The 57,115-nt window shown below is 67.3% G+C and carries 49 protein-coding genes and 1 pseudogene (1 of these 50 cut by a window edge); 25 read left to right on the forward strand and 25 right to left on the reverse strand.

What is annotated here, in order from left to right; genetic code table 11:
- The first annotated feature begins 42 nt into the window (after positions 1 to 42).
- From B2R83_RS17350 to B2R83_RS17370, 5 genes are all read left to right on the forward strand, one after another.
- On the forward strand, positions 43 to 216 hold the full coding sequence (locus B2R83_RS17350) for a hypothetical protein (protein WP_292043927.1): 174 nt from the start codon (positions 43 to 45) through the stop codon (positions 214 to 216).
- 216 nt (positions 217 to 432) lie between these two features.
- Positions 433 to 1,593 (forward strand): YaiO family outer membrane beta-barrel protein, encoded by a 1,161-nt coding sequence (locus tag B2R83_RS17355; protein ID WP_292043928.1) that lies wholly within the window; start codon positions 433 to 435, stop codon positions 1,591 to 1,593.
- Positions 1,594 to 1,596: 3 nt separating this feature from the next.
- Positions 1,597 to 3,948 (forward strand): LTA synthase family protein, encoded by a 2,352-nt coding sequence (locus tag B2R83_RS17360; RefSeq protein WP_292043929.1) that lies wholly within the window; start codon positions 1,597 to 1,599, stop codon positions 3,946 to 3,948.
- A complete protein-coding gene (locus tag B2R83_RS17365) occupies positions 3,945 to 4,877 on the forward strand; it encodes a hypothetical protein (RefSeq protein ID WP_292043930.1) in 933 nt (310 codons plus the stop codon). The genes B2R83_RS17360 and B2R83_RS17365 overlap by 4 nt, the downstream gene beginning before the upstream one ends.
- Before the next feature lie 117 nt (positions 4,878 to 4,994).
- On the forward strand, positions 4,995 to 7,265 hold the full coding sequence (locus tag B2R83_RS17370) for a penicillin-binding protein 1A (protein WP_292043931.1): 2,271 nt from the start codon (positions 4,995 to 4,997) through the stop codon (positions 7,263 to 7,265).
- A 52-nt stretch (positions 7,266 to 7,317) separates the two neighbouring features.
- On the opposite strand, the gene B2R83_RS17375 is transcribed toward B2R83_RS17370, so the two are convergent.
- The 4 genes from B2R83_RS17375 to B2R83_RS17390 form a co-directional block, all read right to left on the reverse strand.
- Positions 7,318 to 7,839: a cytochrome C gene (locus B2R83_RS17375; RefSeq protein ID WP_292043932.1), complete on the reverse strand. Its 522-nt coding sequence runs from the start codon at positions 7,837 to 7,839 to the stop codon at positions 7,318 to 7,320.
- Positions 7,840 to 7,978: 139 nt separating this feature from the next.
- Entirely contained in the window at positions 7,979 to 9,589 is a 1,611-nt protein-coding gene (locus tag B2R83_RS17380) for a mucoidy inhibitor MuiA family protein (protein WP_292043933.1), read from the reverse strand.
- Positions 9,590 to 9,693: 104 nt separating this feature from the next.
- Positions 9,694 to 10,203 (reverse strand): gluconokinase, encoded by a 510-nt coding sequence (locus tag B2R83_RS17385; protein ID WP_292043934.1) that lies wholly within the window; start codon positions 10,201 to 10,203, stop codon positions 9,694 to 9,696.
- A gap of 19 nt (positions 10,204 to 10,222) precedes the next feature.
- Positions 10,223 to 10,846 (reverse strand): DUF6624 domain-containing protein, encoded by a 624-nt coding sequence (locus tag B2R83_RS17390; RefSeq protein WP_292043935.1) that lies wholly within the window; start codon positions 10,844 to 10,846, stop codon positions 10,223 to 10,225.
- Between the two features lie 241 nt (positions 10,847 to 11,087).
- On the opposite strand from B2R83_RS17390, the gene B2R83_RS17395 reads away from it, so the two are divergent.
- A complete protein-coding gene (locus B2R83_RS17395) occupies positions 11,088 to 12,704 on the forward strand; it encodes a methyl-accepting chemotaxis protein (RefSeq protein ID WP_292043936.1) in 1,617 nt (538 codons plus the stop codon).
- A gap of 32 nt (positions 12,705 to 12,736) precedes the next feature.
- On the opposite strand, the gene B2R83_RS17400 is transcribed toward B2R83_RS17395, so the two are convergent.
- Positions 12,737 to 15,919, reverse strand: coding sequence for an error-prone DNA polymerase (locus B2R83_RS17400; RefSeq protein WP_292043937.1), 3,183 nt, complete (start codon positions 15,917 to 15,919; stop codon positions 12,737 to 12,739).
- A 111-nt stretch (positions 15,920 to 16,030) separates the two neighbouring features.
- Between B2R83_RS17400 and B2R83_RS17405 the strand changes: the two genes are divergently transcribed.
- The 3 genes from B2R83_RS17405 to B2R83_RS17415 all read left to right on the forward strand — a co-directional run bounded on the left by B2R83_RS17405 (position 16,031) and on the right by B2R83_RS17415 (position 19,407).
- Positions 16,031 to 16,825, forward strand: a complete 795-nt coding sequence (locus B2R83_RS17405; protein WP_292043938.1) for a PhzF family phenazine biosynthesis protein — start codon at positions 16,031 to 16,033, stop codon at positions 16,823 to 16,825.
- 102 nt (positions 16,826 to 16,927) lie between these two features.
- Complete coding sequence (locus B2R83_RS17410; protein ID WP_036214217.1) at positions 16,928 to 17,395, forward strand: RcnB family protein; 468 nt, start codon at positions 16,928 to 16,930, stop codon at positions 17,393 to 17,395.
- A gap of 164 nt (positions 17,396 to 17,559) precedes the next feature.
- Positions 17,560 to 19,407 carry a M61 family metallopeptidase gene (locus tag B2R83_RS17415; protein WP_292043939.1) on the forward strand — a complete coding sequence of 616 codons (1,848 nt, stop codon included), beginning with the start codon at positions 17,560 to 17,562 and terminating at the stop codon, positions 19,405 to 19,407.
- 52 nt (positions 19,408 to 19,459) lie between these two features.
- Here B2R83_RS17415 and B2R83_RS24065 read toward each other — a convergent pair.
- Both B2R83_RS24065 and B2R83_RS17425 read right to left on the reverse strand, forming a co-directional pair.
- Positions 19,460 to 19,591: pseudogene (locus B2R83_RS24065) on the reverse strand (ATP-dependent Clp protease proteolytic subunit); the annotation flags it as partial.
- A complete protein-coding gene (locus B2R83_RS17425; protein WP_292043940.1) occupies positions 19,585 to 20,469 on the reverse strand; it encodes a LysR substrate-binding domain-containing protein in 885 nt (294 codons plus the stop codon). The pseudogene B2R83_RS24065 and the gene B2R83_RS17425, both read right to left, overlap by 7 nt.
- 122 nt (positions 20,470 to 20,591) lie before the next feature.
- Here B2R83_RS17425 and B2R83_RS17430 point away from each other — a divergent pair, with 122 nt between their 5' ends.
- The 5 genes from B2R83_RS17430 to B2R83_RS17450 all read left to right on the forward strand — a co-directional run bounded on the left by B2R83_RS17430 (position 20,592) and on the right by B2R83_RS17450 (position 27,043).
- On the forward strand, positions 20,592 to 20,792 hold the full coding sequence (locus B2R83_RS17430) for a hypothetical protein (RefSeq protein ID WP_292043941.1): 201 nt from the start codon (positions 20,592 to 20,594) through the stop codon (positions 20,790 to 20,792).
- A gap of 97 nt (positions 20,793 to 20,889) precedes the next feature.
- On the forward strand, positions 20,890 to 23,334 hold the full coding sequence (locus B2R83_RS17435; RefSeq protein WP_292043942.1) for a TonB-dependent receptor plug domain-containing protein: 2,445 nt from the start codon (positions 20,890 to 20,892) through the stop codon (positions 23,332 to 23,334).
- A 211-nt stretch (positions 23,335 to 23,545) separates the two neighbouring features.
- Positions 23,546 to 25,036 (forward strand): ATPase domain-containing protein, encoded by a 1,491-nt coding sequence (locus B2R83_RS17440; RefSeq protein WP_292043943.1) that lies wholly within the window; start codon positions 23,546 to 23,548, stop codon positions 25,034 to 25,036.
- Complete coding sequence (locus B2R83_RS17445; protein ID WP_292043944.1) at positions 25,023 to 26,747, forward strand: response regulator; 1,725 nt, start codon at positions 25,023 to 25,025, stop codon at positions 26,745 to 26,747. Before B2R83_RS17440 ends, B2R83_RS17445 begins: the two co-directional genes overlap by 14 nt.
- A gap of 86 nt (positions 26,748 to 26,833) precedes the next feature.
- Positions 26,834 to 27,043, forward strand: coding sequence for a hypothetical protein (locus B2R83_RS17450; protein ID WP_292043945.1), 210 nt, complete (start codon positions 26,834 to 26,836; stop codon positions 27,041 to 27,043).
- Positions 27,044 to 27,150: 107 nt separating this feature from the next.
- Here the strand turns inward: B2R83_RS17450 and B2R83_RS17455 are convergent, their stop codons facing one another.
- Both B2R83_RS17455 and B2R83_RS17460 read right to left on the reverse strand, forming a co-directional pair.
- Entirely contained in the window at positions 27,151 to 27,402 is a 252-nt protein-coding gene (locus B2R83_RS17455) for an MbcA/ParS/Xre antitoxin family protein (RefSeq protein ID WP_292043946.1), read from the reverse strand.
- A gap of 11 nt (positions 27,403 to 27,413) precedes the next feature.
- Complete coding sequence (locus B2R83_RS17460) at positions 27,414 to 28,541, reverse strand: branched-chain amino acid ABC transporter substrate-binding protein (protein WP_292043947.1); 1,128 nt, start codon at positions 28,539 to 28,541, stop codon at positions 27,414 to 27,416.
- 269 nt (positions 28,542 to 28,810) lie between these two features.
- Here B2R83_RS17460 and B2R83_RS17465 point away from each other — a divergent pair, with 269 nt between their 5' ends.
- Entirely contained in the window at positions 28,811 to 29,059 is a 249-nt protein-coding gene (locus tag B2R83_RS17465) for a hypothetical protein (RefSeq protein ID WP_292043948.1), read from the forward strand.
- Between the two features lie 10 nt (positions 29,060 to 29,069).
- Here the strand turns inward: B2R83_RS17465 and B2R83_RS17470 are convergent, their stop codons facing one another.
- Complete coding sequence (locus B2R83_RS17470; RefSeq protein ID WP_292043949.1) at positions 29,070 to 31,091, reverse strand: TonB-dependent receptor plug domain-containing protein; 2,022 nt, start codon at positions 31,089 to 31,091, stop codon at positions 29,070 to 29,072.
- Here B2R83_RS17470 and B2R83_RS17475 point away from each other — a divergent pair.
- On the forward strand, positions 31,069 to 31,791 hold the full coding sequence (locus tag B2R83_RS17475; RefSeq protein WP_292043950.1) for a LytR/AlgR family response regulator transcription factor: 723 nt from the start codon (positions 31,069 to 31,071) through the stop codon (positions 31,789 to 31,791). The two genes, B2R83_RS17470 and B2R83_RS17475, sit on opposite strands and share 23 nt — an antisense overlap.
- Before the next feature lie 120 nt (positions 31,792 to 31,911).
- Positions 31,912 to 34,242 (forward strand): hybrid sensor histidine kinase/response regulator, encoded by a 2,331-nt coding sequence (locus B2R83_RS17480; RefSeq protein ID WP_292043951.1) that lies wholly within the window; start codon positions 31,912 to 31,914, stop codon positions 34,240 to 34,242.
- Here B2R83_RS17480 and B2R83_RS17485 read toward each other — a convergent pair.
- The 4 genes from B2R83_RS17485 to B2R83_RS17500 all read right to left on the reverse strand — a co-directional run bounded on the left by B2R83_RS17485 (position 34,231) and on the right by B2R83_RS17500 (position 38,586).
- Positions 34,231 to 35,610, reverse strand: coding sequence for an ATP-binding protein (locus B2R83_RS17485; RefSeq protein ID WP_292043952.1), 1,380 nt, complete (start codon positions 35,608 to 35,610; stop codon positions 34,231 to 34,233). The two genes, B2R83_RS17480 and B2R83_RS17485, sit on opposite strands and share 12 nt — an antisense overlap.
- On the reverse strand, positions 35,607 to 36,269 hold the full coding sequence (locus B2R83_RS17490) for a response regulator (protein WP_281909610.1): 663 nt from the start codon (positions 36,267 to 36,269) through the stop codon (positions 35,607 to 35,609). Before B2R83_RS17490 ends, B2R83_RS17485 begins: the two co-directional genes overlap by 4 nt.
- A 46-nt stretch (positions 36,270 to 36,315) precedes the next feature.
- Positions 36,316 to 37,839 carry a Do family serine endopeptidase gene (locus B2R83_RS17495; protein WP_292043953.1) on the reverse strand — a complete coding sequence of 508 codons (1,524 nt, stop codon included), beginning with the start codon at positions 37,837 to 37,839 and terminating at the stop codon, positions 36,316 to 36,318.
- Between the two features lie 291 nt (positions 37,840 to 38,130).
- Entirely contained in the window at positions 38,131 to 38,586 is a 456-nt protein-coding gene (locus B2R83_RS17500) for an Hsp20 family protein (protein WP_209588907.1), read from the reverse strand.
- Between the two features lie 211 nt (positions 38,587 to 38,797).
- Here B2R83_RS17500 and B2R83_RS17505 point away from each other — a divergent pair, with 211 nt between their 5' ends.
- From B2R83_RS17505 to B2R83_RS17515, 3 genes are read left to right on the forward strand one after another with little or no spacing between them, the layout of a single operon-like run.
- A complete protein-coding gene (locus B2R83_RS17505) occupies positions 38,798 to 39,502 on the forward strand; it encodes a metallophosphoesterase (protein ID WP_292043954.1) in 705 nt (234 codons plus the stop codon).
- Between the two features lie 15 nt (positions 39,503 to 39,517).
- Positions 39,518 to 39,907, forward strand: coding sequence for a hypothetical protein (locus tag B2R83_RS17510; RefSeq protein WP_292043955.1), 390 nt, complete (start codon positions 39,518 to 39,520; stop codon positions 39,905 to 39,907).
- A 10-nt stretch (positions 39,908 to 39,917) separates the two neighbouring features.
- On the forward strand, positions 39,918 to 42,473 hold the full coding sequence (locus tag B2R83_RS17515; RefSeq protein ID WP_292043956.1) for an ATP-binding protein: 2,556 nt from the start codon (positions 39,918 to 39,920) through the stop codon (positions 42,471 to 42,473).
- Positions 42,474 to 42,491: 18 nt separating this feature from the next.
- Here B2R83_RS17515 and B2R83_RS17520 read toward each other — a convergent pair whose 3' ends face one another.
- On the reverse strand, positions 42,492 to 44,876 hold the full coding sequence (locus B2R83_RS17520; protein WP_292043957.1) for a sensor domain-containing protein: 2,385 nt from the start codon (positions 44,874 to 44,876) through the stop codon (positions 42,492 to 42,494).
- A gap of 175 nt (positions 44,877 to 45,051) precedes the next feature.
- Between B2R83_RS17520 and arfB the strand changes: the two genes are divergently transcribed.
- Both arfB and B2R83_RS17530 read left to right on the forward strand, forming a co-directional pair.
- Complete coding sequence (gene arfB / locus B2R83_RS17525) at positions 45,052 to 45,447, forward strand: alternative ribosome rescue aminoacyl-tRNA hydrolase ArfB (protein ID WP_292043958.1); 396 nt, start codon at positions 45,052 to 45,054, stop codon at positions 45,445 to 45,447.
- A gap of 97 nt (positions 45,448 to 45,544) precedes the next feature.
- Complete coding sequence (locus tag B2R83_RS17530) at positions 45,545 to 46,249, forward strand: GNAT family N-acetyltransferase (RefSeq protein WP_292043959.1); 705 nt, start codon at positions 45,545 to 45,547, stop codon at positions 46,247 to 46,249.
- A gap of 17 nt (positions 46,250 to 46,266) precedes the next feature.
- On the opposite strand, the gene B2R83_RS17535 is transcribed toward B2R83_RS17530, so the two are convergent.
- From B2R83_RS17535 to imuA, 3 genes are all read right to left on the reverse strand, one after another.
- Complete coding sequence (locus B2R83_RS17535) at positions 46,267 to 46,611, reverse strand: response regulator (protein WP_292043960.1); 345 nt, start codon at positions 46,609 to 46,611, stop codon at positions 46,267 to 46,269.
- Positions 46,612 to 46,870: 259 nt separating this feature from the next.
- Positions 46,871 to 48,400, reverse strand: coding sequence for a Y-family DNA polymerase (locus B2R83_RS17540; RefSeq protein ID WP_292043961.1), 1,530 nt, complete (start codon positions 48,398 to 48,400; stop codon positions 46,871 to 46,873).
- Positions 48,330 to 49,061, reverse strand: coding sequence for a translesion DNA synthesis-associated protein ImuA (imuA, locus tag B2R83_RS17545; protein ID WP_292043962.1), 732 nt, complete (start codon positions 49,059 to 49,061; stop codon positions 48,330 to 48,332). Before imuA ends, B2R83_RS17540 begins: the two co-directional genes overlap by 71 nt.
- 229 nt (positions 49,062 to 49,290) lie before the next feature.
- Between imuA and B2R83_RS17550 the strand changes: the two genes are divergently transcribed.
- Positions 49,291 to 50,529 carry a putative Na+/H+ antiporter gene (locus tag B2R83_RS17550; protein ID WP_292043963.1) on the forward strand — a complete coding sequence of 413 codons (1,239 nt, stop codon included), beginning with the start codon at positions 49,291 to 49,293 and terminating at the stop codon, positions 50,527 to 50,529.
- A gap of 24 nt (positions 50,530 to 50,553) precedes the next feature.
- The gene (hepT, locus tag B2R83_RS17555) at positions 50,554 to 50,970 is read left to right on the forward strand and encodes a type VII toxin-antitoxin system HepT family RNase toxin (protein WP_292043964.1); all 417 of its coding nucleotides are present in this window, start codon (positions 50,554 to 50,556) and stop codon (positions 50,968 to 50,970) included.
- Between the two features lie 12 nt (positions 50,971 to 50,982).
- On the opposite strand, the gene B2R83_RS17560 is transcribed toward hepT, so the two are convergent.
- Entirely contained in the window at positions 50,983 to 52,071 is a 1,089-nt protein-coding gene (locus tag B2R83_RS17560) for an endonuclease/exonuclease/phosphatase family protein (protein ID WP_036214177.1), read from the reverse strand.
- A gap of 247 nt (positions 52,072 to 52,318) precedes the next feature.
- On the opposite strand from B2R83_RS17560, the gene B2R83_RS17565 reads away from it, so the two are divergent.
- Complete coding sequence (locus B2R83_RS17565) at positions 52,319 to 52,483, forward strand: hypothetical protein (RefSeq protein ID WP_292043965.1); 165 nt, start codon at positions 52,319 to 52,321, stop codon at positions 52,481 to 52,483.
- A 26-nt stretch (positions 52,484 to 52,509) separates the two neighbouring features.
- Here B2R83_RS17565 and B2R83_RS17570 read toward each other — a convergent pair whose 3' ends face one another.
- The 6 genes in view from B2R83_RS17570 to B2R83_RS17595 are tightly spaced (at most 32 nt apart) and all read right to left on the reverse strand, a layout consistent with a single transcriptional unit that may run on beyond the window.
- Positions 52,510 to 53,304: a c-type cytochrome gene (locus tag B2R83_RS17570; RefSeq protein WP_027864354.1), complete on the reverse strand. Its 795-nt coding sequence runs from the start codon at positions 53,302 to 53,304 to the stop codon at positions 52,510 to 52,512.
- Complete coding sequence (locus tag B2R83_RS17575; protein WP_027864355.1) at positions 53,301 to 54,932, reverse strand: cbb3-type cytochrome c oxidase subunit I; 1,632 nt, start codon at positions 54,930 to 54,932, stop codon at positions 53,301 to 53,303. Before B2R83_RS17575 ends, B2R83_RS17570 begins: the two co-directional genes overlap by 4 nt.
- The gene (locus tag B2R83_RS17580; protein WP_371846084.1) at positions 54,919 to 55,485 is read right to left on the reverse strand and encodes a cytochrome C oxidase subunit II; all 567 of its coding nucleotides are present in this window, start codon (positions 55,483 to 55,485) and stop codon (positions 54,919 to 54,921) included. The genes B2R83_RS17575 and B2R83_RS17580 overlap by 14 nt, the downstream gene beginning before the upstream one ends.
- 22 nt (positions 55,486 to 55,507) lie before the next feature.
- Positions 55,508 to 55,681, reverse strand: a complete 174-nt coding sequence (locus B2R83_RS17585) for a hypothetical protein (RefSeq protein WP_169728088.1) — start codon at positions 55,679 to 55,681, stop codon at positions 55,508 to 55,510.
- Between the two features lie 32 nt (positions 55,682 to 55,713).
- Positions 55,714 to 57,039: a c-type cytochrome gene (locus tag B2R83_RS17590; protein WP_081926047.1), complete on the reverse strand. Its 1,326-nt coding sequence runs from the start codon at positions 57,037 to 57,039 to the stop codon at positions 55,714 to 55,716.
- A gap of 13 nt (positions 57,040 to 57,052) precedes the next feature.
- Positions 57,053 to 57,115 carry the final stretch of a c-type cytochrome gene (locus tag B2R83_RS17595; protein WP_152571027.1) on the reverse strand. It continues 552 nt past the right edge of the window, so only the last 63 of its 615 coding nucleotides appear in the window; its start codon lies beyond the right edge, outside the window; its stop codon occupies positions 57,053 to 57,055.

Below are 57,115 nucleotides of genomic sequence, written 5' to 3' on the forward strand. Positions count from 1 at the left end.
TCGATGCGGGCCCGGCCGGCCCGCCGGCCCCGGGGGGCGGGCGTGTTCAAGCGGGACCCCCAGGCCGCGAGCCCCGCGAGCGGGAGCGCCAGCCCGGCCGCCCCGGCGCGCACCCTGGCACTGCCGGCCAAGCCCGCCGCGCGCCCGGCCAAGCCGGCGCCGGCACGTGCACGTGCCACTGCGCATACCGAAGCCGAGGAATGGGAAACCTTCTGAGTCTGCCGTAAAAAATGATGAAACGCCCGGCCAAGCGCCGGGCGTTTCGTTTAGATCCTTTCCAATTCGCAAATCCAAGTGTCAAATTGGCCATGATTTGACGATTTTGCGCGACACTCGGGCGCAGCCCTCTGTTGTTTCCTTGACGCACTATCCATGCTCGGGCAAAGTTTTGCCTGCCGCGGCCCCGTCCGTTTCCGTTTCCCTCACCGCCCCATGCCCGTCGATTACCAGCAGCCTCCCGCCGAAGTCGCCCAGGTCCAGCCTGCCGCCGCCCCGTTCGAACAACAGTACGAGGAGGCGCGCAGGCTCGCCAACTCGGGCCAGCCCGAACTGGCGTTGGCCGCTTATAACGCCCTGCTAGCGCGCTCGCCGGGCAACGTAGACGTACTGCTCGGGCGCGGTATCCTGCTCAGCCGCCTGGAGCGCTGGAGCGAGGCCGAGGCCGACCTGACGGCCGCTGCCAAGGCCTCGCCGGAATATGCCGACGTCTGGTTCGCGCTCGGCAGGCTGTACCAATGGCAGGACCGGCCGGCGCAGGCCGCCGAGGCCTATGGCCGCGCCGCCGCGCTGCGTCCCGGCGATGCCGCCACCCTGGCGGCGCATGCCCAGGCGCTGCGCGCCTTGCAGCCGCATCCGCAACCGTCGCCCCAGCCGTTCACCGGCAATCCTGAAGCAGCGATCGCTGCGGGCTACACCTGGGCCGCCGGCCTTTCCGGCAGCTGGCAGGACGTGGGCGACGGCCCGCGCTGGAACGACCAGACCCTGAGCGTGCGCCACTACATGAAGCGCGGCTCGATCGGCTTCGAGGCGCTGCGCGCCCACCGCTTCGACCAAACCGGGCGTGCCTGGGCCATCGACGCCTATGCCAGCCTGTGGCAAGGCGCCTATGCCAACCTGCGCTACCAGCGGGCGCCGAGCGAACGCCTTTTCCCGGACCATTCCGGCCGCATCGAGCTGTATCAGTCGCTCGGCAACGGTTGGGAAGCCTCGGTGAGCGACGACCTGCTCGGCTTCGATTCGCGCGTGAACATCTATGGCGTCAGCCTGGCTAAATACACCGGCAACTTCTACCTGCAGCTGCGTCACCAGAACATCGTGTCGCAAGGCTCGCAGAGCTCGGGCGACCGCCTGCTGGCGCGCTGGTACTACGCGGGCGACGCCGACAGCTACCTCGAAGCGACGGCCAACCGGGGCCGCAGCGACGACCCGCTCTCGCTCACCGGCGGCCGCGCGCGTTCGGGCGGCGGCAGCCTGACCTGGGTCCACTACCTGTCGCGCGACTGGGGTACGCGGGTTGGCGCCAGCTTTGCCCGGAGCGGAAGCGGCGAGGCGCGCGAGCGCGGCCTGAGCCTCGGCCTCTATCGCCGCTGGTAAGCCATGGAAGGCCTGCCTGTCGGCCAGCGGCTGAAATCTGCCCTGGAAGCGGCTTTTGAAGCCGCTGCGTTTACCCTGTCGTCGCTGCCCGCGCTGATGCTGGCCTGGCTGTGCCTGCGCATCGCCGAGGCCATCCATGCCGCAGCCGCCGGCGTGCCGCACTCGACCCTGTTCGGCGTCGGTATCGGCAACGACACCTTGTCGCTGCTGCGCTACGGCTTCGTGTTCCTGCTCGGCTCCCTACCGCTGGCCTTCATCGCCTCGCAGCGCCTGCGCATCGCCTGCCTAGGTACACTGTGGAGTGCGCTGCTGTGCGCCGATGCGGCGCTGCTGCAGTACCACTGGGTGGCGGGCGTGCCGCTCGGCGCCGACCTGTTCGCCTACAGCGGCGACGAAGTCGCGACCGTCATGGCCAGCGGCTGGCAGGCCAGCCCGCTGCTGCTGGCCGCCCTGGTGCTCGGCCTGGGTGTATTGTGGGGCGTGCTCCTGCTGTCACGGCATGAACTGTGGCCGCGCGCCAGCGGGCGCATGGCGGGTATCGCGCTGGCGGCCAGCCTCGCGGCCTTCGCCTTATTGCCGGCGCGCATTGTGCCGGCCGTGGTGCACACCGACGCCGACCTGGGCTTCGTCATCAACAAGGCCGCCTTTTTCGCCGACAGCAACCTGGCCGGCCTGCGCGGCCAGGCGGCGCAGGCCAGCGACCACGGGACGTTGCAGGGCCAGGCGCCGTGGGACGGCAAGGACCCGCACTACCCCTTCCTGCGTGCCGAGCGCACACCCGATACCCTCGGACCGCTGCTGCGCCGCGCCGACGCGCCGCCGAACCTGGTGTTCGTGATCGTCGAAGGCCTGGGCCGCAGCTTTTCCGGTCCCGGGGCACGCCTGGGCAGCTTCACGCCCTTCCTCGACGAGCTGGCAGGACGCAGCCTCTACTTCGAAAACTTCCTGGCCGGCCAGGGCCGCACTTTCGGCGTGCTGACCACGATCTTCGGTTCGCTGCCCTTCGGCGAACACGGCCTGGCCGCGCTGGGCGAGCGCATGCCGCGGCACGATTCGCTCCTGTCCATCCTGAAGGGACAGGGCTACGACCTGCGCTTCTACTCGGGCTCGAACATGGAGTTCGACAACGAAGGTTTGTTCCTGCGCCGCCAGGGTGTGGACAGCATCGTCAGCGAGAAGGACTACGGCCCGGATGCAGAGCGCGCCAACGATTGGGGCTATGCCGACCGCGACCTGATGGACATGGCGCTGCGCCGCGAAGCGGCAGCCAGGGCGACGCCCTACGCCACCATCATCCAGACCACCAGCATGCACACGCCCTTCACCTTCCCCGGCAAGGACGCCTACCTGCAGCGGGTCGATGCGCACGTGGCGCGCCTGGGGCTGCGCGAGCGGCCGGAATACCGCGCCCAGCGCGAGGTGTTCGCCAGCATCCTGTACACCGATGACGCGCTGCGCCTGTTCTTCGAGAAGGCCTCGACCCTGCCCGGCTACGCCAACACCGTGTTCGTCATCACCGGCGACCACCGCCTGCCCGAGCTGCCGATGGACACCCGCATCGAGCGCTACCACGTGCCGCTGATCATCCATTCCCCCCTGCTCAAGGCCCCAGGGTCGGTCAAGTCGGTGTCCTCGCAGTTCGACATCGCTCCCTCGCTGCTGGCCTGGCTGTCGAAGGACTATGGCCTGAAGGCCCCGCGCCAGGTCACCTGGCTGGGCACCGGGCTCGACACCGAGAAGAGCTTCCGCAACCTGCACGCGATCCCGCTCAAGCAGACCAAGACCGAGATGAGCGACTTCATCTCCGGCACGGCCTATCTCGCGCAAGGCAATCTGTACATGCTCGGCGACGGCATGGAAACCGAGCGCGCCGATAATCCGGCGGCGCTGTCGCTGGCGCAGGCCCAGTTCCACGCCTTCCTGAAGGCGAATCGCCAGGCTGGTACCAGCACGGCGCTGGCGCCCGAAGGCGGAGCGCTCGCCGGCTGGGGCGGCGAGCGCAGCCTGCACGGCACGCCGCTGGTACAGCAGGCCGGTGACGTCGCCGTGCGCGGCCTGCGCCCGCGTCCCGACGCCAAGCGCCTGGCGATCGAAGCCACCTTCAGCAACAGCGCCGCCACCGAGTCGCGCGCCTTTGCGCCGCTGCTCGTCATCGCCGACGCGCATGGTGTCGAGATCGGCGAAACCACCGGCGAGGCGCGCCGGCTGGGCGCAGGCGAGTCGGCCTCGATCACGCTGCGCGCGAACCTGCCGCGCCTCCCGTCCGGCACCTACTACATTTCCGTAATCCCCTCCCATCCCGACACCGGCCGCGCGATCGGCGTCGGTCAATACCACGTGGAACTGAAACTGTGAAGCATACCCTCGCCTGCCTGGCGCTGATGCTGGCCTGCGCCGGCGGTGCCGCCCATGCCTCCGATGCAGCCGCTCCGCGCGCGATCTGGACCTGGGAAGAAGACAGCAGCGCCATGCTGCAGCAGCCGGCCGCGGCGGAACGCGCGATCGCCTTCCTGAAGTCGAAGTCGGTGCAGACCGTGTTCCTGTATGCCGACGCCTTCGGTGGCGGCAACCCGATCGTGTCGAACCCGGCCCAGTACCGACGCCTGGTCCGGCGCCTGCATGCCTCGGGCCTGCGGGTCTACGCCCTGCTCGGCTCCGCCTACCTGCACACCGAACGCTACGTGCTGCCCAGGCACCATGCGGACGCGGTGGCAATGCTGCAGCGCGTCCTCGACTACAACCGCACGGCGGCGCCGGAAGAGCGCTTCGACGGCGTCAATGTCGACATCGAACCGCACATCCTGCCGGAATGGTCGGCGCGCAAGATGGAATTGCTGGCCGGTTTCCTCGACATGTCGGACGCGCTGATGCGCACCGTACGTGCCTCCGGCCAGTCGCTGCCGGTCGGGCCGGCGATACCATTCTGGCTGGACGGGATCGAGCTGGAGTGGAAAGGCAGGCGCAAGCCGGTGAGCCAGCACGTGCAGGACACCTACGACTACGTGGCGCTGATGGACTACCGCGACCGCGCCGAAGGCGGCGACGGCATCGTCAGCCATGCAATGGACGAACTGCAGTACGGCGAGACCATCGGGCGCCGCGTGCTGATCGGCGTCGAGACCATGCCCAACGCGATCAAGAAAGTGTCCTTCCACCACCTGCGCGAGCCCGACCTCGAGCGCGAACTGGACGAGACCCGCGCTGCCGTCGGCGGGATGCCCTCGTTCGGAGGCTTCGTGGTGCACCACTACGGCTCCTACCGCAAGTGGCTGGGGCTGGACTGAGGTAGCGCCAGCCGAGCCCTGCCAAGGCAGGCGGCGCTACCTTGCCGGTTACGGATGCGCCCGCCAGGCAAGGGCGCTATGATCGGCGCCGCCTTCAACCCAACCCAGACGAACTCCATGTACCAGCCATTCCCGCTCCGCCCGACGACGCGTGCCGCCGTATTTGCCGCCCTGCTGCTGCCGGCCGCCCTGCCCGCGCGCGCCGGCGTCCTGGACGAAGTGCCGCTGCCCGACATCAGCGCCGTGACCGACTACCGGCCGAAGATCCCGCTGCGGGTGTACTCGGCCGACAAGGTCCTGATCGGCGAGTTCGGCCTAGAACGGCGCGACTTCGTGCCGATCGCGAAGATCCCTCCCCTGATGAAGGCCGCCGTGCTGGCGATCGAGGACTCTCGCTTCTATGAGCACAGCGGCATCGACTGGATCCGCGCGCTGGGCGCCGCCAAGGCCAACCTGGCGTCGCTCGGCAGTTTCCGCCAGGGCGGCTCCACCATCACCATGCAGGTGGCGCGCAACTTCTTCCTGTCGCGCGACAAGACCCTGCCGCGCAAGCTGACCGAGGTCGCCCTGGCCTACAAGATCGAGCAGGCCCTGTCCAAGGACGAGATCCTCGAGGTCTACATGAACCAGATCTACCTGGGCCAGCGTTCCTACGGCTTCGCCAGCGCGGCGCGCACCTATTTCGGCAAGCCCTTGTCGAGCCTGAGCCTGGCCGAGGCCGCGATGCTGGCCGGCCTGCCGCAGAACCCGTCGCGCCACAACCCGGTGGCCAATCCGGAGCGCGCGCAGCAGCGCCAGCAGGTGGTCCTCAAGCGCATGCTGGCGCTGGGGAAGATCACCGAGGCGCAGTACCGCCAGGCGCTGGCCGAACCGCTGCGCGTGCGACGCGACGGCGGCGGCCCGGGTGCGGGCGCCGAATACGTCGCCGAGCTGGCGCGCCAGGCCGCCCATGCACGCTTCGGGCAGGCGGCCTACGAGCACGGCTACACGGTCACCACCAGCATCAACGCGGCCGAGCAGCTAGCGGCCTACGAGGCGGTGCGCCGCAACGCCATCGCCTACGACCGCCGCCATGGCTACCGCGGACCGGAAGCGCGCATCACGCTGCCGAAAGCGGAGCAAGAGCGCGAAGAGGCGGTCAACGAGGCCCTGCAGAAGCGCCCCGCGGTCAGCGGCTTCACGCCCGCCGTGGTGCTGGCGGCGTCGCCCAAGCGGGTGCGCGTCGTTACCCGCGACGGCGACACCATCGAGATCAAGGCCGGCGGGCTCGCCTTCGCCGCCCCTGCCCTCCTGCCTTCCGCCAAGGCCGGCCTCAAGCTGGCGCCGGGGGCGGTAGTGCGCATCGCCCCCAGTGGCAAGGATGGCTGGGCCATCACCCAGCTGCCGCAGGTGGCCTCGGCCTTCGTCGCGCTCGATGCCCAGACCGGCCTGGTGCGCGCCATGGTGGGCGGGGTCGACTACCAGCTGCAGAAACTCAATCACGTGACGCAGGCCTGGCGCCAGCCGGGATCGAGCATCAAGCCCTTCGTGTATTCAGCGGCGCTGGAGCGCGGCTTCTTCCCGGGCACGACCATCCTCGACGAACCGCTCGATTTTTCGAACGAGAAGGCCTATGCCAACTGGTCGCCGCGTAACGACGACGGCCTGTTCGAGGGTCCGGTGACGATCCGCCATGCGCTCACGCACTCGCGCAACGTGCCGACGGTGCGCATGCTGCGCGCGCTCGACGTCGACTATGCGCGCGAACACCTGGGGCGCTTCGGCTTCGACATGGCGCGTCATCCCAGCAACCTGACCCTGGCGCTCGGCACCGGCGCGGTGACGCCGCTGCAGATGGCCGGCGCCTACGCGGTGCTGGCCAACGGCGGCTACCGGGTCGAGCCCAGCCTGGGCATGACGATCCACAACCGCGACGGCAAGCTGCTGTTCGAGAGCGGCAAGCCGCGCCCGCTCCAGGAGAGCGCGCGCGTGCTGGATGCCCGCAATGCCTTCATCGCGGACAGCATGCTGCGCGACGTGGCGCGCTTCGGCACCGGCGCCCAGGCCTCGCGTCTCTTGAACCGCACCGACCTGGCGGGCAAGACCGGCACCACCAGCAACGCCATCGACGGCTGGTTCGCCGGCTATGGCGCCAATGTGGTGGCGGTGGCCTGGATGGGCTACGACGAGCCGCGCTCGCTGGGGAGTCACGAATTCGGCTCCACGCTGGCCTTGCCGGTATGGGTCGACTACATGCGCGTGGCGCTGGCGAAGACGCCGCAGCGCGAGCGCACGCCGCCCGAGGGCGTGGTGCGCGCCGGCGGCGACTGGGTGTACGCGGAGTTTGCCGAACCGGCGCCGGCCGTGGAGGACGGCACTGCTGCACCTGTGGCGCCGCAGTCACCGTAACAAGGCAGGGCGGGTGCCGGAGCTTGTATCCGGCACGCCGCCGTGTGATCGCTTATTTGCCTGGCGGCGCCGGGAACAGGATCGCCGGACCCTTCGGGGCCACTCCCGGAGCGAGCGCGGCGGGCGCCGGCTTGCCGGCCGGGCCGAGATGGCGCACGAAGCGGTGGATCGCGCGCAGGTCTTCCTTGTCCATCTGGTGCAGCGTGAACCAGGGCATCGGCGGGCGCGCCTGCATGGTCTGCGCCATCCTGATCCAGTCGTCCTCGCCGAGCGCATTCATCGACAGGCGCAGGTTGGTCGGGTAGGTCGTGCCCCAGGGGCCGCGCCAGCCCAGCTGGTCGCCCTGCAGCCAGTCCTTCTCGGGCACCTTGCCGGCGCTCATGCCATAGCCGGCGGTATGGCAGTCGTTGCAGCCGCCGACCTTGACCAGGTAGCGCCCGCGCTCGATGTACTTGCCTTGTGCCGTGGCGTTCGCCGCTGGCTGGTGCGGATTGTTCTGTGCCGCCTGCACGGCAGGCATGGCCAGGGCCAGCAGCACGGCGGCGGCGCAGGCTTTGTGAAGAGGTGAGATCATGTACTCGGTTCCCGATAATGGCCGACCCATGATGCAGCGAGTAGCGCGGGCGCCGGCTGTTTCTTGTCAATAGGCGACAAGATAGCCGGCGTTCGCGGTCGATGGCAGCCCCACGGCTGGGGGGATCGTGCATGCCGCCTTACGGAAGGCCCTGTACCGTCCCCTCCTTCGGATAGTCGATCACATAGTCGACGTTGAAGCGGGCGGTCTCGTTCGGCTTGAGCGTGCGCTCCCAGCCGACCACGCCGCGCCGCTGCTGCCAGTCCTTCACGGTCGGTTCCGGATCCAGGGAGATCCTGGCGCTGATCTTGTCCGACTGGCTGACCGGGGTCGGCTCGAGCACCAGGATATCGATCGGCTGGCGGTGCAGGTTCGTCACCACATAGGTGTCGGCGATGCGCTTCTGGTTCTCGCGGTTGAAGAAGCCCGCTTCGCCCGATTTCTCGTTGCGGCGCTCGGTGCTCACGCGCACCAGCGGGTCGCGCCCGAAGGCCATGTTGAAGCGCTCGCTGGCCTGGGGATCCCAGTGCAGTGCGCCCACGTAGGAACCGTCGCGGCGCAGCTGCACCTGGCCCGGCAGCCAGACGCCGTCGGGCCGCGCCGCATCGATGGTCAGCACCGCGGTATCCTTGTGGTCGCGCGGGGCAATGCGCACCAGCTGCTTGACGGCCAGGTTCTGCTTGGCCAGGCCGACCGAGATCTCGCGGCCATCCGATGCCAGGTCGACCCGGGCCGGCACCTCGAATTCGGTCGTGAAGCTGCCCTGCGTCTCGATGACCGGCGCGATGTAGTCGTCGGCGGCGACGCGCGAACCGGTGACCATCACCGGGGACGGCGCCGGCGGCGGTGCGGCCGGCGCGATGCGCCGGGCATATTCATGTCGAACATTGAGCGCAGCCTGCACTTCCTGCGGCGGCCGGTGGGTCAGCAGCCACGGGAAGGGATCGGGCGCATAGGCGGTCAGGTTCGGCTGGCCGGTCGACAGGCGCAGCCTGACCCGGCTCCAGTCCTCGCCGGTCTTTTGCGAAATCGCCGCCATCCGCTCCAGTTCCACGGTGGACGTGTTCGAGTCCAGCGTGGCGCGATAGGTCGGCTTCCAGCCGGCGCGGTTGACCTGGTAGGACAGCAGGATCTTGCCGGGCTGGCGCACCGCGACCGCCACCGTCATGCTGCGGCTGTCGCGCGTGCTGGCCTGGACCTTGGCGAGATCGCCCTTGAGGGCGCCCAGCTGCTTGGTCAGCCCACGCTTCCTCACCTCGGCCTCGTGCATGCGGGCCAGGGCCTCGCTGCCGCCCTTGCGGATCGCGTCCAGGGTCCCCAGCAAAGCCTTGGGGTCGCCCGCGGCACGTCCCGGCGCGTTGTCGCCGCCGCCCAGGCGCTCGAGGTAGCCCTGCACCAGCTGGGACGATTTGATCTCGGCATCGACCAGCGCGACCTGGTCCTGCAGCGCCTGGATCTTTGCTTCGAGTTCCGCCTGGCGCGGGCTCGGGCTGTCGACGGCGCGCTGGTCGCGCGTGAGCACCTGCCCGACCTGGATGCCCGGATCGGCCTGCAGGCGCACGGTGTCGGTATTGAAATTGGCCAGCAGGCCGGTGATCTCGACCTGGGTCATGCCCGGCGTTACCTGGACCAGGCGCTCCACCGTGGCGCTGCCCGGATACAGGGTGACGCTCTGGATCGGCGCCTCGACGGCGGATGCGCCGGATGCGGCCAGCGCCAGGAGGATGGTCCACTGCTGCTTGATTGCCATGGAATCTCTTTCAAAAGTGAAATATTTCCGCGAGCGTAGCAGATGTGGCCTGGCAAAAAACATCACAAAACCACGAGATAGCAAAGACTGTGTAACGAGACGTTTCAGGAAGCGCCGCGTGTCGCCATGACCTGCTCCACCAGGCGCTGCGGCGGCTCGCGCACGTCGAGCGTGACGCCGCGTTCATCCGGCTGGAGCGGTTCGAGGGTGCGCAGCTGGCTGTCGAGCAGCGATACCGGCATGAAGTGCCCGCTGCGCGCCGCCATGCGCTGTGCAATGAGATCGCGATCGCCATGCAGGTGCACGAAGCGCACGTCGCCGCCATCGCCGCGCAGCACGTCGCGGTAGGCGCGCTTGAGCGCGGAGCACGACAGCACGACCACCGGTTCCGTCTGCCATGCCCGCTCGATCTCGGCGCGCAATGCCTGCAGCCAGCCGCGCCGGTCTTCGTCGTCGAGCGGGATCCCGGCCGACATCTTCGCCACGTTTTCCGGCGGATGGAAGCGGTCGCCCTCGATGAAGGGTGCACCGAGCGCCTGCGCCAGCCGCGCGCCGATGTCGCTCTTGCCGCAGGCGCTGACGCCCATTACCACCCATGCCGTCCGTTTGTCCATGTGCTCTGTTCGTCCTGGTTCATCGAGGGATGGCGACTGTCCGCTTGGGGTGCGACGCACTGTGCAAGCTCATATGGGGATTGGCGCAGCCTTCCTTGAACAGTTTCGCATACTCGGCAAGCGGCGGCAGGCCGAGCGCACGCCGCCGCTCGTCGACCCCGGCGATATCCTCGATCTCGAAAGGCTGCCACTCGGTCCTGCTGACGCAGCTGCCCTGGGTGCCGAAGCGTTGCGGATAGTGGGTGCGGTCGTACAGGTAGGCGAAATTCGTCCCGGATGCCTGCCCTTGCTGCACCAGGGGCTCCATCAAGGCCAGCACCTCGCGCTGGAAAGCCTGGTCCCGGTCCGCGTGCTGGGCGATCAGCCAGGCGGCCGTGGCGCCGTCCTGGCCGACCATCGAGACCGTCGGCCAGCCAAGCTGCGCGACGATCTGCTTCAGGCGCGAGCGGTTGGCGTCGTCGACGGCGGCCCAGCGGCTGAAGTCACCCTTGCGCGCGAGCTGGCGGACTTCCTGGTCGGTGTCGGCCATCTTCAGGAGTTCGGCACGCAAGGCGGCATGGGTCGGATCTGCAGCACAGGCGCCTGCACAAGCAGCGTAGAAGACGAGGGCGCTGAAGCGAAGCCGCAGGCGAAGATGTTTCATGCTTTCTCCCAACGCGAAACACACTGGTTCAAATTCCAATTTTGGCCAGGATGAGTTATCACCAGAGCCACATTCTCGATCTTCAGGCGTTGTATTTTGGTACCTATGGTAAATACTTTCCAACTACCAATCTGACGATAGATATACTCAAATCACGAAACATGCATGTTTTCAAGATAAAAACATGTGAATTCGTCATTTTTATCTTTATTTCTACTCGAATAAGCATAAGGAGCGCGCCATGCGCGTCAATACCCCCATTACCAACACCGAGTATGTCCTGACCGAAGGCCGCACCATCGTCTCCACTACCGACCTTCGGGGCAATATCCGGTACGCCAACCCCTACTTCATCGAGGTCAGTGGCTTCACTGAAGACGAGCTGATCGGCGCTCCACAGAACCTGGTGCGCCATCCGGACATGCCGGTGGAAGCCTTCGCCGACCTGTGGGCCACGATCCGCTCCGGCATGCCGTGGAGCGGCATGGTCAAGAATCGCTGCAAGAACGGCGACTATTACTGGGTGTATGCGAACGTGACGCCGGTGATCGAGAACGGCGAGGCTGTCGGCTACATGTCGGTGCGTACCAAGCCCTCACGCGAGCAGGTGGCGGCTGCCACTGCCTTGTATCGTGAGTTCAGGGCTGGTAACCCACGCAAGCTAATCCTTCAACATGGCCGGATTCTGGAAAGCGGCCTGTCCGGTCGCCTGGCGCGCCTGCGCAGTCTGCCGCTGCGTGCCCAAGTCAATCTGGGCATGGGCGTGCTGGCGATGGTCCTGCTGGCCAATTTGATACATGCGTGGCAATCCGCGTCGTCCTACTGGAACCTGGGCCCGATCGCAGCGGCGTTGCTCATTACCGCCGGCCTCTGGTTCAGCCTGCGCCGCAACGTGCTGGCTCCGCTCGACAGCGCCACGTCCTTCACACGCCGCCTGGCCGGCGGCGACCTGACCGGCCGCATCGACAGCACCGCCGACAACGAAATGGGCCAGCTGGTCGCGGCCCTGCGCCAGACCTCGATCAACTTGTTCAGCGTGATCGGCGATGTGCGCGGCAACTTCGACGAGATCCGCCATGCCACCGGCGAGATCGCCGATGGCAACATGGACTTGTCCGGCCGTACCGAATCGCAGGCGTCTAGCCTGGAAGAGACTGCAGCCAGCATGGAGCAACTGACCCAGAACGTGGCGCAAAACAGCGACAAGGTAAAGACCGCCAACGAGCTGGCGGCGCGGGCGGCCAGCATGGCAAGCCGCGGCGGCAGCACGGTTGACGAAGTGGTCAGCACCATGGAAGCAATCAGCACCTCGTCCCACAAGGTACTCGACATCATCACCATGATCGACGGCATTGCTTTCCAGACCAATATCCTGGCGCTGAATGCTGCCGTCGAAGCAGCCCGTGCCGGCGAACAGGGCCGCGGCTTCGCGGTCGTGGCAAGCGAAGTGCGTAACCTATCGCAGCGTACGGCCGCCGCGGCCAAGGAAGTCAAGCAGCTGATCGACGTGTCGATCGCCACCGTGGACAGCGGCAGCCGCCTGACCGCACTCGCCGGCCAAACGATGGGAGAAATCATCGATTCAGTCGAGAGCGTGCGCAAGGTGATGGAAGAAATCGCCGCTGCCACTGTCGAGCAAAGCGGTGGCCTCGGCCAAGTCAACCAGGCGGTTGGCCAGCTCGACGCGATTACCCAGCAGAACGCGGCGCTGGTCGAGGAAGCGGCGGCGGCAGCGGCTTCGCTGTCGCAGCAGGCGGACAGCGTGGCGCAGGCGCTGGCGGTATTCCGCCTCCATACGGGCGCCACGGAGCGCGCGTTGCCATCGCGTGGAAAGACCCAGCTTAAGCTCGCGGCCTGATTCAAGGGATGGCCGCTGCGCCCGCCATCCCGCTAGCAAAAGTCGCGGCTCGGCGCGCGCAGCTTCCCGAGCAAATGCGACATGTCCACCAGCCGCTTGGCCACCAGGTGCCGCACCTCGCCCTGTTTCTGCCAGATGCCGTACACCCCGAGCAGCGGGGCATTCAGCACCTCGCGCCGCTGCTGCTCCACCAGCGTGGGCCAGACGATCACGTTGATGTTCCCGGTCTCGTCCTCGAGCGTCATGAACAGCACGCCCTTGGCCGTCCCGGGCCGCTGGCGCACCGTCACCAGGCCGCAGGCGCGCGCCAGCTGGCCGTCGGCATAGTCGGCGAGAACCGAGGCCGGCATGAAGCGCTTGGCCAGCAGCTGCTCACGCAGCAGCGCCAGCGGATGGCGGCCCAGTGTCAAGCCCTGCGCGCGGTAGTCGCCCACGGTCTCGTCGGCTTCGGTCGGCGCCGCCAGCTGCGGCAGTTCCTCCTGCGGCGTGGTCGGGCGCAGCAGGTCGCGGTCAGGCACCGCCCCCACCGCTTGCCACAGCGCTTCGCGCCGGTGCCCGGCCAGCGACTGCAGCGCATTGGCGCCGGCCAGCACCTGCAGGTCGCCACGGTCGAGCTGGGCGCGGCGCGCCAGGTCGGCCACGCTCTCGAAGGGGCGCACCGCGCGCGCCATCTCGATGCGCAGGGCCACTTCCTGTTTCAGCCCGCGCAGCAAGCAAAGACCCAGGCGCACCGCGGGCTGGCGCGACCGGCTTGTGGGATGCAGTTCCTCCAGGGCCGAGTCCCAGCCGCTGATGGCGACGTCCACCGGGCGCACCTCGATGCCGTGGCGGCGCGCATCCTGCACCAGCTGCGAGGGGCTGTAGAAGCCCATCGGCTGGCTGTTGAGCAGCGCGCAGAGAAAGGCCGCCGGCTCGTGGCACTTGAGCCAGGAACTGGCATAGGCCAGCAGCGCGAAGCTGGCCGCGTGCGACTCGGGAAAGCCGTATTCGCCGAAGCCCTGGATCTGGCTGAAGATCGCTTCCGCGAACTCCAGCGTGTAGCCGCGCTCCAGCATGCCGCGCACGATGCGGTCGTAGTATTTTTCGAGCCCGCCCTTGCGCTTCCAGGCCGCCATCGCGCGCCGCAGCTGGTCGGCCTCGCCCGGCGTGAAGCCGGCGCCGAGGATCGCCACCTGCATCACCTGCTCCTGGAAGATCGGCACGCCCAGGGTGCGCTCGAGCGCCACCTTCATTTCCGGACTCGGATAGTGGATCGGCTCCAGGCCCTGCCTGCGTCGCAAATAAGGATGCACCATGCCGCCCTGGATCGGGCCGGGGCGCACCACGGCCACCTCGATTACCAGATCATAGAAGCGGCGCGGGCGCATGCGCGGCAACATGCTCATCTGGGCGCGCGACTCGATCTGGAACACGCCCACGGTGTCGGCCGCGCAGATCATGTCGTAGGTGGCGCTGTCGTCGGGCGGGATGTCCTGCATCTCGAACAGGTTGCCGTAGCGCTGGCCCACCAGTTCGAGGCCGCGCCGCATCATCGACAGCATGCCCAGCGCCAGCACGTCGACCTTCATCAGGCCGAGTTCTTCGAGGTCGTTCTTGTCCCACTGGATGACGCTGCGCTCCGCCATGGTGGCGTTCTCGATCGGCACCAGGCGCGACAATTTGCCGCGCGCGATGACGAAGCCGCCCGGGTGCTGCGACAGGTGGCGCGGGAAGTTCAGCAGCTTGTCGGCCAGCGTGGCCCACTGCTGCGCCAGGCGCGATTCCGGGTCCAGTCCCGCCTCCGCCAGGCGTCCCAGCAAATCGGCGCGGCTGTCGAACCAGTGGTGGGTCTTGGCCACCTTCTCGACGATGGCCAGGTCGATGCCGAGCGCGCGCCCGCTGTCGCGCAGTGCGCTCTTGGGACGGTAGCTGATCACCACCGCGGCCAGCGCCGCGCGCTCGCGCCCGTATTTCCGGTAGATGTACTGGATGACTTCCTCGCGGCGCTGGTGTTCGAAGTCGACGTCGATGTCGGGCGGCTCGTTGCGCTCCTTCGAGATGAAGCGTTCGAACAGCAGGCTGGCGCGCGCCGGGTCGACCTCGGTGATGCCGAGGCAGTAGCACACCGCGGAATTGGCGGCCGAGCCGCGCCCCTGGCACAGGATGTGTTGCGAGCGCGCGAAGCGCACGATGTCGTACACGGTGAGGAAGTAATGTTCGTACTTCATCTCGGCGATGAGCCCGAGTTCGTGCTCGATCTGCGCCTGCACCTTGGCCGGGATGCCCTCGCGGAAGCGCCGGTGCGCGCCGATATAGGTTTCCTGGCGCAGGAAGCTGGTGGCATCCATGCCGGGCGGGATCACTTCGTCGGGATATTCGTAGCGCAGCTCATCCAGCGAGAAGGTGCACAGGCGCGCGATGCGCAGCGTCTCGGCCAATGCCTCGCGGCCGTAGATGTTGGCCAGGCGCAGGCGCGACCGCAGGTGCTGCTCGGCGTTCTGGGCCAGGCCATAACCGCATTCGGCCACCGGCTTCTTCAGGCGGGTGGCGGTGAGCGTGTCCTGCAGGGGTTTACGTGAGCGCACGTGCATCACCACGTGGCCGAGCGCCGTGATCGGCAGGCCGTGCTGCCAGCCCACCTCTTCCACCGCCTCGCGGTGCGGTTCGTCGAAGGCGCGGTGCAGCAGGACCAGGCCGAGCCAGGCGCGGCCCGGGAAGGTGCTCGCCATCCAGGCGGCTTGCCCGTGCAGGCGGTCGACGTCCGCCGCTTCGTGCGAGGGATAAGCGGGGAGCAGGATCGCCAGGCAGTCGGGCATGTGCTTCAGGTGCGCGTACGCGGGCGCGGGCCGGGCCAGGTCGTCCGGCGTGAGAAAGTAGGTCCCTTTTTCGCTGCGGGTGCGGCCCAGGGTGATCAGCTCCGCAAGGTTGCCGTAGCCGTTGCGGTTCTTGGCCAGCAGCAGCAGCGACAGCGCCGGGCTGCCGTCCGGGTTCTTCAGGTGGAAGTGGGCGCCGATCACCAGGTGCAGGCCGGCCTTCTTGGCCTCGGCATGGGCGCGCACCACCCCGGCCAGCGAGCATTCGTCGGTCAGCGCCAGGGCAAAATAATCGAGCTGGACCGCGCGCGCCACCAGTTCCTCCGCATGCGAGGCTCCTTCGAGGAAGGAGAAGTTCGACAGGCAGAACAGCTCCGCATACGGAGGCAAAACCTGTGGTGGCGGTGAAAGCGGATCGGTCATCGGCAGAGGACGGACAAAAGCGGGGCGAACGGGATACAATGCTGGACAAACCGGCAATACTGTATAAAAACACAGTATAACCGAGACTTCCCGCTCGACAAGGAGAAACGCATGCAGATTCGTGTACTGCGCTGTTTTGGCGAACATGCCGGCGACGGCAACCCGGCCCTCGTCATCGAAGGCGGCCATTCGAGCGAGGAAGCACGCCGCGCGCTGGCGCGAGCACGCAACACCACCTGCGTCTTCCTCGACGGCGAGGTGGTCGATTTCTATTACCCGCACATGCGCAGCCCGCTGTGCCTGCACGCCACGCTGGCCGTGGCGCACGTGCTGTTCGGGCGCCATCCCGATGCCGCCCTGCTTTCGGTGACGACGGCGATGCGCGGCCAGCGGCTCACGCTGCTGCGCGGCGATCATGCCTTCTATGTTCGCCTGCAGGCGCAGGAAGTGGCGCAGCCGGTGCTGGCAAGCGGCTTGCTGGAGCACTTGCTCGCGGCGCCCGGCTTCGTGCCGGCATCGCCGCCGCGCGTTGCTTCGGTCGGCAGCCCGAAGCTGCTGGTCGAGGTGCCGGACTCCGCCACTCTGCTTGGCCTGCGGCCGGACCTGGAAGCGATCACGGCATGGAGCAAGAAGGCCGGCATCAACGGCATCTATGCCTGGTGCCGCCTTCCCGACGGCCGCTTCGAAGGCCGCAACTTCAACCATCTCGACCCGGCCCTGGAAGACAGTGCCACCGGCGTGGCGGCGGGTGCGCTCACCGCGCTGCTGGGACATGGCATCGTACTGAGACAGGGACGCGCCACCGGCCATTCATGCATCATCAGGACCCGGGCAGAAGACGGGGCCATCCTGGTCGGCGGCCGCACGGAGCCGGCCGCGCTCATTGAATCGACCGGGCGGCCCTGATACGTTTGGTAGCATTCCTTACTGCCTGGCTTCACCTGTCCGGCCCGGTTTGCGGTGTAATGGACACATCGCGAAAGCACACCGCGTCACCAGGAGAACAGCATGAAACCACGTTTGATCGCATCGGCACTGATCGCCCTTACCCTGACTGCCAGCGGCAGCGCGTTCGCCCAGCGCGGCGACCATGGCCACGACGGCCGCAACGGCAACGCCTATGGGCAGGACAGCCGCCGTGGCGACAAGCATGACAACGGCCGCTATGACAATGACCGCCATGACGGCCCACGCGGCAACGCCAACCAGCGCGCCAACGACCGCAATCATGATCGCTACTACGACGCCCGCCAGTTCCATCGCGACGACCGGCGCGGCGCCGGACCGCGCCACGACCTGCGCCGCGGCCAGCACCTGAGCAAGGAATACCGCGACAGCCGCTACGTCGTCACCGACTGGCGCGACCGCCACCTGAGCGCGCCGCCGCGCGGCCACCACTGGGTCCGCGCCGGTAACGACTACATCCTGGCCGCCATCGCCACCGGTCTGATCGCACAGGTCTTGCTGAGCAACTGACACGACACCGGATCAGTCCCGGAAAGGCCGCGCCCCTGTAACAGGGCGCGGCCTTTTTTCGCATGGCCAGGCCGTATTGACGCTGCCAGCAAGGGCTGTCCCCCGTCCGCGAGCTGGTATACACTTCCGCGCACGCTCTACCGGAGCTCATCCATCCTGCGGACATGAAACCACAACTCCTGACCTACGCCCTCCCCTTGATCCTGCTCGGCGCCAGTGCCACCGCACGCGCCGACGTCGATTACCAGCTGCGCATTACCGATGCGGCACAGCACCTGGCCGAAGTGCGCGCCACCTTCCCGGCGGCCGCCGGCACCACGCTCGACGTGCACATGCCGAACTGGCGCACCGGCCGCTACAACATGCTCAACCTCGCTAACGGCGTGCGCCTGTTCAAGGCCTTCGACGCCAAGGGTCAGCCGCTGCCGGTCGCCAAGACCGACAAGGGCACCTGGCAGGTCTCTACCCGCCCAGGCGACGCGGTGACGGTGCAGTACGAGCTGTACGCCAACCTGCTGGGCGAGCGCACCCGCCACATCGACGACACCCACGCCTACCTGGATGCCAGCGGCGTGTTCGTCTACGCCGCGCCCTTCCGCAAGGAGAAGGTAGCGGTCAAGCTGGACGTGCCGCAGGGCTGGAAGTCGCGTTCGGGCATGGATTCGGGCAACTGCGACCACTGCTTCGTGGCGCCGAACTACGACGTGCTGATCGACGCGCCGATCGAGACCGGCATCCACGAGTTCTACACCGACAAGGTGGATGGCCGCAGCATCGAGCTGGCGATCTGGGGCCGCGGCAACCACGACGGCAAGCAGATGATGACCGACCTGAAGAAGATCGTCGTCGAGACCGCGAAGATGTACGGCAACCAGTATCCGTTCCAGCGCTACCTGTTCATCGTCCACGCCACCGACGGCGTCGGCGGCGCCACCGAGCACGCCAATTCCACCGTCATCCAGAAATCCCGCTGGACCTTCGCGCCGCGCAAGGACTACCTGAACTTCCTGCGCGTGGCCGCGCACGAGTTCTATCACACCTGGAACGTCAAGGCCTACCGTCCGAAGGAGATGGTGCCCTACGACTACCAGAACGAGAACTACAACCGCCTGCTGTGGGTCGCCGAAGGCCACACCTCCTACTACGACGAGCTGATCGTCCTGCGCGCCGGCCTGCAGAAGCGCGACGAGTTCCTCGAAGGCTACGCCAAGCTGATCGACGACTACCTGCACCAGCCGGGCCGCTTCCAGCAGAGCGCGGCCGACGCCAGCTTCGACGAGTGGATCGCCGTCGGCGGCGAGCGCGCACGCAACGCCTCGGTCAACATCTACTCCAAGGGCCAGGTGCTGGCGCTGATGATGGACATCGAGCTGCGCCGCCAGACCGGCGGCAAGCGCGGCCTCGAGGACATGCACCGCATCCTGTTCGAGAAGCACTCGACCGCCCAGGGCGGCTACGACGTGCCGGCCGTGCTGGCGGCATTGCGCAGCATGAGCGGCCAGGACTGGAGCGGCTGGTGGGCCCAGTACGTGGACGGCACCACAGAGATCCCGTTCGACACCCTGCTGGCCCAGGTCGGCCTGCAAAAGATCGCCGACGTGCCGAAGGACCAGGAGCAGAAGACCGAATGGTGGGCCGGCTGGACCCTGCGCGACGGCAGCGACCCGGCGGTGGTCACCGTCGTCGAGCGCGACAGCCCGGCATGGAAGGCCGGCGTGGTCTCGGGCGACACCCTGGTGGCCGTGAACGGCCTGCGCGTGTCCGCCAAGGACATCGGCGACAAGATGTCGCTGGTGAAGACCGCCCCGTTCAAGGTGCACCTGTTCCGCCGCGACGAGCTGGTGGAAAAGCAGCTCACCCCGCTGCAGCAGCCGAAAGGCAAGGCCAAGCTGAAGGTCGCGGACAAGGCGACCGACGCGCAGAAGGCGCTGAACGCGTCCTGGCTCGGCGTGGCCTGGCCGAAAGACGATTCTGCGAGGGCGGAATCGACAGCGGCGGCCAAGAAGCCGTAAGGTTTGTTTGAACGAAACCGCGGCCCCGGTCCACACCGGGGCCGCGGTTTTTTCATGGGCGCTCGTCCAGCACCCGGTCGATCAGGCCATACTCCGCCGCCTGACCGGCCGACATGAAATTGTCGCGGTCCGAATCCTTCTCGATCCGGCTCAGCGGCTGCCCGGTGCGCTCGGCGATTATTCCGGCACCTGCTCCAGCAGTTGCCGCGCCAGCAGGCCGGCATGCGGGGTCAGCGCGGAGAAGTCGCGCGCGCACAGGTAGAGCTGCCTGGCCGCCCAGGCTTCGGACAGGGTCAGGACGGCCAGGTCGCGTTCGATCGTTGCGGCCAGGGCACGGGAGAGGATCGAAATGCCGATGCCCGCCTCGACGTACCTGGCCACCTGCCCGGTATTGCGCAACTGGATGCGGTAGTCGAGCTGGCGGCCCAGGCGCGCCGCCCGTTCCGCCAGGTGCGTCTCCAACGCGGTGTCGGCCATGCCCACGATCGGCTCGGCGAGGATATCGGCAAAGCTCACCTGCGCCTGCCCGGCCAGGCGGTGCGAACGGCCCACCAGCACCACCAGCTGGTCGCTGGCCACCAGGTGCGTCTGCAGCATGCGCATGTCCGTGACGTCGGCGACGACGCCCAGGTCGGCGCGCAGGTCCACCAGCGCCTGGACGATGTCGGTGCTGGGCCGCTCTTCCAGGTCGATCGACAGGTCGGGGTGCGCCGCCAGGAAGCGGCACAGTTGCGGCGGCAGGAAGGCGGCCATCGCCGCCGTGTTCGAGAGCAGGCGGATGCGGCCCTTGAGGCCGGTCGCATAGGTGCGCAGCTCGCCGCGCATCTGTTCGACCTGGCCCAGGATCGAGCGGGCATGCCGCACCAGGGCCTCGCCGGCCGCGGTCGGACGTACGCCCCGGCGGTTGCGTTCCAGCAGGGGCGCGCCGAGTGCCGCTTCCATGCCGGCGATGCGTTCGCTGACCGATGCCAGCGCCAGGTGCATCGCGCGTGCGCCGTACGTCAGGCTGCCGCATTCGACGACGCTCAGGAACAGCCGCATGTCGGTCAGGTCGAAACGCATCGTACAGCCCCTCGCTTTCGGAATTTCCGAAGTCTAGCACCGGAATTGCCAGATTGCGCAGGCCTGCAGACTGGCCTACCATCATTTACATCGGTTCAGGCGAATGCTTACGGGAGGAAACCATGCTGGACGCCTTGCTGGCAACGATCGGCATACTGGGCCTGCTGGCCACCATCGCAGTCAAGTTCGGTAAATCGTGCACGGAAGCGATGGCGCGCCACGCCGAGCGCCACGAAGACCCGCCCGAGACCGGTCCGGCGCCAGCTTCCCCACGCGCCTGCCCGCACCGCCGGCGTCGCAGGAAGGCGCTGGCCAGAGGATAGATGCGGGTTATATATTGACAACGTTGTGTTAATGATACAGCGCCTTGGTGCTCCGTGATGGGATTGTTTAGTATTTAATTTTCCCTCGGAGTAACCAGTGCTCACACTCAAACGTCTACCCAAGTCGGTCCTGCTCGCCCTGTACAGCGGCGCCGCTTTCGCTACCCTGGCGCCAAGCGCCTTCGCCCAGAGCAGCACTGCGCAGGAGCCGTCCACCACCCCGGTCGCCGCCGGCACCCCGGCCGCTGCGGACAGCAAGGGTGGCAGCGGCATCCAGAGCGTCAGCATCGTCGGCTCGCGCCGCGTCGGCAACGTCTCCGATATCGACACATCGGTCCCGGTCGACTTCATCCCGATGACCAAGGCGACCGAACAGGGCGGCCAGTTCGACCTGGCGCAAGTCCTGAACAACGTCTCGCCCTCGTTCAACTCGACGCGCCAGACCGGCGCCGACGGCGCCGACCTGATCGACTCGGCCGCCCTGCGCGGCCTGGGTTCGGACCAGACCCTGGTGCTGGTCAACGGCAAGCGCCGCCACACCACCGCCCTGGTCAACCTGTTCGGCGCACGCAACCGCGGCAACACCGGCACCGACATGAACGCGATCCCCTTGATGGCGATCCGTAACGTGCAGGTGCTGCGCGACGGCGCCGCCGCGCAGTACGGCTCGGACGCGATCGCCGGCGTGCTCAACATCGAGCTGAAGAAGAGCCTCGGCTGCGAGATGGTGGCCGGCTTCGGCCAGTACACCGAGGGCGATGGCGACAACTACCTGGCCTCGGCCTACTGCGGCGTGGCCGTCGGCGGCGGCGTGCTGGGCATCACCGGCGAATACTACGACCGCGGCCGCTCCAACCGTGCCGAGGAAGGCAGTCCGCGCATCATCGGCGACACCAAGTCGCAGAACAGCACCGTCTACCTGAACGGCGAATTCCCGGCGGGCGACGGCAAGCTGTACGTCACCGCCGGCGCCCAGAACCGCGACGCCTCGTCGGCCGCCTGGGCGCGCGAAGGCCTGGGCTCCGAGGACATCCCCTCGCGCAACTCGGCCGCCATGTACCCGAACGGCTTCGTCCCCTTCATCAACGGCGACATCAACGACCACTACGGCACCCTCGGCTACCGCTTCCGCCTGGGCGAATGGAACACCGACGTCTCGCAGACCTTCGGCCAGAACCGCATGCGCTACACCATCGCGAACACGCTCAACGCGTCGATCGCCAACCTCGACCTGCTGCGCGGCGGGCCGGGCAGGAGCGCCAGCATGTTCGACGCCGGCGGCTTCTCGTTCCGCCAGGCGACCACCAACCTGGACTTCTCGCGCTTCTTCGAGGGCATCGGCAAGGGCATGAACGTGGCCTTCGGCTTCGAGCACCGCCGCGAGAACTACCAGATCAAGGCGGGCGAGCCGGGTTCCTATGTCGACGCCGATGGCGTGGGCGTGGGCGGCAACGCCGGCAGCCAGGGCTTCCCGGGCTTCCAGCCGATCGACGTGACCGACAGCGACCGCCACTCGAACGCCGCCTACCTCGACCTCGAGACCGACCTCGCCGAGGGCTTGAAGCTGCAGGCGGCGCTGCGCCACGAGCGCTACTCGGACTTCGGCGCCACCACCACCGGCAAGCTGGCGGCCGCCTACCGGATCAACCCGGCCCTGCTGCTGCGCGGCTCGGCCAGCACGGGCTTTCGTGCGCCTTCGCTGCAGCAGGTCTACTTCTCGTCGACCTTCACCGACTTCGTCAACGGCCAGCCGCTCGACGTGGTGCTGGCCCCGAACGGCGGCCGCGTAGCGAATGCCGCCGGCATCCCGCAACTGAAGGAAGAGGAATCGAAGAGCTATACCCTGGGCCTGACCTGGTCCCCCGGCCAGGCCACCTCGCTGACGGCCGACCTGTACCGCATCAACATCGACGACCGCATCGTGCTGTCGGGCCGCTTCGACGCCGACAACTACCCTGCCCTGGGCGCCACCCTGCAGGGGCTGGGCGTGGGCCAGGCGCAGTTCTTCGTCAACTCGGTGGACACCAGGACCCAGGGCCTGGACGTGACCCTGTCGCACCGCATGGACCTGGGCGCCGGCAAGCTGAACGCCTTCCTGGCCCTGAACTTCAGCAAGACCGAAGTGACCGGCGTGCATGCGCCGAGCGCCCTCAGGGGCTTCGAGGACGTGCTGCTGTCCGAGCGCGAGCGCCTGTTCATCGAGGAAGGCGCGCCGCGCCGCAAGGCCACGCTGGGCTTCGACCATACCCTGGGCAAGCTGGAAACCGCGCTGCGCATCGTGCATTTCGGCCCGCAGACGCTGGGCACCTTCTCGGGCCCGCCGGTGCCGAACCAGTACTACGAGCCGAAGACCTCGGCCGACCTGTCCTTCACCTGGGCCTTCACCGAGAAAACCAAGTTCACCGTCGGCGGCACCAACATCTTCGACGTCAAGCCGAGCGCGCAGGATCCGAACGAGACCGACAACGGTTTCAGGTACGAGAGCGTGCAGTTCGGCCTGAACGGGGCGGCCTGGTTCGCGCGGCTGTCGCACCGCTTCTGAAGGCCGTCATCCGGTCCAGAAAAAGGGTTCCCGATGGAACCCTTTTTATGCGTCATCAGACGATGTTCGCCGCATGCACAATCGCTACAACTGAACCAAGCTTGCGTTGACGAATGCGTATAATGCCCTGATCAATGCGCGTTGGCGGTAAGCAACGTCTTCCTCCACACCGTCGCGCCTCGCTGGCGCGACCAGCATGGGCCGTACCAGAATGAATACCGCTGCAAACGTACGCATCTCCACCGGCATTGCCGGCCTCGACGACATCCTCGGCGGCGGCCTGACTCCACAGCGCGTCTACCTGGTGGAAGGCTCGCCCGGTTCCGGCAAGACCACGCTGGGCCTGCAGTTCCTGCTCGATGGGGCAGCCAGGGGCGAGGCCGGCCTGTATATCACCCTGTCCGAGACCGCCGACGAGCTGAAGGCAGTCGCAGCGAGCCACGGCTGGAACATCGATGCGCTGTCGATCTTCGAACTGGCCGGCGACACCGAGCTGGATCCCGATTCCGAACAGTCGATCTTCCATCCTTCGGAAGTCGAGCTGGGCGAAACGACCCGCAATGTCATGAACAAGGTCGACGCGATCAAGCCGGTGCGCGTGGTGTTCGACAGCCTGTCCGAAATGCGCCTGCTGGCGCAGAACCCGCTGCGCTACCGCCGCCAGATCCTGGCCCTGAAGCAGTTCTTCGCGGCGCGCGCCTGCACCGTCCTGCTCCTGGACGACAAGACCAGCCAGTCCGACCAGCACCTGCACAGCATCGCGCACGGCGTGATCAGCCTGGAGCAGATCGCCAAGGAGTTCGGCACGGAGCGCCGGCGCGTGAACATCATCAAGATGCGCGGCATCCGCTTCCGCGGCGGCTACCACGACTACACGCTCGACACCGGCGGCATCACGATGTATCCGCGCCTGGTGGCGGCCGAGCATGTCCGCGACTTCGTGCCGGCGGTGCGCTCCACCGGCTCGAGCGGCATCGACGCCCTGCTGGGGGGCGGCCTGGTGCGCGGCACCAATACCCTGATCGTCGGGCCTTCCGGCATCGGCAAGACCACCCTGTCGACCCGCTGCCTCCTGAGCGCCCTGGAACGCGGCGAGCAGGCCGCGCTCTACCTGTTCGACGAAGGACTCGGCACCTTCTTCGCGCGCAGCCGCGCGCTCGGGATGGAGCTGCGCCCCTATCTGGACAAGGGCCAGCTGCGCATCCACCATATCGACCCGGCCGAACTGTCGCCGGGCGAGTTCGCGCAGATGCTGCGCGACGCGGTCGAACTCTCCAAGGTCGGCTTCATCGTCATCGACAGCCTGAACGCCTACCTGCAGGCCATGCCCGGCGAGCAGTACCTGATCCTGCAGATGCACGAACTGCTGTCCTACCTGAACCAGCAGGGCGTCACCACGGTACTGGTGCTGGGCCAGCACGGGATGATCGGCGAAGTGAGGTCCGACGTCGACCTGAGCTACCTGAGCGACAGCACGGTCCTGATGCGCTTCTTCGAGTCGAACGGCCGCCTGCGGCGCGCCGTCACGGTGATCAAGAGCCGCGCCGCCGAGCACGCGCTGACCATCCACGAGCTGCAGCTGGGCGCCGACGGCATCCGCGTCGGCGAAGCGCTGGAAGGCTTCGACGGCGTCCTCACCGGCCTGCCCAGCTACCGGGGCCTGACGCCCATGATGTCGGACATTCCCGATGTCGCCGGCTGAGCGGCAGGACCAACGCATCCTGATCCTCGCGCCGCGCGGGCGCGACGCCGAGGTCATGTGCTCGGTGCTGGCGCAGGACGGCGCGGCCTGCGGCGCGATGCCCGATTTCGCTGCGCTTGCCGGCGCCATCGGCGAAGGCGCCGGCCTGGCCATTGTGGCCGAGGAAGCGCTGCATGGCGCCGACCTGGCGCCCCTGCACGCCTGGCTGGCGGCGCAGGAACCCTGGTCCGATTTCCCCTTCGTGATCCTGCTCGGCAAGGCGGTCGGGCCGGCCGCGGCCACCACCCGCTCCCGGCTGGAAGAGCTGGGCAACATCATCCTGCTCGAGCGCCCGCTCAACGCCCAGACCCTGCGCAGCGCCGCCAGCTCGGCCCTGCGCGCCCGGCGCCGACAGTACCAGGCACGCGACCTGCTGGCCGAACGCGAGCGCGACGCCGCCAGCCTGCAGCAGAGCCGGCAGGACCTCCTGTCCCTCAACGAGACGCTCGAATCGCGCATCGAGGAACGCACCCGCGCGCTGGCCGGGGCCAACGATCGCCTGATGAACGAAGTCATCGAACGCGAACGGGTGCAGCAGGCGATGGTGCAGTTCCAGAAGATGGAAGCGGTCGGCCGCCTCACCGGCGGCATCGCCCACGACTTCAACAACCTGCTCAACGTGGTCCAGGGCAGCATGGACCTGATCCTGCTGCTGTCGAAGGACGACGTGGCCAGGCAGCGCGCCGAGATCGCGCGCCGCGCCTGCCAGCGCGGCGGCAAGCTGACCAGCCAGCTGCTGGCCTTCGCCCGCAACCAGAACCTCGACCTGCGCCCCGCCGAGGTGAGCGACCTGTTCGATGGGGTGCGCGAACTGGTGGCGACCTCGCTCGGCTCGCGCATCCATCTGCGCTTCGAGGTCGAGGAAGGCTGCGCGCGCGTGTTCGCCGACGCCAACCAGATGGAGATGGCGCTGCTGAACCTGGCCATCAATGCGCGCGACGCCATGGGCGACAGCGGGGAACTGGCTTTCCATGCGGGGAATGCCCGCCCGCCCGCCGGGCTGCTGCCGAGCGGCGAGTACGTGCGCATCGCCGTCACCGACAACGGCCCCGGCATGCCGCCCGAGCTCGTGGCCAAGGTCTTCGAGCCCTTCTTTACGACCAAGGCGGTCGGCAAGGGCACCGGCCTGGGCCTGAGCCAGGTATACGGCATGGCGCAGCAGTCGGGCGGCGCGGCGCGCATCCTGAGCCAGCAGGGGTGTGGGACCACGGTGGAAATCTGGCTGCGCGCCTGGGACGGCAGCGAGCTCCCCGCCGCCGCGCCCCTGCCGGACGCCGTCCCGGCCGCCGGACAGGGTTCCCGTATCCTGGTGGTCGAGGACGACAACTTCGTGCGCGAATCGATGGTGCAGTCGCTCGAAGCCTTCGGGCATGCGGTGACCCAGGCGGCGGACGGCGCGGCCGCCCTGCGCGAACTGGGACGCGGGCGGCCGGACCTGATCATCACCGATTACCTGATGCCGGGGATTACCGGGGCCGAACTCATGCGGCGCGCGCGCGAAGTCTTCCCCGGCATACCGATGATCATCGCCACCGGCTATGCGGACATGCATGCGATCGACCAGGTCCTGGGCGACGACATCCTGCTGCGCAAACCCTTCCAGCTGGCCGAGCTGGCGCTGAGCGTCGAACGCGCGCTCGGCCGCGGCGGCTCATCCGCACGGCCTCACTGAGCGGCGCCGGCAGCCCTCATCGAGCTGGACGCCGCCGAAAACGACTCTGTGCCACACTTTGTTCGTCACCTTCAGGGGAGAACATCATGAGCAAGGAACAGAAGTCGCACGAGAAGCAGGCCGCGCCGCAAGGCCAGCAACAAGGGCAGGAACAGGGACAGCAACAGGCGCAGTCCCAGAACCAGCAGCAGGCGCACGACGTGGACGGCCTGGCAGACAAGAAGCCCGAAGAGCTGACACCGGAAGAGCTGAGGCTGATGGCCGACACGATGCCGGGCGAAGGACCGGGCGATTGAGATGTTCTTATTCTTCTCGAACAAACTCGGCTGCCTCGGCTCCATCGCCGTCTCGATCGTGCTGACGCTGATCGTGCTGCTCTTGATCGGCGTGTTCTGAAGCGGCCCTACTTCTTCAGCGTACGCACGTAGGCCAGGACTTCGTCCTCGCGCCCCTCGCCCACCGCCGCGGCGGCAGTCTTGCCGCCGAGCGCGGGCTGCGGCTCGTTCATCCACGCGCTGGCGGCGTCATCGCTGCCGACGATGCCGCGCACTTCGTGCATCACCGTGTAATAGGCCTGCGCCTTGCGCGACTGCTGGCCAAAGCGGGCCTGCAGCGCCGCAAAGGCGTCGGGCTTGATGGAATCGCTTCCTGCCATGCGCATGCTCCTTATTTGGTGACGGTGAGCAGCGAACGCTTGCCGCCCTTGAACGAATACAGCGTGATGGTGCCGTCCTTGATGTCGCCGCGCGCGTCGAAGGCGATCGGCCCGGTCACGCCCCTGTGCTGGATCTTCGAGAGGACCGGCAGGTACTTCGCCGGCTGGCTGGAGCCGGCCTTCACCATGGCCTCGGCCATGGTCATCACCGCGTCGTAGGCATATGGGGCGTTGATCTGGACGTCGATGCCGAAGCGCTTCTTGTAATCGGCGCGGAACTTGTCCATGGCGGCGCGGGCTTCGCCCTGCACGCCGCCCGCTTCCGCGCACACCACCTGGCCGTCGGCCATGGTGCCGCCGGAGAGCTTGTGGATCTCGTCCGAGCACAGGCCGTCGCCGCCCATCATGCGCACGTTCATGCCGAGCTGCTTCATCTGGCGCAGCATCGGGCCGGCGGTGGCGCTCATGCCGCCGAAGAAAACCAGGTCCGGCTTGGTGGCGCGGATGCGCGTGATGATGGCGGAAAAATCGGTTGCCTTGTCGTGCGTGAATTCCTTGGCGACGACGGTGCCGCCCTGGCTCTGCAGGCTGCGCGCGAATTCGGTGACCAGGCCCTGGCCGTAGGCGGTGCGGTCGTCGACCACGGCCACGCGCCTGGCCTTCATGGCGCCGGTCGCGTAGCGGCCCAGCGCCTGGCCCAGCTGCACGTCATTGGCCACCACGCGGAAGGTGGTGTTGAAGCCCTGGCGGGTGTACATCGGCGAGGTCGACGAGGGCGAGATCTGCGGGATGCCGGCAGCATGGTAGATCTTCGAGGCCGGGATGGTCGTGCCCGAGGTCTCGTGGCCGACCATGCCGTTGATCTTCGCGTCCACCAGTTTCTGCGCCACGGCGGTGGCCTGTTTCGGTTCGCCGGCGTCGTCCTCGGCCACCAGCTCGAAGCGGACCTTCTTGGCGCCGATGCTGACGCCCTTGGCGTTGAGCGCCTCGATCGCCATGCGCGCACCGTTTTCGGTGTCCTTGCCGAAGTAGGCCACCGGCCCGGTCACGGCGGCCGCGTGGCCGATCCGAACGACTTCCTGGGCCGAGGCCAGGCCGGCTGCCGCCAGGCCGGCCAACAGGACTGCTTGCTTCTTCATCGATTCCTCTAGATATCCGGTCAGGGCCCGCTGCCCTGTGAGCAAAGGGAGCATTCTACCGTTACCGTGCTGCGCCTGCCGAAGGCCCGCATGGCGAATGTGACAATTGGCGAGAATTCAAGGGCCAAAACGCGGGTATCCTGCGCGCCTGATACAAGAACGAGAGGGGCCGGCAGCGCCGAGCGACCTCCGGCACCACGGAGACCATCATTCTTACCCTTGCCACGCGACCTGCCGCCTCCCTTGCGGCGTGCATCCTGCTGTCCTGCGTGCTGGCCCCGGCCGCGGCACGCCAGCCGGCGTCACACCAACTTGCCGCCGGCTGCGAGGCCGGCAAGGCCTGCGCCGCCGCTCGTCACCGCGGCACGAAGCAGGCGCCGGAATGCGGGCGCCTGCGCGCGGCCATCCTGGAAGCGGAACAATCGGAGCGGCGCGTGCGCGCCGCGATGATGGAATCGGTGCAACTGGACCTGCTCAGCCTGCGCAAGCGCTACCGCAAACTGGGCTGCCGCGCCTAGGGCCTACAGCCTACAACGATTGTTCCCACACCAGGCGCCAGGTCGGGCGCAGCTGGTAGACGGTGGCGCGTTCGAGCGGCCTGTGCCCCTCGTACGCCAGGCGTTTCAGGTAGTCGCGCTGCGCCAGGCTGGCCACGGACAGGCGTAGTCTCGAGCGGGCGTCGCGCTTCCATACCCCATACAGGTCGAGCTGGCGCCGGCTGCCGTCCTCGCTATAGACCAGCGCGCTCGCGCGGCTCGCCACCCGTCCCCGGTAAGTCCAGGTGCCGCCCAGGTCGAAGCGGCCGGTTGGCGCCGCGTAGTCCAGCCCGAGATTGCCGCTGTAGGCCGGCTGCCCTTCGATGCGCTTGTCCGGCCCCGGCACGCCGTCCAGGCGCGACCAGTTGCGCGCCAGGTTCAGGCGTCCTGACAGCGCGCCGCGCGTCAGCTTGCCTTCGAACTCGATGCCGCGCACCGATGCGCTGCCCGCGTTGTCGGGGGTGGCGGTCCACACGCCGCTGCTCTCGCCGATGCGCGTCAGCGTGATGTCGCGGATGCGCTTGTGGAACAGGCTCACGCTCACCATGTCCGCCGCGCCGAAGTAGCGCTCCCAGGCCAGGTCGACGGCCAGGGCGAGTTCGGGCCGCAGCCTGGGGTTGCCCTGCTGGTCCGGGTTGGTGGCGCTGTTGTTGTTGTCGACCGTGTAGCGGCGCGGCAGCAGCTGGACGATGTTCGGCGCCTTGTAGCTGCGGCTGACCGCGAAGCGAAAGCCGTCGCGCGTTCCGGTGTCGCCTTCCGCCCGCTGCGGCTTGAACAAGGTCTGGAACACGGGACTCCAGGCGCCCGCGTCGACGTCCACCGGGGCAGCCGCATTGCCTTCGCCCGTCGTGCGCAAGTCTTCGCGCCGCAGGCCCGCATAGGCGGACCAGCCGGGGCCGATGTCCCACTCGTCCTGGATGAAGAAGGCGCTGCGTACCACGCTGGCGCGGTAATCCTCGTCGCTGGAGAACAGCAGCGTGCCGCGGGGATCGACATGCCGTTCGCGCCGGTATTCGCTGCGCCCCTGGCGGCCGAACTCCCATCCGGCCGCCAGGGAGTGGCTGCCCCACAGCGGGCGGCGCCAGCTGCCGCTGAAGGTCCATTCGCGCTCGACCGGGCCGGAGGCAACCAGATGGGACTCGCGCAGGCGATCCTGCGCATCCATGCCCCGGTAGACGAAGTCGGCCTCGCGCTTCATCCGGAAGCCGGACAGCTTGGCGTTCAGGCGGGCGCCGCCCTCCAGCCTGCGGGTCCAGGCCAGGTCGGCGTAGGCGTGCAGCGGACGGGTCTCGAAGCTTTGGTAGGCGTGCGGGAACGGTGTCGGCCGGCCAGTCTCGGTGGTCTCCTTTTCGCGCTTGACGTTGTCGATGTGGCGCCTGCGCAGGTAGCCCTGCGCGCTGATGCTGTCGGCCGCGTTCGGCTGCCAGCTCAGGCGCGGCGCCAGTTCCAGGATGTCTTCGACCTGGTGGTCGGTCCAGGCCGTGCGGCGCAGCAGCGCGGGATCCGATCCCGCCTCGGTGCTGAGGGCCGCAACCGGATTCAGGTTGCGCTTGACGGTCGCGGTCACGGTGTAGGCGAACGCGCCCCTGCGGCCGCTGTGCTGGGCAAGCAGCTGCGGCGCCGCATGGCCACGCTGGAAGGCGCTGCCCGCCTTGATCTCGTTCGCGTCCTCGTTCTTTGCCGGGCCGGCGCGCCGCATGACGATATTGATGGCGCCGGCCACCGCCTGGCTGCTGGTTTCGGCAGTGGCGGCGCGCTGGATCTCGATGCGCTCGATCAGCTCGGGACTGATCGATTCGAGCGAGAAGCCGGCCGGCGCAGGCACGCCGTTGAGCAGGATCGCCACATAGCCGCTGCCCAGGCCGCGCATGCGGATGGCGGCTTCCCTCCCCGGGCTGGCCTCGAGCGTGATGCCGGGCTGCCGCTTCAGTACCTCAGCCAGGCTGGCGTCGCCCTGGCGCAAGATTTCGTCGCGCCCGACGACGATGGCGGTGCTGAATCTGCGCCTGGCCATGGCCGCCCATCCCGGCTGGCTGCTCGCCGGGGAATGCGGCGGAGCGGCGTCGGCGCGCGCGGCGCTGGCGGGCATTGACGTCGACCTGGTGTTCCTGGACATCCAGATGCCGGGGCAGTCCGGGCTGGTGCTGGCGCGTGAGCTGAGCCGCCTGCGCGAGCCGCCGCTGGTCGTGTTCGTGACCGCCTACAGCGCGCACGCGATCGAGGCCTTCGAGGTGCATGCCCTCGACTACCTGCTCAAGCCACTCGACGATGCGCGCCTGGCGCAGGCCGTCGAGCGCGCGGCGAGCATGCTGCGCCAGCGCCAGCGCGAGGCCTATGGCGCGGCGCTGCGCGGCTTCGTCGATGCCGATGGCGATGGCGCGCAAAGCCTGGATACGATCAGCGTGCGCTCGGTCGGCCGCATCGAACAGGTCAAGGTGGGCGACATCCTGCGCATCGAATCGGCGGGCAATTATGTGGAACTGCGCCTGGCGGGACGCACGGTCCTGCACCGGATGACGCTCAGCCGCCTCGAAAGCCTGCTGGCCCCAGGGGAATTCGTGCGCGTGCGCCGGGGCACGATCGTGCGGCGCAGCCAGATCGCCGGCATGGAAACCCGTGGCGACGGCACCTACTGGCTAAGCCTGCGCAACGGCGACCTGGTAGCCGTCAGCGAGCGCTATGCCGGTGCGCTGAAAGCCTTCCTCGGAGGGTGAAACTCCGGTCCTCGACTATGCTATGGTTTGGTTCTGTAAACGTTAAATAAACCACGCCTTTCGGCTGATCTAAGAGGATGTATGCGTGTTGGACATGAAGCGTCGGAGGCGGCGCCGGCGATGAGCGAGCGCGAGCTGCACTTCGCGATCAAGGCCGGGCGTCTCGGCACCTGGAGCCTGGATATCGCGACCGGCGAACTGCGCACATCGGAAGTCTGCCGGTGCAATTTCGGCCGCGATCCGGCCGCCCCGTTCAGCTACGCGGAACTGCGCGCCGCCATTCATCCCGACGACAAGGTCCGGATGGCCGATGCCGTCGAGCACAGCGTCGCGTCCCGAGCGGATTACGACATCGAATACCGGATCGTGACGCCGGGCGGCGATTTGCGCTGGATCGCCATTCGCGGGCAGCCCGACTTCGACAGCGAGGGCAGGCCGCTCCGGATGACGGGCGTGTCGATCGACGTCACCGACAGGCGGCAAGCCGAGGAAAGACTGAGCGAAAGCGAAGCGCGCTATCGCACCCTGTTCGATTCCATCGACGAAGGCTTCTGCGTGGTCCAGTTCATCGATGGCCCGCACGGCCCGATGTCTGACTACGTGCACGTCGAAGCGAACGCCGCCTACATGCGCCATGCCGGCATTCCCGACATCGTCGGCAAGACGGCCAGGAGCCTGCTGAGCCGGAGCGAGGCGGACGCCTGGGTGGCGATCATCCGGGGCGTGCTGGAAACCGGGCAGCCTGTGCGCTTCGAGCGCGTCCTCGAAACCACCGACCGCTACCTCGAAGTGGCGTGCTCGCGCATCGAGCCGGCCACCAAGCGCCAGATAGCGGTCATCTTCCAGGACATAAGCGCGCGCAGGCTGGCGGAGCGCAGGCTCCGCGAACTGAACGATAGCCTGGCAAGCCAGGTCGCCGAGCGCACGGCCGAGCGCGACCAGCTCTGGAAGCTGTCCCAAGACATGCTGGCCCGGGCCAACTTCGAAGGGACCATGTCGGCCGTCAGCCCCGCATGGACGCAAGTGCTGGGCTGGAGCGAAGCCGAACTGCTGGCGCGCCCCTATGCCAGCCTCATGCATCCGGAGGACATGCCGCCCACGCTGGAGGCGATCGGGCGGATGGCCGAGACGCACCAGCCGGCCCGCTTCGAGAACCGCATCGCCACCCGGGACGGCGGCTGGAAGCACATCGAGTGGACCGTCGCACCGGAGCTCGACGGCGAGAATTTCGTCGCCATCGGGCGTGACCTCAGCCTGAACAAGGCCCGCGAAGCCGAACTCGAGCAGGCCCGGCAATCCTTGCGCCAGTCGCAGAAGATGGAGGCGGTGGGCCAGCTCACGGGCGGCCTCGCCCACGACTTCAATAACCTGCTCGCCTCGATCAGCGGCGGCTTGCAGGTCCTCAAGCTCAAGCTGCATCGCGGCCAGGTAGCCGGGCTGGAACGTTACATCGAGATCGGTGAATCCTCGGTCCGCCGGGCCGCCTCGCTCACGCAGCGGCTGCTGGCATTCTCGCGCCGGCAGACGCTCGATCCCAAGCCGGTCGACATCAACCGCCTGATCGCAGGAATGGAGGAGCTGGTGCGCCATTCGGTCGGCCCGATGATCGAACTGGAAGTGCTCGGTGCGCACGATCTCTGGTTGACCAAGGTCGATCCGTCCCAGCTCGAGAATGCCTTGCTCAACCTGTGCATCAATGCACGCGATGCGATGATGCCCGACGGCGGGAAACTGACGCTGGTGACGGCCAACGAGTGGATCGACGAGCGCGACGCGCGAGGCGATATGCCGCCGGGACAGTACATTTCGCTGCGCGTGTCCGATACCGGCACCGGCATGCCTCCCGAGGTGGTCGCGCGCATCTTCGACCCCTTCTACACCACCAAGCCATTGGGCGAAGGTACCGGACTGGGACTGTCGATGGTCTACGGCTTCGTGCGCCAGTCGGGCGGCCAGGTACGCGTCCGCTCGGAGCCTGGGCACGGGACCAGCATGTGCCTGTACGTGCCGCGCTATTGCGGCGCCGCCCAGGCGGAGGCGAAGGCCGACGTTCCGCCCCCCAGTTCGGGCCAGGGCGAGACGATCGTGCTCATCGAAGACGAGCACGCGCTGCGCGCCATCGTCGAAGAAGTGCTGCGCGAGGCCGGCTATCGCGTGCTCACGGCGCAGGATGGCCCGACCGGCCTGCAAATACTGAACTCCGACACGCGGGTGGACCTGCTGGTCACGGATGTGGGACTGCCCGGAGGGCTGAACGGTCGCCAGGTGGCCGATGCGGCAAGGCTGCAGCGCCCCGGCCTCAAGGTGCTGTTCGTGACGGGATATGCCGATACGGCGGCAGTCGGCAACGGCCGGCTCGCAGCAGGCATGGAAGTGATCACGAAGCCGTTCGAGATCACCGCCCTGACCTACAAGGTCCGTGCATTGATCGACGCGCGGCTAGCGCATTGACGCTTCCTGGAAGCAGACCGTGACCGACAGCCCGCCGAGGCGTTCCGACTGGCCCAGCGCCAGGGTGGCGCCGTGGCGTTCGGCGATCGCCTTGATGATCGCCAGTCCCAGCCCGCTGCCGGCCGCTTCGCTGCCGGCCACGCGGTAGAAGCGGTCGAACACGCGCTCGCGTTCCTCCGGCGGGATGCCGGGGCCGCTGTCCTCGACGGTGACCGTGACGGTACAGCCGTCCTTCGCCGTGTCGCTGCGCACCGAGATGTCGGCGGTGCCGCCCGCCGGGGTGTACTTGATGGCGTTGTCGACCAAGTTGCGCAGCAGGATGTGGAGCGCGTCCGGCTGCCCTTCCACCGTGGCCGGGTCGGCGTGGTGGATGCCGACGTCCACGCCCTTGGCGGCGGCCACGCCGGCCAGGTCCGCCACGGTGCGGCGCGCCAGGTCGGCCAGGTCGACCGGTCGCGCGACGGCGCCGGCGGCGGCGGTGGCTTCCTGGCGCGCCAGCACCAGCAGTTGCTCGACCAGGCGGGTGGCACGGTCGATGCCGGCGGTCAGGCGCTGCACGGCGAGCTTGCGCGCGTCAAGCGTGTCGGCGCGGTCCAGGCTCTGGGCCTGCAGCCGCAGCGCCGCCAGCGGCGTGCGCAGTTCGTGCGCGGCGTCGGCAACGAAAGACTGCTGGGCGTCGAAGGCGGTCCTGACGCGCCCGAACAGCAGGTTCAGTTCCTGCACCAGCGGCTGCACCTCGTCCGGCAGGCCGGCGTCGGACACCGGCGACAAATCGTCGGCCTGGCGCGACGCCACCTGCGAACGCACCCGCGCCACCGGCTCGAGCGAGCCGCTCACCACCCACCACACCACCAGCATCAGGATCGGCATCATGACGGCGATCGGGCCGAGGGTGCGCAGCGCAAGGTTGCCCGCCATGTTGCGGCGCACGGCGAGGTCCTGGGCCACCTGCACGGTCTGGTTCTCGCTCTGGATCGAGAACACGCGGTAGACGGTGCCGTTGGCCTTGACGTTGGAGAAGCCCAGCACCGCGCGCTGCGGCAGCCGCGCGCGCGAAACGCTGTGGAAGACCTGCACGCCGTCGGGCGACCACATCTGCACCACCATGTCGTCGTTGCCGGCGCCACCCGGGCTGGCCTCGTTCTTGGCCTGCAGGCGCTGCTGCGCTTCGCTGTTCGACAGCGGCGTGCTCGAACGCAGCGACAGCGCCATCTGCTGCATGTGGTAGTCGAAGATCTGGTCGGCGTCGTGCAGGGAGGTGCGGTAGGCGATCGAGGCTTGCGCCAGGGCGGCGATGGTGATCGCCGCCAGCAGGTACCACAACAGGCGCCCACGCAGCGAGTGCGTGACCTTGGACCTGAATTTCATGCCTTGGGCACCATGTAGCCGACGCCGCGCACGTTCTGGATCAGGTCACTGCCCAGCTTCTTGCGCAGCCCGTGGATGTAGACTTCCACCGCGTTGCTGGAGACTTCGTCGCGCCAGCTGTACAGCTTTTCTTCCAGCTGGGCGCGCGACAGCACGGCGCCGGGCCGCGCCACCAGGGCTTCCAGCACCGCCCATTCGCGTGCTGAGAGCGCAACCTGGGTGCCGTCGACCAGCACTTCGCGGGTGGCCGGATTGACGGTGATGTTCTTGTACTCGAAGATGGGTTCGGCGCGCCCGGCGGCGCGGCGCAGCAGCGCGCGGATGCGCGCCAGCAGTTCGTCGAGGTCGTAGGGCTTGAGGACGTAGTCGTCGGCGCCGGCGTCCAGCCCGGCGATGCGCTGGGCCACCGAATCGCGCGCGGTGGCGACCAGCACGGGAGTGCGGTCCTTGCGGGTGCGCATCGAGCGCAGCACGTCCAGCCCGTCCTTGCGCGGCAGGCCAAGGTCGAGCAGGACCAGGTCGTAGTTCTGGTTCTGCATCAGGGCCGTGTCGGCCATTTCGCCGTCCTTGACCCAATCGACGGCGTAGTGCTCGGCCCGCAGGAGGTCGAGCACCACTTCACCGATCATCGTATCGTCTTCTACCAGCAGTAAGCGCATGAGTGTTCCATTGTTGATACCAGCCGGTGGAGGACGCTACGCTTCCTTACCCGATCCGCACTGGAATGAAGATTCTTTCACTTCCGCGCTGGATCAGCAAGGCCACCGACTTGCTGGCCTTGCCCACCACGTCGCGGACCTGCTCGAGCGAGTTGACCGCACGGCCGTTGACCGAGACCAGCACGTCGCCCGGTTCGATGCCGGCGCTCGCGGCCGCGCCGCGCGCATCCTCGATCAGCAGGCCCGAGGCGATGCCGCTCTGGCGGCGCTCGATCGGCTCGAGCGGACGCAGGACCAGGCCCAGCTTGGCGCCCTTGTCGCCGCCGTTCGCGGCCAGCTCTTCCGGCGCGCCGCGCTTGGCCTTCTCGCTGGCGTCGGCAAGGACCGCGTCGACGCGCACCAGCTTGCCGTCGCGCCAGACGTCGAGCGCCACACGCTCGCCCGGCTTGGACAGCGAGACGCTGCTGGACAGGTCGCCCGGCGACACGATGGTCTGGCCGTTCAGGCGGCGGATGATGTCGCCCGACTTCAGGCCGGCGCGCTCGGCCGGGCCGCCGCGCTCGACGTTGGCGATCAGGACGCCTTCGGGCGAATCGAGGCCGAAGGAGTCGGCGAAGACCTGGTCGATCGGCTGTACGTTCACGCCCAGCTTGGCATGCTGCACCTTGCCGGTGGCCATGATCTGGTCCTTGATCTTGACCGCGATGTCGATCGGGATCGAGAAGGACAGGCCCTGGTAGCCGCCGGTCTGGCTGTAGATCTGCGAATTGATGCCCACCACTTCGCCGCGGGTGTTGAACAGCGGGCCGCCCGAGTTGCCCGGGTTGACCGCGACGTCGGTCTGGATGAAGGGCACCTGGCCGTCCGGCAGGTTGCGGCCGGTGGCGCTCACCACGCCGGCGGTGACGGTGCTCTCGAGGCCATAGGGCGAGCCGATGGCCAGCACCCACTCGCCCGGGGCCAGCGAACGCGATTTACCGAGAGGCACCACCGGCAGGTTCTTGGCGTCGATCTTCAGCACGGCCACGTCGGTGCGCGCGTCCGCGCCCACGACCTTGGCGCGGAATTCGCGGCGGTCATGGAGCTTGACGGTGACTTCGTCGGCGCCTTGCACGACGTGGGCGTTGGTCAGGATGACGCCGTCCGGGCTTACGATGAAGCCCGATCCGGCGCCGAAAACGGGCGCTCCACGACCGCTGCCGCGCGGGTCCTGGAACTGTCGGAAGAATTCATAGAACGGGTGGCGCGGGTCGAGCTGGGGCACGTTGCCGCGGTTGGCGGTCTTGGTGCTGCCGACCACCTGGATGTTCACCACCGCCTTGCCGTTCTGGGCGGCGATGCGGGTGAAGTCGGGGAGGGTCACGGTGCCTGCCGGCGCCGGGGCGGCGGCGGGAGCCGGGGCTGCAGCCAATTGGGCAGGCGCCGGCGCTGCTGCTGCGGCGGCTTCGGCTGCCGCGTTGTTATGGTTGACGGCAAGCGCACCGACCGCTCCGCCGATGACGCCCGCGGCACACAGGGCCAGCGTGAGGCGTTTGGCAGTGATGGCAGTGACGGCACCTTCGTTACGCATGTATGTGCTCCTGATGAAAATGGTTGACCGATGATGTTCTTTATCGATGGCTTAGAGCGCCTAACAAAACCTTCAGGGCAAGGCGCACCGTCGAAGACAGTACACCTGTACGGCAAGACGGTGCAACGCAGCCATGGAGGTTTTGTTAGGCGCTCTTATCTTCCCAAAGCTGGCTTAGACCATGCTTAAGCAGGCAACTTTTGGCCTTATACCGCTCTTAAATCGCAGGCTGGCCCCATCGTCAAAAAGGGCGCCCCACGGGACGCCCTTCTTTCACACGACTACCTGTACTTAGGCGGCGCGCTGTTCCAGCTGCTGCACGTTATTGGTATTGCCGTTGGCGTCGCCAATGGCGATCTTGCGCGGCTTGAACGCTTCCGGCACTTCGCGCACCAGTTCGATGGTGAGCATGCCGTTGTCGAACGATGCGCTGGTGACCTTCACATGGTTCGCCAGCTGGAAGCGCTGCTCGAAATCGCGGGCGGCGATGCCACGGTGCAGGAAGGTGCGCTGGGTCTCGTCCTTCTGCTTGCGGCCGGTGACATGCAGGGTGTCACGCTCGGTCACGATTTCCACTTCGTCGCGGGTGAAGCCAGCCAGGGCCATCACGATGCGGTAGTTGTCTTCGCTCACCAGTTCGATGTTGTACGGCGGGTAGCTCGGCTCGGCGCGTTGCTCGAGCAGGCTGGCCAGGCGATCGAAACCGATGGCGGAACGGTACAGGGGAGTCAGGTCGAAAGTACGCATGATAAATATCCTCGTAAAATTTAAGCGATATAGTTGCCGGACCTCATCGTGAGCATCCGGTGACTCCAATCTAGTGCCATGCCAAGGCAGTTTCAAGACATACGAAATATGGTTTTTTAATCATTTTGGCAAATATTATTTGCACCTCTCCGTGTGCGCAAATTTGCCAAATTTGCGTTAAGGTAAGCACCTTTGCCACAGCAGCCGCATCATGTTTTCGATCGTCCTCAATATCGTCGGTACCCTCTTCCACCTGTACGTCGCCGCCCGCCTGTATTCGCTCGACGCGGTCAAGCGCCGCATCCCGCGGCGCGCCTGGTGGATCGGCGCCTTCCTGGTCTGGCTGCTGTATTTTGCCGGCGTGCGCATCGGCGACCAGGCCCTCGACTGGCGCTGGTGGCCGGGGCAGTTCGCGCTGACCTGGCTGGGCATCACCTTCATCATGTCGCTGTGCCTGCTGGTGACGGACCTAGCCAGCGGCTTTGGATTCTGGTGGCGCGCGCATACCCAGAAGCTGCGCGCCATCGGCGCCATCGGCGGCGTGCTGCTCGCAAGCTTCGCCATCTTCCAGGGCATGCGCGCCCCCGTCATCGTCGACCAGGAAGTCGTCATGAAAGACCTGCCGCAGGCGCTCGACGGCACCGTCATCGTCGCCGTCAGCGACATCCACCTCGGCGCCCAGCGCCGCTCCGAATGGCTGGCGGCGCGCGTCGAACAGATCAACGCATTGCAGCCGGCCGCGGTCCTGCTGCTCGGCGACCAGGTCGAGGACGATCCGATCGGCGAGCCGCAGCTGGCCCCGACCCTGCGCGGGCTGCGCGCGCCGTGGGGCGTGTGGGCGGTGACCGGCAACCACGAGTTCTACGGCGACCTTGAAACCACCGTGCGCGAATTCGAGGAAGGCGGCGTGCGCTAGCTGCGCGACCGCCAGGTGGAGCTGGCCCCGGGCCTGGTGCTGGCCGGGATCGAGGACATCGGCCGCGCCATGCGCAATGAACGCGAGATCACGAGCGGCCTGGCGCGCACCATCCCGGCGCCGACCGGCAGCGCCACCATCCTGATGTCGCACATCCCGGCTGCCGGCGTCATCGAGGAAGCCAGCGCGCGCGGCGTCGACCTGATGCTGTCCGGGCACACCCACGGCGGCCAGATCTGGCCCTTCGGCTATGCGGTGCAGAAACGCTTCGCGAAATACATCGGCGCCTACGACGTGGACGGCATGATGCTGTACGTGACCCGCGGCGCCGGCAGCTGGGGCCCGCGCATGCGCCTGTGGCAGCCGGGCGAGATCATCAGGCTGACGCTGCGCGCGCCGGCCTGAAGGAGCATCCATGCACGAACCATCCTCCCTGAACGCGCGCTGGCGCGCCTTCCAGCTCAAGCTCGCCGACCAGCTCAAGGCCCTGTCCTCGCCCACCGCCATCGTCGAGACAGCGACCAGGCTGCTGGCCGGGTATCTCGGCGCCTCGCACTGCTGGTACACCGAAGTCGGCGCGGACGGCCATACCTTCTTCTCGCGCGCCGGATGGTTCGGCGCCGGGATGCCGCCCATGCCCAGCTCCGGACGCATCGACGACTTCGGGCCGGCGGTGGTGGCGACGCTGGGCACGGGAAGCGACTTCGTGGTCGACGACATGGCTGCCGATGCCAGGACCGCCGCCTTCGTCGCCAGCTACCGGGCCATCATGATCGGCGCGCTGCTGGCGGTGCCGATCTTCAAGGACGGACGCTGGGCCGCCAACCTGAACGTCGCCAAGCCGGATGCCTACGAATGGACCGGCGACGACATCCTGGTCACGCGCGACGTGGCCGAGCGCACCTGGTCGGCGGTCGAGAACGCCCTGGCGCAGGCCGCCCTGCGCCAGGAGCGTGACCGCAGCCAGTACATCTTCGACACCCTGAGCGAGGGCCTGGTGCTGCTGGCGGCGGACGACACCCTGAGCTATGCGAACGATGCGGCGCTGCGCTTTTCCGCGCTGCCGCGCGAAGCCATCGTCGGCAAGCCCTACCGCGAGGCCTTCCCGGCGCTGGCCGGCGCCGAGATCGTCGCCCTGCTCGCGCGCGTGCGCGCCGGCCGCAAGGCCGAGTCGGCCGAGCAGGCCTGTCTCCTGCCGGGCGGGGGCCAGGCCTGGATCTATGTCCGCGCCAATCCCTCGCTGGAAGACGGCCTGGCCGTATTCTTCGACGACGTCAGCGCCCGCAAGCTGGCGGTGCTGGCGGCGCAGAAGGCCGAGGCGCACAAGACCATGCTGCTCGACCTGGATGAACAGCTGCGCAGCGTCGCCGACGACCCGGCGATGATGATGACCGTGGCCACCCGGGAGCTGGCGCGCATCCTCGGCGTGCCGCGGGTCGGCTACGTCAGCATGGACGAGGCGGTCGAGTACGGCGTCGTCGGGCACAACTACAACGACGTGCGCCGGGTGCCGGAACTGCCGGCGCGGGTCGAGCGGCTCGACGATTACGGCCTGTCCCTGGCAGCCGATATCCGCGCGGGACGCGTCATGCGCGTCAGCGACCTGGCCAGCGATCCGCGCACCGTTGGCGCGGCCGCCGCGGCCCACGCGGAGATCGGCGCGCGCGCTTCGGTGGCGGCCCCGATCCAGCGCGACGGCAAGACGGTGGCCTTCATGTTCGCCCACCACGACCAGTCGCGCGCGTGGAGCGACGAGGACGTCGAACTGATGCGCCAGACCGCGGCCCGTACCTGGGATGCGGTGGCGCGCGCGCAGGCGGTGCTGGCGCTGCGCGAGGCCGACCGGCGCAAGGACGAATTCCTGGCCATGCTCGCGCATGAGCTGCGCAATCCGCTGGCCCCGATCAGCTCGGCTGCCGACCTGCTGCGCCTCGGGCGGCTCGACGAAACACGCGTGCGGCAGACCAGCGGAATCATCTCGCGCCAAGTGAAACACATGACCGGGCTCATCGACGACCTGCTGGACGTGTCGCGCGTCACCCGCGGCCTGGTCAGCCTGGAGCGGCGCGAGGTCGACGCCCGCAGCGTCGTCAGCGAAGCCGTCGAACAGGTCAAGCCGCTGATCGAACTGCGCCGCCATCACCTGGAAGTCCACGTGGCGCCGGGGCCGGCGCATGTGTGGGGCGACCTGAAACGCCTGGTCCAGTGCGTTGCGAACGTCCTGAACAATGCGGCCAAGTACACGCCGGAAGGCGGCAGCATCGTGCTGCACCTGCGTACCGAAGCGGAACAGGTGGTGATCACGGTGACGGACAACGGCATCGGCATGACGCCCGACACGGTGGCCCATGCCTTCGAGCTGTTTGCCCAGGCCGAGCGCACGCCGGACCGCGCCCAGGGCGGCCTGGGCATCGGCCTGGCGCTGGTCAAGAGCCTGGTCGAGCTGCACGGCGGCCGGGTCGCGCTGCACAGCGCGGGATTGGGACAGGGCAGCAAATTCAGCATTCATCTGCCGCGCCACCGGCAGGCGCCGGCGCCCACCGTCGCGCCCCCGCAGGCGCAGGCGCAGGCGCAGGCGGCGCCGGACGCACGCGCGGGACAGGCGCGCGTGATGGTCGTCGACGACAACGTCGACGCCGCCGAGGTGCTGGCAGCCTTGTGCGAACTGCTCGGGTACGTGGTCACGGTCGAACATTCTTCCCAGCGCGCCATCGAGCGGGCCAGGCAGGAGCGGCCGGAGGTCTGCCTGATCGACATCGGCCTGCCCGACATGGACGGCAACGAGCTGGCCAGCCGCCTGCGCCGACTGCCCGAGACCGCGGGATCGATGCTGGTGGCGGTGACGGGCTACGGCCAGGAAAAGGACCGGGAAGCCGCCCAGGCATCGGGTTTCGACCATTACCTGGTCAAACCAGTCGACGCGGAACAGATCTGGGCGCTGCTGCAGGCACGGGACGGCGGCAAGGCCTGAGGTCCCTTCTCTTGCGGCTCAATCGGGCAGGCGCGCGTCCCTGGCAAGCATCTCCTGCAGCGTCTCGCGCGGCAGCGCGGGGCTGAAGTAAAAGCCCTGCATCTGGTCGCATTCGTGTTCGCGCAGGAAGGCGATCTGCTCGCGCGTCTCGACGCCTTCGGCCACCACCTTCAGCTTGAGGTTGTGGCCGAGCGCGATGATGGCGCGCGTGATGACCAGGTGGCCGTCGTGGCCGACGTCGCCCAGGAAGGAGCGGTCGATCTTGATGACATCGACCGGGAACTTCTGCAGGTGGCTCAGGCTCGAGTACCCGGTGCCGAAATCGTCGATCGACAGGCGCACCCCGAGAGCCTTGAGCTGGCCCAGCGCGTCCAGCGCTTCGTCGGGATGGTCCATCAGCTGGCTCTCGGTCACCTCGAGTTCGAGCGAACGCGGGTCGACGCCGTGGCGGCGCAGGGTCGCGCCGAGGCGCTCGGCGAACTGGCGCTGGCGCAGCTGGCGCGCCGACAGGTTGACCGCGATGACGAAATCCTTCGCGCCGAGCGCTTCCATGGCCTTGAGCGCGCCGCAGGCCTCGTCGATGACCCAGTCGCCCAGCGGCACGATCAGGCCGGTTTCCTCGGCCACCGGGATGAAGCGGTCGGGCGGGATCACCCCCTCGACCGGATGGCGCCATCGCACCAGGGCCTCGGCGCCCACCACCTTGCCGCTGCGCAGGTCGACCTTCGGCTGGTAATCGAGCACCATCTCGTGCTCGCGAATCGCGCGGCTCAGGTTCGCCTCCAGCATCAGGTGTTCGTGCACGATCTGGTTCAGGTCGGTGGAATAGAACTGGAAGTTGTTCTTGCCGAGAGTCTTGGCGTGGTACATGGCGGCGTCGGCCGCACGCATGATCTTCTCGGGACTGTCGCCGTCGTCGGGGAAGATGCTGACGCCGATGCTGGTGCCGGGCAGGATGTCCCGCCCCTTTACCTCGACCTTCGCCATGACGCTGCGGCGGATACGCTCGATCAGTTCCGCGATGCGTTCGTGGCTGGCCGGGTTGCAGATGACGAGGACGAATTCGTCGCCACCCATGCGCGCAATGGTGTCCTCCTCGCGCACGTTCTCGCGCAGGCGCTGGGCGATTTCGCGCAGCACCGCATCGCCGGCATCGTGGCCGAAGTTGTCGTTGATGTGCTTGAAGTTGTCGAGGTCGAGGAAGGCCAGCGCCACCATGAAGCCGCCGCGCTTCGCGCTGTCGATGGCCTGGCGCAACCGGTCCTGCAGCAGCGTGCGGTTGGCCAGGCCGGTGAGCGGATCGTGGTGGGCCAGGTGGTGCAGGCGGCGCTCGTAGTGGCGGGCCTCGGTGATGTCGTTGATGACCCCGACGAAGTGCGTGATCTCGCCGTCGCCGTTGGACACCGGATCGATGCGCAGGTCGTTCCAGAACACCTCGCCGTTCTTGCGCTTGTTGCGCAGCACCACGCGCACGCTTTCCTTGCGCGTGAGCGCTTCGCGGATGCGCTGGCGCTCGTCCTCGTCGCAGCCCGGGATGGCCATGAAGCGCGGATCCTGGCCCCGGATCTCGGAAAGCAGGTAGCCGGTGATGCGCTCGAAGGCCGGGTTGACGTAGTCGATGCGGTGCTCGTCTTCTTCGCAGCGGGTGATGACGATGGCGTTCAGGCTCGAGTAGATGGCGCGCTCGCGCACCCGCAGGCCGAGTTCGGCCTGCTTGCGCGCCGTGATGTCCATGCCGGTACCGAACACGACCGGGACGTTGCCCAGGTGGGCCAGGGAACAGCGGAACAGGTAGGGGGTGCGCTTGCCGTGCTTGCCGACCAGTTCCGCCTCGTGCGTGGAACCGCCGCCGTCGAAGGCGGCGAGGATCTTGTCGACGATGAGTGGCCGTTCCTTTTCGTCGAAGAAGAACTTGACGTTGGAAGTGGGCAGCTCCTCGGCGTCCATCTCCAGCGCCTCTTCCAGCTGGTGGTTCCACAGCAGCAGGTGGCCGCTCTGGTCGATCACGTAGAACACGCAGGGCAGCGACTCGAGGATGTCGGCCACCGGCAGGTCCTGGATCAGGGCGTAGCGCGTCGGGAACTGCCTGGTGCGTGGGATGAGGATGACGCTGAAGGTGCCGGGCTTCTCGGTGTCGAAGGATTGCGGCGCCACCGTGATGCGCACCGGCAGGCGCCGGCCGTCGGCCGTGTGCAGGGTGCCCTCGTTCTCGGCGTCGGCGCGCGCGGCCATGCGCGGCCTGGCGCCGGGCGGATCATCGAACTCGACGATGCGGTCCAGGGTCATGCCCTGGATCTCGCCGGCGCCGTAGCCGGCCAGTTTTTCGCAGGCCTTGTTCCAGCTGGTGACGGTGCCGGCCGCATCGACGACGAACACGGCAAGGGGCAGGGGCGACAGGTTCACAGCTCCTCCGGGATGGCCGCGCAGCGGTGCGCGCGGCAGGCAGTGAGCACGTAAATACATGATAGCGCAGCAATCGATGCCGGACCACACGGAACTCTTATGTCGTGCGGCAAGATCGCTGCGGAAGGAAGCGCCCTGCCCTTACAATGTCATCTGAAACTTTGACAGGTGGGACATGGCGGTCATCGATCCGGCGGAAGTCGAATTCAGCGCAATCCGGGCCCAGGGACCGGGCGGACAGAACGTGAACAAGGTGTCGTGTGCGGTGCACGCGCGCTTCGACGTGGCCGCCTCGTCCTTGCCGGCAGCCGTCAAGGAGCGCCTGCTGGCACTGCGCGACGCCCGCATCACGCAGGAAGGCGTGATCGTTCTCAAGGCGCAGGCTTCGCGCAGCCTCGAACAGAACAAGCTGGACGCGCTGCAGCGCCTGCAGGCCCTGGTCGACCAGGCCAGCGTCGTAGCCCAGGTACGCCGCCCGACCCGGCCGACGCGCGGATCGCAGCTACGCCGGCTCGATGCCAAGGCGCGCAGCGGGCGGGTCAAGTCCTTGCGCGGCAAGGTCAGCGAGTAGCCCGGGGGGCTAGGCCGCCGCGCCCGGGTCCGCCTTGCTGCCGATACGGAGCGACGGCGCTATCATCTCCTTATCGACAACCGAGAGGATGCACGCCATGTCCCTGTCCCCTGCCCTGCACGCCAGCCTTGACCGGCCGGTCTGGTCGGCCCTCGAAGGCGGCCACCGCCACGTGGCCCGCGGCGGCCCGCTGGCCAGGCGCTATCCGCGCGAGATCGGTCCCTTCGCGGCACTGGCCGACGACAGTCCCGCGGCCTGGGAGGCGCTGGCGGCCCTGCTCGAACCCGGCGAGGCGGCCATGCTGGTCACGCCCGAGGCGCCGCGCCAGGCGGCCGCGCAGCACTCCGGACTGGTACTGACGCCGCTCGATCCGGTGCTGCAGATGGTGGCCACGCGCGCGCCAGGGCCCGGCACGCTGCCGTTCACGGTGCTGGGCGAGGCGGATGCCGGCGAGATGCGCCTGCTTGCCGGGCTGACCAATCCGGGACCGTTCGCGGAGCGTACCCACGAACTGGGTGAATTCCTCGGCATCCGGGATGGCGGCCGACTGGCGGCGATGGCGGGGGAACGGATGCGTCCGCATGGCGTGGTCGAGGTCAGCGCGGTCTGCGTGCACCCCGAGCATCGCGGCAAGGCCTATGCGCGCCACCTGCTGGCCGAGCGCACGCTTCGCATCATGGAGGGAGGCCTGCAGCCCTTCCTGCACGTCTACCCCAGCAACCTGGGTGCGATCGCCCTGTACGAATCGCTGGGCTACGTGCTGCGCCGCCAGCTGCACCTGACGCGCGTCATGCCGGCCTGAAGCGTGGCGGTGCGGCCTCAGGTGCGCAGCAGCCGGAGCAGCTGGTCGATGCGGTAGGGTTTGGCAATGAAGAGCTGCTTGATCGCCTGGCCATTGAACATGCTTGGCGCCATATAGCCGGACGCAAGGATGACCTTGACCGCCGGATAGTTCCCGGCGATGCGCTCGGCCAGTTCCAGCCCATTCATGCCGGGCATCATGACGTCGGAAATGACGGCGTCGATGTCGGGTTGGGCCGCCAGCATCTCGAGGGCCGCGGCGCCCGAATAGGCGACCATGGCGTCCATGCCGTGGGCCGCCAGCAGCATCTCGGCCAGGTCCGCGACATCGGCCTCGTCATCGACGACCAGTACCTTGCGCACCTCTCCCACCTGTGCTCGCGCATCCTGTCCATCCGCCTGCATATTGCCTGGCGGGAATCCGGGCCGCCCCTTGTCACTGCACCAGCGGCTGTTCATCAAGCCGGACACTCGGTCCTCCATGGAGTGAGATTGTTGGTAACCAGCGCAGCCCCGGGGGGCCGCATGCGCCAGTATCGCGCAAGCGCGCCGAAGGAAGCGCCCGGTTAACGCTCCGCAAGACCTTCAATCTGCTCGGAAATTCCTCCAGCCCTCCATGCGCCTAGCCGAACAGCCCGTGCAGATACCAGCGCGGCTCGGCATCCTCGCCGGCGCCGACGATGCGTTCGCGGTAGATCCAGTACAAGGTATGGTCCTGCCCTTCGGCGATGAAGTAGTCGCGGGTCTGGGCCTCGCTCCACCAGCCGGCCTCGATGCGCTCGGGTGTCGAGGCTACCATCAGCGGCGAACCGTAGAAGGGCCGGTGGTTACGCATGAGCAGTGCGATCGGCTTGGCCAGCAGCCAGCTTGGGCGCGGCAGGCTGGTGACAATCGGCGGCAGCCGCGCCGCAGCTGCCGCCGTGCGCTCGGTCTTTTGCTGCACCGGCACCCATTCGTTGGCCACCTCGGGCCGGTAATCGGCCTGGGGCAGCGCCTGCAGCACGTTCTCCGGTCCCAGCCGCGCCACCAGCAGCTCCAGCATGCGCATGCGGTCTTCCTCGGTGCCGCCCGGCTCGGGGAACAGCGATTCGGTCGGCGGCGCCATCGCCCTCACCTGCCGCGCTTCCAGCCCGAGCCCGATCACCGGGCCCGGCAGCTCCTGCCGGGCCAGGCGTTCCTTCAACAGGCGCACCAGGTGCTCGTCGCGCCAGGCGGGCTCGGCCAGGACGATCTCGAGCGGCGTCGGCGGCATCGCCACCCGTCCGCGCTCGTGCTCCATCAGCAAGGTGAAGCGCTCCACCGCGAGCTGGCGCGCGCACAGCCAGCCGACCAGCTGCAGCACCAGGTGGTGGGCGCCGGCCAGCAGCAGATCGGCCTGCTCGATGCGGTCGAACAGTTCCAGCCGGGCCCGGAAATGCTCGGGCGGCGCGATCCACTCGAACAGCTCGGGAGACATGCCGTAGGCGGCGTCGAGCATGTCGAGCAGTTCGCGCCCGCAGCGCCGCTGCAGCCCCGGACGCGGCAGGCGCCGCAGCTGGCCCAGCGCCTCGCAGCCGATGCCTTCGAACCAGGACATATAGGGCCGGGCCGGCGGCAGCAGCGCCACCGGCAGGCGCTCGAGGCGGCGCTCGAGCGAAGCCATGCGCAAGGAACGTCCGAGGACGCGCCTGCCGCCCTGCCCGCTGCCGTGCGCCATCGCATTCGCCCCCGCGCGCGCCAGCAGCCAGGCCGCGCGCGCCGTCGGTGCGCAGCTGACCGAGGCGCTAAAGCCGAGCGCGCGCATGCTGGCGCGCACGCGGGCGCACAGGGCGCGGATGCCGCCGAACAGGCGCAGGCTGGCGCCGATGTCGAGCAGCAGCGTCGCCTCTTCAAGCAGCGCGACCTGGGGCGTGAACTGCAGCATCGCCAGCGCGACCGCATCGAGCGCCTCGGCTTCGCGCGCGGGATTGCGCTCGTACAGCCGTGCTTCGGGCATGAGCATGAGCACACCGCCGCGCCGCATGCCGCGCCCGACGCCGGCCGCGCGGGCCAGCGGCGATACCGCCAGCACGCGATCCTGCTCGAGTACGACGCTACCCGGGTCATTGCACCAGTTGGGGCTGAAGATTTCGAGCGCCAGCTGGGGTAGGGAGAGGCCGATCCACAAACGCATGTCTTTGCAGGAGAGAAGAAGTGAGAGGCAAGCCGAGGGGTAAAAACAGCGGCGCATCGCGCTGCGGCCCCCGGCGCTTGACGAAATCGACGTGCATGCCGCCGGCCGCGGGCCGCAATCCCAGGCGCAAGGGCGCGGGAGAAGCGTCCTGGGCCGCGGCCAGCGGGCGCAGCATGAAGAACAGGGTTTCTCCGCTTTGCGCCGCCAGGTGCAGGCGGCGCAGGCTTTCGCCGCGCGCATGGTTGGCCCAGAACAGCAGCGCGCCGCAACTGCCGCTGCGCAGCACCTGTTCGGCCGCCCACAGCGCGTCGGCGCTGCGGCTGGTACGCAGCCACAGCAGTCGCGAAGGCGGCAGGCCCAGCGCGGCCAACGCCAGGGCCTGGGGCGGATGGGGCGGTTGCAGCAGGACGATGCGGCGCTCGGCGCAGGCCTGCAGGGCCGGGCGCAGCAGGCGCATTTCGCCGATGCCGGGCTGCTGTTGCAGCAGCTCGACCAGGGTGCCGACCGGCCAGCCGCCGCCGGGCAGCTGGGACGAGAGTGCGGCATGCCCGGTGTCGACGCAGCGCGTGCCGGAGCGTGCCAGCTGCGAGGCGCGCCAGAGCGAAGGGTGCAAGGCCTCTGGCGCCATAGGGGAAACCCCTGCGGTGGGTGAGCAGTTCATATGGGTTGGTAAAAAAGTACTGTATAAACGTACAGTACTCGCTGAGCCCGGATTTGGCAAGATGTATTCATTTAGGCCATACCAGTTGGACGATTGGTATTGACAGAACTTAAAGGTGTGCCCTGCCTGGAAAACCACGCCAGCATCGCGAATCATGAAATAATGGCGCTCTGTCCATTTACACCCAGACAATGAACAACCTGTCTTACGCACGCCACGGAGCCCATCCTTGAATACGCTCCAGCTCACCGGCGCCATCCTGTTCGCGATCGCCCTCGTCCACACCTTTTCCACCAAGCTGTTTCACTCACTAGCCAAGCGGCACCCGCGCCATGCCGGGCTGTTCCACCTGCTGGGCGAAGTCGAAGTCGTGTTCGGCTTCTGGGCCTTCGTGCTGATCCTGGCGATGGCCCTGCAGGCCGATGGCGCCACGGCCATCGCTTATGTCGAGTCGCGCCAGTACACCGAGCCGCTGTTCGTGTTCGTGGTGATGGTGATCGCGGCCTCGCAGCCGGTGCTCGACGCCGTGCGCGACCTGCTGGCCCTGCTGGCCCGGCTGGCCCCGGTGCGCACCGAGGTGGCGCTGTGCTGGCTCGGCCTGGCGCTGGTGCCCCTCTCCGGCTCCCTGATCACCGAGCCGGCCGCGATGACGCTGGCGGCCCTGATGCTGGCCCCGCAGGTATTCCGGCCCGGCATCCCCGAATGGCTCAAGTACGGCGCGATCGGTGTCCTGTTCGTGAACGTCTCGATCGGCGGCACCCTCACCTCCTACGCCGCGCCACCTGTGCTGATGGTGGCCGGCACCTGGGGCTGGGACAGCGCCTTCATGGCCTCCACCTTCGGCTGGCGCGCCGCGCTGGCGGTGGTGTTCAACGCGAGCGTCATCACCCTGCTGCTGCGCCGCCACCTGAGGCCGGGCAACGTGGTCGAGGACGTGCAGCTGCCCTGGGTCGTCTCGATCGTCCACCTGGTCCTCCTGGGGAGCGTGGTGCTGCTGGCGCATCACCCGGTGCTGTTCCTCGGCCTGTTCCTGCTCTTCCTCGGCTATACCCAGGCCTACCCGAAACACCAGTCGCGCCTGATCATCAAGGAAGGCCTGCTGGTCGGCTTCTTCCTGGCCGGGCTGGTGGTGCTGGGCGGCATGCAGCAATGGTGGCTGCAGCCGCTGGTGTCGAGCCTGGAGCCGACCGCGCTGTTCTTCGGCGCGCTGGCCCTGACGGCAATCACCGATAATGCAGCACTGACCTACCTCGGTTCGCTGATCGAGGGTTTATCGGACCACGCCAAGTACATGCTGGTGGCCGGCGCGGTCGCCGGTGGCGGCCTGACCGTCATCGCCAACGCGCCGAACCCGGCCGGCGCCGCGCTGCTGCGCGAAGGCTTCGAGGATGGTTCGATCGGCATGGGCGGGCTGTTCCTGGGGGCGCTGGGGCCGACCTGCGTGGCGGCGGTGATGTTCCTAATTTAAAAGCGTTACGCGCGCGGAGGGTATATGGACGACGGCATCCTGGTACAGAAAGCGGGGACGATCGAACGCTGCTGCCGGCGCGCGCGCGAGGAATACGAAAAGGACCCGACCACTTTTGTCACCGACCTCACGCGCCAGGATGCGGCCACCCTCAACGTGATCCGCGCCTGGGAAGCCGCCATCGAGATGGGCGACTACGTGATCGGCAACGCCAGGCTCGGCCTGCCGCACGACGAACGCGAAGTGATCACCCTGCTGGCCGAACACGGCTGGATTTCCCCGATGCTGGCCGAGGACCTCAAGCGCACCGGCGAATTCTGCCGTGCCGAATGGGATTACCAGGAAGCGCCGCTGCCGGCGCTGGTAACCATCATCAAGCGCGGGCTGGACGACTTCGGGGTGTATGCCCAGGCGCTGGTGAGCGGGGCCTCCACCGCCTGATCCAGCATGGCCTTAGGGCTGGGGCTCGTGCACATCTGATACCTCCACATCCTCGGCGGCGATCTTCTCGTCCGCCAGCTCGTGGTCTTCCTCGTCCGCCACCAGGCCCTCCTGATCGGCGCCGCGCGCACTGTCATAGGTGAGCTCGACCAGCATCGGGAAATGGTCCGAGCCGAAAGACGGCAGGCGCTCGATGTGCGAGAGCGTGAAATGCTCGCTGTGGAACAGGTGGTCGAGCGGCCAGCGCGCGAACCAGAAGCCGGCATGGAAGGTATTGAACATGCCGCGCCCGATGCGCGGATCGAGCAGGCCGCTGATCTTGCGGAACAGCCGGGTGGTGGTCGACCACGCCACATCGTTCAGGTCGCCCGCGACGATCACCGGCGTCTCCAGGCCGGCCTCGTCCACGCTCTTGGCAACCACCAGCAGTTCGGCATCGCGCTGGGTCGATTCCATGTGTTCCGTCGGGCTGGGCGGCGTCGGATGCAGGAAATGCATGCGCACCTTGTGTCCGGACGGCAGGATAACCAGGGTATGGATCGACGGGATGTCGTCCTCGACCAGGAACTGGATGGCGCTGTCTTCCAGCGGCAGCCGCGAATAGACGTGCATGCCATACAGATTATCGAGCGGACACTTGATGGCATGGGGATAGTCCTTCTCGAGCACATCCAGCCTTTCCTGCCACCACGCATCCGTTTCCAGCGTGACGAAGATGTCGGGTTGGTGCTGGCGGATCAGCGCGATCAAGCCTTCGGCATTCCGGTTCGGCATCAGCACATTGGCCGTCAGGATACGGAACTGACGGTTCGCCCCGCCAACCACCGCATTCTTCACCTCGTGCGGATAGGCCTTGGTGTATGGAATGATCCACCAGACTTGGTAAGCGAGGCAGGCGGCATTCGCCACCAGCAGCAGGTGGAAATGGCTGTCGCGCCAGTCGAGGAACACGAACTGCCCGACCAGCACGGCGAGCGACAGGATGGCCAGTTGAAGGCGTGGAAAATCGAGGTCGCGTATCCACCACCCCGTGCATCGCAACAGGGGCAGCAGCGTCGCGAGGACGATCACGGCAACCAGGGTTACGAAAGTCGGCAGCATGGTCTCTCGAAGGCGGCAAGTAACTCATCACAAAACTGAGGCTTGCAGTATGTCCGCTTTCAAACGCAGCCGTCTGTACGCTAGCGTGCACAAGCGGCAAGATAATCCGCTGCAAGCAGACCAGCCCATGCCAAAACACCTTATCAAACAGAAATGCTTGCCTTGAGCTGCTGCAGGTTTGCGCAAACCGCTTGAAAAGCCTGCAGACGAGACTTATGTTCAATACTAGACATGCAGGGATACCGTCATGAACCTAAGCAAGCCCGTAGAGAAAGCAGGCAAAGGTGCGAAGCACCTTGAACGCGTGAAATCCCGCTCGAGGTTCAACGTCTATCCCCTGCTGGGCATCCTCCTGGGCATCGTCGTGGCCGTGCTGGCCTACGGCGGGCTGTACCTCCTGCTTTGCGGCTGAGGCAACGCAGGCCCCAAGCCTGCAGATCAGCGGGCAGCGTAGTACCGGCTGAGCTCCACGATCTCCGTATCTGTCAGGCCATGCGCGGCATTGCGCATCTGGCGGTTGATATCGTTGGCGCGCCGGCCATCACGGAATGCCGTGAGCTGGTCACGCAGATAGCTTTCCGATAATCCTTCCAGCACCGGTGTGGCCGGACGCGAGGCATGCGGGCTGTGGCACGAGGCACAGGCACCGATGGCACGCATGGGGTCGCCGTTGCGCACCAATCGTGGACTTGCCTGTGCCACCTGTTCCACTGCGGCAATGCGCTCGCGCTCGAGCGAAGCGTAATAGGCGGACAGATCGCGCATGTCCTGGTCGCTCAGCTCCATCACCAGCGGCCGCATGATGGCGCTCGGGCGGTGGCCCGATGCGAAGTCGCGCAGCTGCTTGTACGTGCTCGAAGCCGGCTGCCCCGCCAGGTGCGGCGTCCCGGCCGGGCTGGTCCCGCGCGCGCCATGGCACATGGTGCAGGCCATCGCCAGCGTTGCCCCCCTGCCCACCGAGACATTTCCCGCGGCGCCCATCATAGTGGCGTTCACGATCACGTTGCTCGGATATTTCCGTTCATCCTCCGGCAGTGCTGCGCTTTGATAAGGTGCCGGCGCGCCCGCGGCCCTGCAGATCGATTCCCACAGGCTTTCCATCGCGGCGCGGGCATGCGCTTTCGGCACCCAGACAAAGCCGACCAGCGCGGCCGCGAAGGCGATCACTGCCAGGATCGCGACGCTCCAGGCGAACCAGCGGTTGCGGAATGAAAAGGTCTTTTCCATGCTCATGGCTGTGCTCCCACCGGCACCGCCGGCACCGAGGTCTGCTTTAGTGCGATGAGCTGGCTGATCGGGTAGCCGTAATTCACCAGCGACAGCCCGATCATCAGTGCCAGCCATAGCGCATAGCTGTTGAGCGCGGCGGGCATCCGGCCGCCCGCATGCACCGGCTGGCTGAAGCGGAATTCGGGCAGCCTGACGCGCTCACTGCGGTGGCCGCGCAGCAGCACCAGCAGGAACAGCAGGCCAGAGATCACCAGCAGCAGCCCGCCGAAGAAGGTGATGATCACTGTGATCGCCTGGGCCGAGATCTCGGGATGGCTGTAGTCGAAATAGGCCATCCGGCGCGGCATGCCGAGAATGCCGGTGATGTGCCAGGGGAATGTCAGCACGATCATGCCAACAAACCATAGCCAGAGCTGGGCACGCATCATGCGTCCGGCCACCAGCTGCTTGCCGGTCAGGTGCGGCCACAGGTCATAGGCCAGCGCGAAATACATGATGACGATGGCGCCCCCGAAGATCAGGTGGAAGTGGCCGGTGATCCACTGCGTATTGTGGACGGCGAAGTCGAGCTGGTAGCTCATGTTGATCAGGCCGCCCGCACCGCCGAAGCCGAGCAGGATGAAGGAAAAGGCGACCGCCAGCATCATCGGATTCTTCCATGGCAGGCGTTTGACCCAGCCGAAGGCCCCGGTGCCGCCACGCAGCCGTCCCGCGATCTCGACCGAGGCGGTGATGGTGAAGATGGTCAGCAGGGTCGGCACCGACACCATGCCGGTAAATACGGCGTGCAGGAACTTCACGCCCGAGCCAACCTGCGGGTCCTGGAACAGGTGGTGCACGCCGATCGGCATCGAAAACACCAGAAACAGCACGAAGGAAATGCGCGCCATCTTGTCGCTGTAGAGCCGCCCGCCGATGGCGCGTGGCACCAGCGTGTAGAAGGCGATGTAGGCGGGCATCAGCCAGAAGTAGACGATCGCGTGCAGGGTCCAGGAAAAGAACACGCGCGCCAGGCCGGCGTCGATGGTGCTCTTGAAGCCGAGCGCCACCGGCAGGATCAGGAACAGGATCTCGATGGCCGCGCCGAGCGAGGTCCAGGCCCACAGGTAGGCGCCGGCCAGGTTGGCGAACATCGGCAGCGGCACCGTGGCGCCCGGGTTGGCCGCCTTCCACACCTTGAGGTTGATCGACATCAGCGCCACCCAGATCCACGAACCCACGACCACCAGCACCACCCCAATGTAGTAGAAGGCATTCCCGATCAGGGGCGGGTAAAAGGTATACAGCACCGTGGCCAGGCCCATCGACACCGGCACCATCGCCGTCACCGTGCCGATCACCACCAGGAAGAACCCAAGCCAGGCCCAGCGCCGTCCCACCAGCGGCTGCTTGAGCGCCAGTTCCACGATCGCATAGCCGAAGCCCATTGCCACCAGGGTCGGGAACACATAGCCCATGGCCGACCCGTGCGCGGTAACGGCGCGGTAGTACAGCTCGGGGTTGCCGATCCAGTCACGCAGAGGGCTGCGGATGTACATCTGCCATTCGCCCAGTACCAGGGCGACGAAGAACGCGGCGAAGGCGACCCAGAAATGGGCCAGTACCAGCCGTCTGGAATCATTGCTGAACACAGCTCGCCCTCCTTCCCTCGCTGGCCTGGCGCATGAACTCGGCCCGGTCGACGATCTTCACGCGTGCCCACATGGCCGCGTGCCCGACCCCGCAGTATTCGTGACAGGGAAACACGTGCTCTCCCGGTTTCTCGAATTGCGTGCTGAAGTTCGAAATGTAGCCCGGGATTAGCATCACGTTGACGTTGCCCTGGGCGATCGAGAAACCGTGCACCACGTCGGCGGCGGTCCCGCGAATGCGCACCGGCGTATTCGCCGGGACCAGCACGCACGAAGGAGTGAAGGAGTACTGGTTGGCCAGCACGCGCACGGTGACGCTGCCGTCATCCTCGAGCACGGAACCAAGGTTGCCTTCCACGAACTCGCCCGACAGGTGCAGGGTATTGGGATCGATGGTCTCGGTGCGCACCGGCGGCATCGCGGCCCAGTGCACGCTCATGTAAACGATCATCCCGACCAGGAACACGATGATGGCGCCGACCAGCCAGGCCCAGCGCATCTCGGCCGCGTGGGCGACATGTTCGAGCGCGTCGCCGTCGGCGCCACGGGGAATGTCCGGCGTGGTGTTGGCCATCTTAGCCTCCTCCCCGCGCCAGGTACACGAGTACGTAGAACGCCAGCCAGATTGCCATGACGATCGCCACCGCCAGCCCCGCCACGGCGAAGGCGCCGCGCGGCCCCTGCGCCACGATGGCGTCCACACGCTGCTGGTCGGCGCTGCCATCACTGTCCATCGGTTCCAGGATCATGGATTCTCCTTGTTAATCAGCCCTTCCAGGAATTACTCGACGGTCGCCGCGCGCAGTTCGCTCACCTCGCGCGCCGTCACCGGAGCGCCGCGGTTGCCCCAAGCGGTCCGGATATAGGTCACCACCGCCGCAACGTCGTCGTCCGACAGCTCATGGAAGAAAGGCGGCATCCCGTAGGGCATCGGATTGCGGCGCGTGCCAGGCGGGTAGCCGCCGTTGAGCACCATCCGGATCGGGTTGACGGCGGAAGTCATGGTGATCGACTGGTTGTTCGCCAGCGGCGGATAGTGCGGCAGCTTGCCACGCCCGCGCTCGCCATGGCAGCTGGCGCATTGCGCGTCATAGATGCGCCGGCCCTGCGCGAACTGCTGGGTGGCATGCGCGCGCGCGGGGGCCATGTCGGGATCGGTATTGACCGGCTGGTCCGCCGGCAGGCTCTTGAGGTAAACCGCCATCGCGCGCACGTCGGCGTCGGTCATGAACTGCAGGCTGTTGAAGGTGACCTCGGCCATTGGTCCGTAGACGGTGCCGCGGTTCGACACCCCTTTTTGCAGCAGGTCGACGATGTCCTGGATTTCCCAGTTGCCCAGCCCGGCCTCCTTGTTCGAGGTGAGCGAGGGCGCGTACCAGTTCTGCATCGGGATCAGGCCGCCTCGGAAGGCCTGCTCTTCCGACGAGCCGCCCAGCGCGTTGATCGGGGTATGGCACATGGCGCAGTGGCCCAGGCCCTGGACCAGGTAGGCGCCACGGTTCCATTCGGCGGACTTGCCCGGATCCGGCTGGTACTCACCCTCCTGGAAATAGAGCGTGCGCCAGCCGATCAGCAGCGAGCGGTTGTTGTAGGGGAAGCGCAGGTCGTGTTCGCGCGTCTGCATGCGCACCGCCGGCACCGAGCGCAGGTAGGCGAAGATCGCGTCGCTGTCGGCGCGCGTCACCTTGGTATAGCTCGCGAAGGGCATGGCCGGATAGAGCAGCTCGCCCTTGCGCGACTTACCAGTGCGCATCATGTTGAAGAACTCGGTAGCCGTCCAGTCGCCGATGCCGGTTTCACGGTCGGGCGTGATGTTCGGCGCATACAGCGTCCCGAAAGGCGTGGGCATGGGGCGGTTGCCCGAGAAAATTTTCCCACCAGGAATCGTATGACAGGCGATGCAATCGCCCGCCTGCGCCAGGTATTTGCCGCGCGCGATCAGTTCGGCGGACGCCATGCCGTCGACTTCGGTCCCGGCCCTGCTGTTCAGCAGTTCCGGCGGCCGCAGCCCGCGGCCCACCGTCAGGGCCAGGGCCACGCCAAGCACGATCACCCCGCCGGCAAGACCCCAGATCGTCGCTCGCTTGAACTTGGCAGATGTACTCATGGACGCATGCCTTTCACTTCGAATGGACCTGGCTGCCGCAGGGCATGGGCAGCGCCGTCGTATTCCCCTTCACGGG

Origin of the sequence: Massilia sp. UBA6681, from assembly GCF_002454935.1 — a bacterium.
GTDB lineage: Bacteria > Pseudomonadota > Gammaproteobacteria > Burkholderiales > Burkholderiaceae_D > Telluria > Telluria varians.

Coding starts and splice junctions, on each gene's coding strand:
- B2R83_RS17355 (WP_292043928.1), top strand. CDS start 433: ATGCCCGTCGATTACCAGCAGCCTCCCGCCGAAGTCGCCCAGGTCCAG.
- B2R83_RS17360 (WP_292043929.1), top strand. CDS start 1,597: ATGGAAGGCCTGCCTGTCGGCCAGCGGCTGAAATCTGCCCTGGAAGCG.
- B2R83_RS17370 (WP_292043931.1), top strand. CDS start 4,995: ATGTACCAGCCATTCCCGCTCCGCCCGACGACGCGTGCCGCCGTATTT.
- B2R83_RS17375 (WP_292043932.1), bottom strand. CDS start 7,839: ATGATCTCACCTCTTCACAAAGCCTGCGCCGCCGCCGTGCTGCTGGCC.
- B2R83_RS17380 (WP_292043933.1), bottom strand. CDS start 9,589: ATGGCAATCAAGCAGCAGTGGACCATCCTCCTGGCGCTGGCCGCATCC.
- B2R83_RS17385 (WP_292043934.1), bottom strand. CDS start 10,203: ATGGACAAACGGACGGCATGGGTGGTAATGGGCGTCAGCGCCTGCGGC.
- B2R83_RS17390 (WP_292043935.1), bottom strand. CDS start 10,846: ATGAAACATCTTCGCCTGCGGCTTCGCTTCAGCGCCCTCGTCTTCTAC.
- B2R83_RS17395 (WP_292043936.1), top strand. CDS start 11,088: ATGCGCGTCAATACCCCCATTACCAACACCGAGTATGTCCTGACCGAA.
- B2R83_RS17400 (WP_292043937.1), bottom strand. CDS start 15,919: ATGACCGATCCGCTTTCACCGCCACCACAGGTTTTGCCTCCGTATGCG.
- B2R83_RS17405 (WP_292043938.1), top strand. CDS start 16,031: ATGCAGATTCGTGTACTGCGCTGTTTTGGCGAACATGCCGGCGACGGC.
- B2R83_RS17410 (WP_036214217.1), top strand. CDS start 16,928: ATGAAACCACGTTTGATCGCATCGGCACTGATCGCCCTTACCCTGACT.
- B2R83_RS17415 (WP_292043939.1), top strand. CDS start 17,560: ATGAAACCACAACTCCTGACCTACGCCCTCCCCTTGATCCTGCTCGGC.
- B2R83_RS17425 (WP_292043940.1), bottom strand. CDS start 20,469: ATGCGTTTCGACCTGACCGACATGCGGCTGTTCCTGAGCGTCGTCGAA.
- B2R83_RS17430 (WP_292043941.1), top strand. CDS start 20,592: ATGCTGGACGCCTTGCTGGCAACGATCGGCATACTGGGCCTGCTGGCC.
- B2R83_RS17440 (WP_292043943.1), top strand. CDS start 23,546: ATGAATACCGCTGCAAACGTACGCATCTCCACCGGCATTGCCGGCCTC.
- B2R83_RS17445 (WP_292043944.1), top strand. CDS start 25,023: ATGTCGCCGGCTGAGCGGCAGGACCAACGCATCCTGATCCTCGCGCCG.
- B2R83_RS17450 (WP_292043945.1), top strand. CDS start 26,834: ATGAGCAAGGAACAGAAGTCGCACGAGAAGCAGGCCGCGCCGCAAGGC.
- B2R83_RS17455 (WP_292043946.1), bottom strand. CDS start 27,402: ATGGCAGGAAGCGATTCCATCAAGCCCGACGCCTTTGCGGCGCTGCAG.
- B2R83_RS17460 (WP_292043947.1), bottom strand. CDS start 28,541: ATGAAGAAGCAAGCAGTCCTGTTGGCCGGCCTGGCGGCAGCCGGCCTG.
- B2R83_RS17470 (WP_292043949.1), bottom strand. CDS start 31,091: ATGGCCAGGCGCAGATTCAGCACCGCCATCGTCGTCGGGCGCGACGAA.
- B2R83_RS17480 (WP_292043951.1), top strand. CDS start 31,912: ATGAGCGAGCGCGAGCTGCACTTCGCGATCAAGGCCGGGCGTCTCGGC.
- B2R83_RS17485 (WP_292043952.1), bottom strand. CDS start 35,610: ATGAAATTCAGGTCCAAGGTCACGCACTCGCTGCGTGGGCGCCTGTTG.
- B2R83_RS17490 (WP_281909610.1), bottom strand. CDS start 36,269: ATGCGCTTACTGCTGGTAGAAGACGATACGATGATCGGTGAAGTGGTG.
- B2R83_RS17495 (WP_292043953.1), bottom strand. CDS start 37,839: ATGCGTAACGAAGGTGCCGTCACTGCCATCACTGCCAAACGCCTCACG.
- B2R83_RS17500 (WP_209588907.1), bottom strand. CDS start 38,586: ATGCGTACTTTCGACCTGACTCCCCTGTACCGTTCCGCCATCGGTTTC.
- B2R83_RS17505 (WP_292043954.1), top strand. CDS start 38,798: ATGTTTTCGATCGTCCTCAATATCGTCGGTACCCTCTTCCACCTGTAC.
- B2R83_RS17515 (WP_292043956.1), top strand. CDS start 39,918: ATGCACGAACCATCCTCCCTGAACGCGCGCTGGCGCGCCTTCCAGCTC.
- arfB (WP_292043958.1), top strand. CDS start 45,052: ATGGCGGTCATCGATCCGGCGGAAGTCGAATTCAGCGCAATCCGGGCC.
- B2R83_RS17530 (WP_292043959.1), top strand. CDS start 45,545: ATGTCCCTGTCCCCTGCCCTGCACGCCAGCCTTGACCGGCCGGTCTGG.
- B2R83_RS17540 (WP_292043961.1), bottom strand. CDS start 48,400: ATGCGTTTGTGGATCGGCCTCTCCCTACCCCAGCTGGCGCTCGAAATC.
- imuA (WP_292043962.1), bottom strand. CDS start 49,061: ATGAACTGCTCACCCACCGCAGGGGTTTCCCCTATGGCGCCAGAGGCC.
- hepT (WP_292043964.1), top strand. CDS start 50,554: ATGGACGACGGCATCCTGGTACAGAAAGCGGGGACGATCGAACGCTGC.
- B2R83_RS17560 (WP_036214177.1), bottom strand. CDS start 52,071: ATGCTGCCGACTTTCGTAACCCTGGTTGCCGTGATCGTCCTCGCGACG.
- B2R83_RS17565 (WP_292043965.1), top strand. CDS start 52,319: ATGAACCTAAGCAAGCCCGTAGAGAAAGCAGGCAAAGGTGCGAAGCAC.
- B2R83_RS17570 (WP_027864354.1), bottom strand. CDS start 53,304: ATGAGCATGGAAAAGACCTTTTCATTCCGCAACCGCTGGTTCGCCTGG.
- B2R83_RS17585 (WP_169728088.1), bottom strand. CDS start 55,681: ATGATCCTGGAACCGATGGACAGTGATGGCAGCGCCGACCAGCAGCGT.
- B2R83_RS17590 (WP_081926047.1), bottom strand. CDS start 57,039: ATGAGTACATCTGCCAAGTTCAAGCGAGCGACGATCTGGGGTCTTGCC.